60 protein-coding genes, 1 tRNA gene and 1 pseudogene (2 of these 62 cut by a window edge) are annotated in these 57,671 nt (G+C 40.2%); 52 read left to right on the top strand and 10 right to left on the bottom strand.

Translation table 11 applies throughout. The features are described from left to right. Window positions 1–797: the 5' portion of a DUF2207 domain-containing protein gene (locus tag FAR12_RS01685; protein WP_170972048.1), read on the bottom strand. The gene continues 907 nt to the left of window position 1, outside the view; 797 of the gene's 1,704 nt are visible here — the first part of the coding sequence; the start codon lies at window positions 795–797; its stop codon lies beyond the left edge, outside the window. A 145-nt stretch (window positions 798–942) separates the two neighbouring features. Between FAR12_RS01685 and FAR12_RS24130 the strand changes: the two are divergent. From FAR12_RS24130 to FAR12_RS01640, 10 genes and pseudogenes are all read left to right on the top strand, one after another. Continuing rightward, window positions 943–1,986, top strand: a pseudogene (locus FAR12_RS24130) (cache domain-containing protein); the annotation flags it as partial. Further along, window positions 1,978–2,925, top strand: coding sequence for a methyl-accepting chemotaxis protein (locus tag FAR12_RS24125; protein ID WP_425456129.1), 948 nt, complete (start codon window positions 1,978–1,980; stop codon window positions 2,923–2,925). The pseudogene FAR12_RS24130 and the gene FAR12_RS24125, both read left to right, overlap by 9 nt. 147 nt (window positions 2,926–3,072) lie before the next feature. Beyond that, window positions 3,073–4,059, top strand: coding sequence for a hypothetical protein (locus FAR12_RS01675; protein ID WP_126405504.1), 987 nt, complete (start codon window positions 3,073–3,075; stop codon window positions 4,057–4,059). After that, window positions 4,056–4,631, top strand: a complete 576-nt coding sequence (locus FAR12_RS01670; protein WP_126405502.1) for a hypothetical protein — start codon at window positions 4,056–4,058, stop codon at window positions 4,629–4,631. Before FAR12_RS01675 ends, FAR12_RS01670 begins: the two co-directional genes overlap by 4 nt. A 410-nt stretch (window positions 4,632–5,041) precedes the next feature. Next, window positions 5,042–6,469 carry an ATPase domain-containing protein gene (locus FAR12_RS01665; protein ID WP_126405500.1) on the top strand — a complete coding sequence of 476 codons (1,428 nt, stop codon included), beginning with the start codon at window positions 5,042–5,044 and terminating at the stop codon, window positions 6,467–6,469. A gap of 14 nt (window positions 6,470–6,483) precedes the next feature. After that, window positions 6,484–6,726, top strand: coding sequence for a hypothetical protein (locus FAR12_RS01660; RefSeq protein ID WP_126405498.1), 243 nt, complete (start codon window positions 6,484–6,486; stop codon window positions 6,724–6,726). Beyond that, window positions 6,717–8,771, top strand: coding sequence for a LuxR C-terminal-related transcriptional regulator (locus tag FAR12_RS23730; protein ID WP_246010271.1), 2,055 nt, complete (start codon window positions 6,717–6,719; stop codon window positions 8,769–8,771). The genes FAR12_RS01660 and FAR12_RS23730 overlap by 10 nt, the downstream gene beginning before the upstream one ends. A 168-nt stretch (window positions 8,772–8,939) precedes the next feature. Then, on the top strand, window positions 8,940–9,146 hold the full coding sequence (locus tag FAR12_RS01650) for a hypothetical protein (RefSeq protein WP_126405497.1): 207 nt from the start codon (window positions 8,940–8,942) through the stop codon (window positions 9,144–9,146). Between the two features lie 112 nt (window positions 9,147–9,258). Continuing rightward, the gene (locus FAR12_RS01645; protein ID WP_126405495.1) at window positions 9,259–9,450 is read left to right on the top strand and encodes an aspartyl-phosphate phosphatase Spo0E family protein; all 192 of its coding nucleotides are present in this window, start codon (window positions 9,259–9,261) and stop codon (window positions 9,448–9,450) included. Window positions 9,451–9,585: 135 nt separating this feature from the next. Continuing rightward, window positions 9,586–12,492, top strand: a complete 2,907-nt coding sequence (locus tag FAR12_RS01640; RefSeq protein ID WP_126405494.1) for an EAL domain-containing protein — start codon at window positions 9,586–9,588, stop codon at window positions 12,490–12,492. A gap of 83 nt (window positions 12,493–12,575) precedes the next feature. Here FAR12_RS01640 and FAR12_RS01635 read toward each other — a convergent pair whose 3' ends face one another. Next, entirely contained in the window at window positions 12,576–12,773 is a 198-nt protein-coding gene (locus tag FAR12_RS01635) for a hypothetical protein (RefSeq protein WP_126405493.1), read from the bottom strand. Window positions 12,774–13,008: 235 nt separating this feature from the next. Here FAR12_RS01635 and FAR12_RS01630 point away from each other — a divergent pair, with 235 nt between their 5' ends. The 3 genes from FAR12_RS01630 (at window position 13,009) to uvrA (ending at window position 18,265) form a co-directional block, all read left to right on the top strand. After that, window positions 13,009–13,236 (top strand): CsbA family protein, encoded by a 228-nt coding sequence (locus tag FAR12_RS01630; protein WP_126405492.1) that lies wholly within the window; start codon window positions 13,009–13,011, stop codon window positions 13,234–13,236. Window positions 13,237–13,401: 165 nt separating this feature from the next. Further along, window positions 13,402–15,381 carry an excinuclease ABC subunit UvrB gene (gene uvrB / locus FAR12_RS01625; protein WP_126405491.1) on the top strand — a complete coding sequence of 660 codons (1,980 nt, stop codon included), beginning with the start codon at window positions 13,402–13,404 and terminating at the stop codon, window positions 15,379–15,381. Window positions 15,382–15,388: 7 nt separating this feature from the next. Continuing rightward, window positions 15,389–18,265, top strand: coding sequence for an excinuclease ABC subunit UvrA (gene uvrA, locus FAR12_RS01620; protein WP_126405490.1), 2,877 nt, complete (start codon window positions 15,389–15,391; stop codon window positions 18,263–18,265). Between the two features lie 558 nt (window positions 18,266–18,823). On the opposite strand, the gene FAR12_RS01615 is transcribed toward uvrA, so the two are convergent. After that, on the bottom strand, window positions 18,824–19,381 hold the full coding sequence (locus tag FAR12_RS01615) for a sugar O-acetyltransferase (RefSeq protein ID WP_126405489.1): 558 nt from the start codon (window positions 19,379–19,381) through the stop codon (window positions 18,824–18,826). 85 nt (window positions 19,382–19,466) lie between these two features. Between FAR12_RS01615 and FAR12_RS23215 the strand changes: the two genes are divergently transcribed. Further along, window positions 19,467–19,643 carry a hypothetical protein gene (locus FAR12_RS23215; RefSeq protein ID WP_170972047.1) on the top strand — a complete coding sequence of 59 codons (177 nt, stop codon included), beginning with the start codon at window positions 19,467–19,469 and terminating at the stop codon, window positions 19,641–19,643. On the opposite strand, the gene FAR12_RS01610 is transcribed toward FAR12_RS23215, so the two are convergent. Further along, window positions 19,633–19,932, bottom strand: a complete 300-nt coding sequence (locus FAR12_RS01610; protein WP_246010270.1) for an ABC-2 transporter permease — start codon at window positions 19,930–19,932, stop codon at window positions 19,633–19,635. The genes FAR12_RS23215 and FAR12_RS01610 overlap by 11 nt on opposite strands. 171 nt (window positions 19,933–20,103) lie before the next feature. On the opposite strand from FAR12_RS01610, the gene FAR12_RS01605 reads away from it, so the two are divergent. From FAR12_RS01605 to FAR12_RS01595, 3 genes are read left to right on the top strand one after another with little or no spacing between them, the layout of a single operon-like run. Continuing rightward, window positions 20,104–20,430: a magnetosome magnetite crystal formation protein family gene (locus tag FAR12_RS01605; RefSeq protein ID WP_126405487.1), complete on the top strand. Its 327-nt coding sequence runs from the start codon at window positions 20,104–20,106 to the stop codon at window positions 20,428–20,430. A gap of 23 nt (window positions 20,431–20,453) precedes the next feature. Beyond that, a complete protein-coding gene (locus FAR12_RS01600) occupies window positions 20,454–21,551 on the top strand; it encodes a DUF4097 family beta strand repeat-containing protein (protein WP_126405486.1) in 1,098 nt (365 codons plus the stop codon). 30 nt (window positions 21,552–21,581) lie between these two features. After that, on the top strand, window positions 21,582–21,941 hold the full coding sequence (locus FAR12_RS01595; protein WP_126405485.1) for a phage holin family protein: 360 nt from the start codon (window positions 21,582–21,584) through the stop codon (window positions 21,939–21,941). A gap of 71 nt (window positions 21,942–22,012) precedes the next feature. On the opposite strand, the gene FAR12_RS01590 is transcribed toward FAR12_RS01595, so the two are convergent. Continuing rightward, window positions 22,013–22,678, bottom strand: coding sequence for an N-acetylmuramoyl-L-alanine amidase (locus FAR12_RS01590; RefSeq protein WP_126405484.1), 666 nt, complete (start codon window positions 22,676–22,678; stop codon window positions 22,013–22,015). Between the two features lie 235 nt (window positions 22,679–22,913). On the opposite strand from FAR12_RS01590, the gene hprK reads away from it, so the two are divergent. The 7 genes from hprK to asnB all read left to right on the top strand — a co-directional run bounded on the left by hprK (window position 22,914) and on the right by asnB (window position 29,778). Further along, window positions 22,914–23,849 carry an HPr(Ser) kinase/phosphatase gene (hprK, locus tag FAR12_RS01585; RefSeq protein WP_126405483.1) on the top strand — a complete coding sequence of 312 codons (936 nt, stop codon included), beginning with the start codon at window positions 22,914–22,916 and terminating at the stop codon, window positions 23,847–23,849. A gap of 29 nt (window positions 23,850–23,878) precedes the next feature. Then, window positions 23,879–24,697: a prolipoprotein diacylglyceryl transferase gene (gene lgt, locus FAR12_RS01580; RefSeq protein WP_126405482.1), complete on the top strand. Its 819-nt coding sequence runs from the start codon at window positions 23,879–23,881 to the stop codon at window positions 24,695–24,697. A 17-nt stretch (window positions 24,698–24,714) separates the two neighbouring features. Beyond that, entirely contained in the window at window positions 24,715–25,659 is a 945-nt protein-coding gene (locus tag FAR12_RS01575) for a nucleoside recognition domain-containing protein (RefSeq protein WP_126405481.1), read from the top strand. Then, a complete protein-coding gene (ppaX, locus tag FAR12_RS01570) occupies window positions 25,649–26,305 on the top strand; it encodes a pyrophosphatase PpaX (protein ID WP_126405480.1) in 657 nt (218 codons plus the stop codon). The genes FAR12_RS01575 and ppaX overlap by 11 nt, the downstream gene beginning before the upstream one ends. Beyond that, a complete protein-coding gene (locus FAR12_RS01565; protein WP_126405479.1) occupies window positions 26,302–26,832 on the top strand; it encodes an acyltransferase in 531 nt (176 codons plus the stop codon). Before ppaX ends, FAR12_RS01565 begins: the two co-directional genes overlap by 4 nt. A gap of 349 nt (window positions 26,833–27,181) precedes the next feature. After that, complete coding sequence (locus FAR12_RS01560; protein WP_126405478.1) at window positions 27,182–27,628, top strand: MarR family winged helix-turn-helix transcriptional regulator; 447 nt, start codon at window positions 27,182–27,184, stop codon at window positions 27,626–27,628. A 236-nt stretch (window positions 27,629–27,864) separates the two neighbouring features. Then, window positions 27,865–29,778, top strand: a complete 1,914-nt coding sequence (gene asnB, locus FAR12_RS01555; RefSeq protein ID WP_126405477.1) for an asparagine synthase (glutamine-hydrolyzing) — start codon at window positions 27,865–27,867, stop codon at window positions 29,776–29,778. 173 nt (window positions 29,779–29,951) lie between these two features. Here asnB and FAR12_RS01550 read toward each other — a convergent pair whose 3' ends face one another. The 3 genes from FAR12_RS01550 to FAR12_RS01540 are packed head-to-tail and all read right to left on the bottom strand — an operon-like array spanning window position 29,952 to window position 31,596. After that, window positions 29,952–30,278 (bottom strand): antibiotic biosynthesis monooxygenase family protein, encoded by a 327-nt coding sequence (locus FAR12_RS01550; RefSeq protein ID WP_126405476.1) that lies wholly within the window; start codon window positions 30,276–30,278, stop codon window positions 29,952–29,954. A gap of 37 nt (window positions 30,279–30,315) precedes the next feature. Beyond that, entirely contained in the window at window positions 30,316–31,065 is a 750-nt protein-coding gene (locus tag FAR12_RS01545) for a phosphotransferase family protein (RefSeq protein ID WP_126405475.1), read from the bottom strand. Between the two features lie 60 nt (window positions 31,066–31,125). Next, on the bottom strand, window positions 31,126–31,596 hold the full coding sequence (locus FAR12_RS01540; RefSeq protein WP_126405474.1) for a DinB family protein: 471 nt from the start codon (window positions 31,594–31,596) through the stop codon (window positions 31,126–31,128). 336 nt (window positions 31,597–31,932) lie between these two features. On the opposite strand from FAR12_RS01540, the gene FAR12_RS01535 reads away from it, so the two are divergent. The 16 genes from FAR12_RS01535 (at window position 31,933) to FAR12_RS01460 (ending at window position 46,595) form a co-directional block, all read left to right on the top strand. Further along, window positions 31,933–32,436, top strand: coding sequence for a DUF2798 domain-containing protein (locus FAR12_RS01535; RefSeq protein ID WP_126405473.1), 504 nt, complete (start codon window positions 31,933–31,935; stop codon window positions 32,434–32,436). A 240-nt stretch (window positions 32,437–32,676) separates the two neighbouring features. Beyond that, window positions 32,677–33,861: an ATP phosphoribosyltransferase regulatory subunit gene (locus FAR12_RS01530; RefSeq protein WP_126405472.1), complete on the top strand. Its 1,185-nt coding sequence runs from the start codon at window positions 32,677–32,679 to the stop codon at window positions 33,859–33,861. Window positions 33,862–33,866: 5 nt separating this feature from the next. Beyond that, on the top strand, window positions 33,867–34,502 hold the full coding sequence (hisG, locus tag FAR12_RS01525; RefSeq protein ID WP_425456128.1) for an ATP phosphoribosyltransferase: 636 nt from the start codon (window positions 33,867–33,869) through the stop codon (window positions 34,500–34,502). Next, window positions 34,499–35,764: a histidinol dehydrogenase gene (hisD, locus tag FAR12_RS01520; protein ID WP_126405470.1), complete on the top strand. Its 1,266-nt coding sequence runs from the start codon at window positions 34,499–34,501 to the stop codon at window positions 35,762–35,764. The genes hisG and hisD overlap by 4 nt, the downstream gene beginning before the upstream one ends. An 18-nt stretch (window positions 35,765–35,782) precedes the next feature. Beyond that, window positions 35,783–36,370, top strand: a complete 588-nt coding sequence (hisB, locus tag FAR12_RS01515) for an imidazoleglycerol-phosphate dehydratase HisB (protein WP_126405469.1) — start codon at window positions 35,783–35,785, stop codon at window positions 36,368–36,370. Beyond that, window positions 36,371–36,994 (top strand): imidazole glycerol phosphate synthase subunit HisH, encoded by a 624-nt coding sequence (gene hisH, locus FAR12_RS01510; protein ID WP_126405468.1) that lies wholly within the window; start codon window positions 36,371–36,373, stop codon window positions 36,992–36,994. Next, window positions 36,991–37,719 carry a 1-(5-phosphoribosyl)-5-[(5-phosphoribosylamino)methylideneamino]imidazole-4-carboxamide isomerase gene (gene hisA, locus FAR12_RS01505; protein WP_126405467.1) on the top strand — a complete coding sequence of 243 codons (729 nt, stop codon included), beginning with the start codon at window positions 36,991–36,993 and terminating at the stop codon, window positions 37,717–37,719. Before hisH ends, hisA begins: the two co-directional genes overlap by 4 nt. After that, on the top strand, window positions 37,720–38,478 hold the full coding sequence (gene hisF, locus FAR12_RS01500; RefSeq protein WP_126405466.1) for an imidazole glycerol phosphate synthase subunit HisF: 759 nt from the start codon (window positions 37,720–37,722) through the stop codon (window positions 38,476–38,478). Further along, the gene (gene hisIE / locus FAR12_RS01495) at window positions 38,475–39,104 is read left to right on the top strand and encodes a bifunctional phosphoribosyl-AMP cyclohydrolase/phosphoribosyl-ATP diphosphatase HisIE (protein ID WP_126405465.1); all 630 of its coding nucleotides are present in this window, start codon (window positions 38,475–38,477) and stop codon (window positions 39,102–39,104) included. Before hisF ends, hisIE begins: the two co-directional genes overlap by 4 nt. 450 nt (window positions 39,105–39,554) lie before the next feature. Beyond that, the gene (locus tag FAR12_RS01490; RefSeq protein WP_126405464.1) at window positions 39,555–41,027 is read left to right on the top strand and encodes a tetratricopeptide repeat protein; all 1,473 of its coding nucleotides are present in this window, start codon (window positions 39,555–39,557) and stop codon (window positions 41,025–41,027) included. Window positions 41,028–41,122: 95 nt separating this feature from the next. Next, window positions 41,123–42,073 (top strand): thioredoxin-disulfide reductase, encoded by a 951-nt coding sequence (gene trxB / locus FAR12_RS01485; protein WP_126405463.1) that lies wholly within the window; start codon window positions 41,123–41,125, stop codon window positions 42,071–42,073. A gap of 828 nt (window positions 42,074–42,901) precedes the next feature. Continuing rightward, entirely contained in the window at window positions 42,902–43,360 is a 459-nt protein-coding gene (locus tag FAR12_RS01480; RefSeq protein WP_126405462.1) for an NUDIX hydrolase, read from the top strand. Window positions 43,361–43,444: 84 nt separating this feature from the next. Then, window positions 43,445–44,338, top strand: a complete 894-nt coding sequence (rapZ, locus tag FAR12_RS01475) for an RNase adapter RapZ (protein ID WP_126405461.1) — start codon at window positions 43,445–43,447, stop codon at window positions 44,336–44,338. After that, window positions 44,335–45,315: a gluconeogenesis factor YvcK family protein gene (locus FAR12_RS01470; protein ID WP_126405460.1), complete on the top strand. Its 981-nt coding sequence runs from the start codon at window positions 44,335–44,337 to the stop codon at window positions 45,313–45,315. The genes rapZ and FAR12_RS01470 overlap by 4 nt, the downstream gene beginning before the upstream one ends. Before the next feature lie 30 nt (window positions 45,316–45,345). Further along, window positions 45,346–46,290, top strand: a complete 945-nt coding sequence (gene whiA, locus FAR12_RS01465; RefSeq protein ID WP_126405459.1) for a DNA-binding protein WhiA — start codon at window positions 45,346–45,348, stop codon at window positions 46,288–46,290. A gap of 50 nt (window positions 46,291–46,340) precedes the next feature. Continuing rightward, window positions 46,341–46,595 carry an HPr family phosphocarrier protein gene (locus FAR12_RS01460; RefSeq protein ID WP_126405458.1) on the top strand — a complete coding sequence of 85 codons (255 nt, stop codon included), beginning with the start codon at window positions 46,341–46,343 and terminating at the stop codon, window positions 46,593–46,595. A gap of 438 nt (window positions 46,596–47,033) precedes the next feature. Here the strand turns inward: FAR12_RS01460 and clpP are convergent, their stop codons facing one another. After that, window positions 47,034–47,639, bottom strand: a complete 606-nt coding sequence (gene clpP, locus FAR12_RS01455) for an ATP-dependent Clp endopeptidase proteolytic subunit ClpP (RefSeq protein WP_126405457.1) — start codon at window positions 47,637–47,639, stop codon at window positions 47,034–47,036. A 288-nt stretch (window positions 47,640–47,927) separates the two neighbouring features. Here clpP and FAR12_RS01450 point away from each other — a divergent pair. Both FAR12_RS01450 and FAR12_RS23210 read left to right on the top strand, forming a co-directional pair. Beyond that, window positions 47,928–47,999, top strand: a tRNA-Arg gene (locus FAR12_RS01450). Between the two features lie 294 nt (window positions 48,000–48,293). Continuing rightward, complete coding sequence (locus FAR12_RS23210; RefSeq protein ID WP_170972046.1) at window positions 48,294–48,443, top strand: hypothetical protein; 150 nt, start codon at window positions 48,294–48,296, stop codon at window positions 48,441–48,443. Between the two features lie 377 nt (window positions 48,444–48,820). Here FAR12_RS23210 and FAR12_RS01445 read toward each other — a convergent pair whose 3' ends face one another. Beyond that, entirely contained in the window at window positions 48,821–49,039 is a 219-nt protein-coding gene (locus tag FAR12_RS01445; protein ID WP_126405456.1) for a hypothetical protein, read from the bottom strand. 348 nt (window positions 49,040–49,387) lie between these two features. Here FAR12_RS01445 and FAR12_RS01440 point away from each other — a divergent pair, with 348 nt between their 5' ends. The 10 genes from FAR12_RS01440 to tpiA all read left to right on the top strand — a co-directional run. Beyond that, on the top strand, window positions 49,388–49,750 hold the full coding sequence (locus FAR12_RS01440; protein WP_126405455.1) for a DUF2513 domain-containing protein: 363 nt from the start codon (window positions 49,388–49,390) through the stop codon (window positions 49,748–49,750). A gap of 77 nt (window positions 49,751–49,827) precedes the next feature. Then, window positions 49,828–50,313 carry a hypothetical protein gene (locus tag FAR12_RS01435; protein WP_126405454.1) on the top strand — a complete coding sequence of 162 codons (486 nt, stop codon included), beginning with the start codon at window positions 49,828–49,830 and terminating at the stop codon, window positions 50,311–50,313. Window positions 50,314–50,640: 327 nt separating this feature from the next. Then, window positions 50,641–50,970: a hypothetical protein gene (locus FAR12_RS01430; protein ID WP_126405453.1), complete on the top strand. Its 330-nt coding sequence runs from the start codon at window positions 50,641–50,643 to the stop codon at window positions 50,968–50,970. A gap of 51 nt (window positions 50,971–51,021) precedes the next feature. Next, window positions 51,022–51,675: an HAD family hydrolase gene (locus FAR12_RS01425; RefSeq protein WP_126405452.1), complete on the top strand. Its 654-nt coding sequence runs from the start codon at window positions 51,022–51,024 to the stop codon at window positions 51,673–51,675. A gap of 78 nt (window positions 51,676–51,753) precedes the next feature. Continuing rightward, window positions 51,754–53,070 carry an RNA polymerase factor sigma-54 gene (gene rpoN / locus FAR12_RS01420; RefSeq protein WP_126405451.1) on the top strand — a complete coding sequence of 439 codons (1,317 nt, stop codon included), beginning with the start codon at window positions 51,754–51,756 and terminating at the stop codon, window positions 53,068–53,070. A 13-nt stretch (window positions 53,071–53,083) separates the two neighbouring features. Then, window positions 53,084–53,341 carry a glutaredoxin family protein gene (locus FAR12_RS01415; RefSeq protein WP_342772276.1) on the top strand — a complete coding sequence of 86 codons (258 nt, stop codon included), beginning with the start codon at window positions 53,084–53,086 and terminating at the stop codon, window positions 53,339–53,341. 174 nt (window positions 53,342–53,515) lie between these two features. Then, a complete protein-coding gene (locus FAR12_RS01410; protein ID WP_126405449.1) occupies window positions 53,516–54,538 on the top strand; it encodes a sugar-binding transcriptional regulator in 1,023 nt (340 codons plus the stop codon). 93 nt (window positions 54,539–54,631) lie between these two features. After that, the gene (gap, locus tag FAR12_RS01405) at window positions 54,632–55,639 is read left to right on the top strand and encodes a type I glyceraldehyde-3-phosphate dehydrogenase (protein ID WP_126405448.1); all 1,008 of its coding nucleotides are present in this window, start codon (window positions 54,632–54,634) and stop codon (window positions 55,637–55,639) included. Between the two features lie 179 nt (window positions 55,640–55,818). Next, the gene (locus tag FAR12_RS01400) at window positions 55,819–57,003 is read left to right on the top strand and encodes a phosphoglycerate kinase (RefSeq protein WP_126405447.1); all 1,185 of its coding nucleotides are present in this window, start codon (window positions 55,819–55,821) and stop codon (window positions 57,001–57,003) included. A gap of 31 nt (window positions 57,004–57,034) precedes the next feature. Further along, on the top strand, window positions 57,035–57,671 hold the 5' portion of the coding sequence (gene tpiA / locus FAR12_RS01395) for a triose-phosphate isomerase (RefSeq protein ID WP_126405446.1). Its footprint extends 125 nt past the window's final position; the window shows 637 of its 762 coding nt (coding positions 1–637); it begins with the start codon at window positions 57,035–57,037; its stop codon lies beyond the right edge, outside the window.

The raw sequence follows: 57,671 nt of genomic DNA, 5'->3' as shown, positions 1-57,671 counted from the left end.
CTTGCCTTTGCTCGCATGTAAGCCACAATTCCAAACAGCAACAGGATCCCCGTAAATACCATGACTACGACGAAAGAAACGCCACCAAGAGTTTCTCTCATTTCTGCACGTGCAGCGGCTTTTTCATAAAGCTCCTGTCTGTCCTGTAATATCGAATCCTTCATATTTTTATCGGCAGCAATATTCGCGCTAGGAAAAAGGGTAGCGTCGTATGCGACACGTATATCTCCATTTTCACCTTCTGGAACTTCACCTAGTTGAAAAATCACTGAACCGTCGTTTTGGACCATCTCTGTATCAAAGGCTTCATCTTCCCCATAGGCAATCACATCGGAAGTCTCGCTAGGTGGATGAACAACGATGGTCATATTTCCATAGGGGGATTCATTCCGGTCATCGAAAAATGGCCAATAAAATTCCGCTACATCGGCGTATTTATCGATCCCGTTTTTGATTGTATACGCTAGATCAACGGTAATTAATTCATCTTCGCCTTTACGATAAATCTTGTATAAATCGTCTTCTTTTTCCACTTTCAACGATTTCCCGTTCTCACTTGCCTTGAGCTTTGAAATACTCGTACCTTTTTTCGGAATAATTTCTCTAGTAATCCCGTTAAAATCTCCATCAAAGGAGTACGTATGGGTTTCCTGAACTTCGACGTTCCCATTCTCTTGTAAAAAAGCATCGATTCTCACTTGGGTGATCGAAAAGTCAGCAGCCAAGCTCGTGATTGGAAACAAGAATACGACAGTCAAAAGACTAACGAAAATTGCGGAAAAAATTTTTCTATGCACCATGAACACCTCTCTTTAATCGATATACGGAATTTTGTAAAAAAGGTTTCAATATTTAGGAATAATTTCCTGTTGAAATCGCTCGTTTTCTGTCGATATACAGTAAAACACAACTATTTTACTAAAGAAAGAGGCAAGAAGGTATATGAAAAAATTCATTCCTAAATTTAGAATGAGCTTAGCGGTGAAGTTATATGTTACTTTTGCAATTATGCTAGTAATCCCTACGTTTATTGTCAGTTTTTTTGCTTTTTCAAGCGCGGAAAAAGAGTTAGGAAATGAATTATTAGAAGGGGCAAAGAGTAGCGTTTCATTATTGAACTCGAATCTTGATCATACATTTGCTCCTAAAGTACATGATGCGAACTTTTTTTCAGAAACCATTACTTCTGATACTTATGGAGATGGAAGTGAGAGTTCTGCAATTGTACAAAAGCTAAAGCAGTACATTGGGCTTCATCCAGAAGTTCAAACTGTTTATGTTGGGACATCCGATGGACGGATGATTACATATCCAGAGCTCGAATTGCCTGCAGACTTTGATCCAACAGGTCGTCAGTGGTTTACGGATGCTGAATCAAAAAAAGGCCAAGCAATCGTAAGCAGTCCCTATGTGGATGCAGGTACTGGTGATATGGTTGTGACCGTTTCACAGTCGATCGGTGATGGATCGGGTGTATTCGGGATCGATTTGAACATCACGGAGCTTCAGGAAGTGACGAAAGATGTTGTTATTGGTAAAAAAGGTTATGCGATTTTACTCGATCAAAATAAAAACTATGTTGTTGCTCCAAATGTAGAAGTTGGTGCACCAGCGGAAGAAAAGTTTTTTGACAATCTTTATAAGGAAGAGTCAGGGGACTTTAGCTATTCGTTCAAAGGTGACGAAAAAGAAATGGCCTTTGTTACGAATGAAATTACCGGTTGGAAAATTGGAGGAACTTTCTTTACTCAGGAAGTAAGGGAAACTGCTCAACCGATTATCACGACAAACCTGATTGTTATGGGAATTTCCTTTTTAATCGGAGCAATCATTGTGATCTTGCTTGTCCGTTCGATTAAGAAACGATTAAATGGTTTGCAGCAGACTGCTAAAGAAATTGGCGAAGGTGATCTTACGAAAACAATCGATTCTAGCGCAAAGGATGAGATTGGCCAGTTAAGTCGTTCCTTTAGTGAGATGCAAGGGAATCTTCGCGATCTATTAAGTAAGATTCAAGACAATTCTGTTCAACTTGCGGCGTCATCAGATGAATTAACGGCAAGTGCTGAGCAAACTAGCCAAGCAACGGAGCAGGTAGCATCTGCAATTGTAGAGGTAGCAAGTGGTGCAGAAAAACAAACGCATAGTATTGATGAGTCAGTAGCGGCCATCAATGAAGTCTCTCAAGGTTCGATGCTGATTGCCAAAAGTGCACTTGTTGTGACCGATTTAACAAAGGAAACAACAGACAAGGCAGAAGAAGGCGGTCAATCGGTGAGCAAAACGGTAAGCCAAATGGAATCTATTTCTTTATCTGTCCAAGAGTCGAACGAAATTATTCAACTATTAGCGAAACGTTCAAATGAAATTGGCTCCATTCTTGAAGTCATTACGGGAATCTCGGATGAAACGAATCTGCTTGCCTTAAATGCAGCGATTGAAGCAGCACGTGCTGGCGAGGCTGGAAAAGGATTTGCAGTCGTGGCTGATTCGGTAAGAAAATTAGCGGAGCAATCTCAGGCTTCAGCAAAGCAAATTGCTGAAATCATTCAGGCGATTCAAAAGGATACTGTTGCAACAGTGAAGAAGATGAATCAAGTTACTAATGATGTGAATGACGGTCTTGATGTATCGAAAGAAGCCATTCGTCGATTCAATGAGATTTTAATAAGTATGAGAGACATTATTCCGCAAATGGAGAACATTTCTTCAACGGCTCAGCAAATGTCTGCGGGCTTACAGGAAGTAGACGTTACGGTTATGGAAATTGCTGATACCGCGAAAAGCAATGCAGCGACTTCGGAGGAAGTGGCAGCATCAACCGAAGAACAACTGGCATCGATGGAGGAAATCTCTCTATCTGCCAAATCTTTAGCAGAAATGGCTGACGATCTACAAAGCCTGATTAAGAAATATAAATTTTAAAAATGACAATAGAGTAGCTTTGAAGGCTGCTCTATTTTTTTATAAGAAAGGTGTGAATTTGAGGTATAGCGAGCATTAAAATATCCCCTTTGGCATTGTTAAATAATGGTATAATTGTCGCATGGAAAGGTCTGAGGAGGGAACAACTTGAAAGAAAGGTATTTGTGGATCGGATTGTTGCTCGTGGTCCTTAGTTGGGGTGGGAATTACCTGTATTTCGAATCTAAGCAACTTGATGAACCGATATTTATGAAACATTTTTATGAACAAGCACTGCCTATTCGAAACGAAGATGAGGAAGTAACGGATACGAACTATTATGAATCAGAAGGGATTCAGCTAACTTTTTACTATTTAACGAATAAATATGACAATGTTGATGTAGTTGACGTCTATATTGATGGTGCGGAAGTGTATGTGGATTCTGGCGGCTTTGACTACGAATTCTTTGGGACCAGTGAACCAATCCATCATGTAGAGCAGGAATTCCGTCATTATTATCTAAAGTCTGTTACCGTGGGGATTCACCCGGAGGCTTTCGCGACGGGGATGCCAGGGGATAGATGGACATTTGAAAATATGGAAGTGTATTTTGATAATCAAGAAATGATGACTGCGAATATTGGGAAAGTTGCTTTGCTTATAAATGATTCTACTCCTGAAATTCTCGAACAACGGATGGGTTCAGGTAGCAATGATGGTCAAAGCAAGAGTGTATTTGTTAGTTTAAAGCCATTGACTGTAGAAGACATTTCAGTGCCTTTCGCGAATGAAATATCAGATGTTTTCAAAGCAAAGGTAGATATTGACGATATAGAGTTGCGGAAGGAACTTGAGGATGGGGAGGATATACCGAGTGGGTTTGAGGAACAGTCAGTAGACTGGGAAAATACTCCGGGCATATTGCTTAAGAATGTAGAATTTCCATTTAAGATGGAGACAGATGAAAGATTAAGTTTGAATGTGTTCCTAAATCCGAATCGTACTAGTTTTCTTGAGTTAGCTTCTAAAATAACTGGAACAACGGAATCTGGGGAGTCGTTTGTTAGCTATGCGGGTATTATCGATCATCCTTATGTAACTCAGCGCGCTATAGAACAGTTGATCGCTGAGAAAGAGGGTGAAAAAGAATGATGCAATCTTCTTTTCGAAAAATCTTCTGGGGTCTATTGCTTATATTGTTGGAGATTCATATTGTTGTGATTGATATTTTGCCTGACCCACTTGGGTATTTTCTTGTTTTTTCAGGAGTTAGCGCACTGGAAGTGGAGAAGAATGCTTTAGGTGACAGATATAAGGTAAAAACAATGGCACTGGCTCTTTTGTTCATATCGATTCCTACTATTTTTGTCCAGAATACACCAGATGAAGTTGTCTCACCTTATTCAATATGGCCTACATATATGACGGGTCTAGGTATCTTAAAGCTTGTATTAGTATTTTACCTTTTAAAGTTTATGACGGGAATAGCTCAGGAATGGGGAGAAGCAGAACTAGTCAAGCGAGCCGAGCAAACTGGCAAAGTATACATAACAGCTACATTAATAGTAATACTAATTCAGTCTTTTTTAGTAAATCTGGCGGAGGGATGGGCGACTGGGTTAAGTGTGGTCACTATTATTGTCAGTTTAATTATGGAAGTCACTCTTCTCATATTAGTTCATAAGTTTGGGAAAGTGCCTCCTGATACTGGTCAGGCAAACTAGAAAATGTTTATTGAGAGAGTGAAGTTGATTTAGCTATATGAGCTTGATTTGGTGGAAAACATCGCGAAAAGTATAGAATTTCGGACGTTTTTTTATGATGTTAGGATGAACTTTTCATGCGGACATCTTTCGCTGGCTTCTAGCAATAGTTATCTTCATGAAAGCTCCATGCGGTCACTAGTTGAGTAATTTCATAGAACAGTTTTTTATGAGCCAATCATATGGTCGATATTAATAATAGTTTTTTTTCTATCAAAATAGTTTCCACTACATACATATTGTTTACAATTTTTCGGAAATGTATTTAATCAAGTAGTCGTAACAGGTATAATGGAATTATCACAATATTACTAAATTACTGTGAATATAGTAGGATTCAATGCAAAGGGGAAAGCAAGGAGGAGAACTTTATGAATCAGTATACTTCCACAGGTATTCAAGGACTTGACTTTCTACTTAATGGTGGTTTTCCAACAGGAGCTACGATTTTACTAGAAGGATTGCCTGGAACAGGGAAGACGAATTTAAGTATGCAGTTTCTCTATAATGGTGCTGTTCAATACGATGAACCAGGATTGTATATTACATTTGAAGAACTTCCTGGTCAATTATATAAAGAAATGAAGGCGTTTGGATGGGATATTCCAGCGTTAGAACGCGAAAATAAAATGAGAGTTCTATGTGTCTCTCCACAAGTGCTACTTGAGCAAATGGAAACACAGAACGGCTTATTCGAGCAAATTATCAATGAGATTGGCTGTAAGCGAGTAGCGATCGACAGCATTAGCCTTTTCCAAATCGGAGACGAAAGTGTCGAGACGAAGCGAAAAACAATCTATAAACTTCGCAATATATTAAGAAAGTTCAACCTGACATCCTTGCTTATTCAAGAGCAAACAGCAGCACAAGATTCAGAAATTTCATATATTAATTATGTTGTTGATGGAGTTATTCGTTTGGCGCTCAAGGATTACAAGGAGCATTATCGAAAGCGTACATTAGAAGTGTTAAAAATGAGAGGTCGAAAAATCGTCGAAGGGGAGCATATTTATCGCATCACCGATCATGGAATTCATTTACTACCAGCCTTCTCTATGGTTGAAGATAAGGCTCATTTGTACAATGCGACTGCTATTACGACAGGAATTCCAAGGCTAGATCAGTTGCTAGATGGGGGAATCCCAGAAGGCTCCGCGTTTATTTTAGATACAAACAGTAAAGCCAATTATAAATATTTGGCGGTCTCGATTGCGGCAAATCGCCTTTTGGCTGGAGAAAACTTGATTATTCTTCTATCAAGTCTCTCTACGATTAATGACTTAGAGTTTCTTTATGGACTGTATGGCGTCAATTTAAAGGAATATGTGGCGAAGAGGAAAGTTTTCTTTATCGAACATTATCGACGTCCGATTCCACCAGGCTTTGAAGAGGCTATCATCGATGTTTCGGATCTGAAGAACGAAGAGTATCGGCAGGCAACCCAAACAGTTCTTTTACCATATATTCAGTCAAGTGTAGAAAGAAATGAGAAATGGTTTGTCTACTATGATTTAAATACGATTGTCTCTCAGAGGGGCAAGGATTTCTTGCAAACCTACTTTACGGAAGAAATTTCGAAATTGAATGCGTCAGGTTTTAGTGTCCTAGCTTTATCCAATTTTACCGAATTAGGGCCAGAATTATCGAGTTTCATTGAGCGTACTTCAAATGGAGTGATCAAAACATGGGTGGAAGGAAGCTATCAATATGTTCAGCTATTAAAATCACCTATGGGCAAAATGTCCATTCCATTGCTTGTTGAGAATATAAATACAAAGCCATATATTAATCTGATATAGGAGGGGGGACACAAATGTTACAGCTTAATCCCCTAAAAGTAGAGTGTACTCTTTTCTTCGAAGAAAATCCTTATACGTTTGAAACGGCAGAAGGATTAGCCTCTAGGCTTGGAAGAAAAACAACGGAATTAGCAATGATTTTAGAACACTTAGTAACAGTCTCCATTCTAGAAAAAATCGGCGATGGCGAGCAGGCAATTTATCGGTATTTGCAACCAGACACGTTTCAATTTCAGAGAGAAGCGATATGGGACTAAATAAAACGTTCCAAAACCTTCAAAATGGACATGCTCAACTGCTGGATATGATGATATTAATGGTCGATGAAAATCGACTGCCACAGACCGAGGTTTCGTATCCGAAATGGCCGTTTGAGGACGCGCTATTTAGGCAAATCATTGAGCTCATTCCAAGCCCATCAAAGATAAAGAATGCTGTTTTTGTTGATACTATCCCAGGATTAAAGGCATTAATCACTCCTGTTGTCACAGGTTCGTCCAAGCCTTTTTATTTAATAGGCGGTGTCCTCGTGGAGGAAGGGACGGTAGAGATTGTAAAAAAATATCTTCTGGAACATCCTGAAGGTGTCCATTTTGTGGACCATTTGGAGATGTTTCCAATTGTTTCAAAGGAAGAAAAAGAGGAAATCCTATCTGCCTTCCAACAATTTTCTGAATCTATTCAATCAATCTATCAATCACAACAACGTGTCGATGTTTATCAAAGGAAAACGGCGAAAACGGAATGGGTTGCTGAACAAATTTCGAATGAACGTCTTAATCTAGAATTACTCTTGCATCAATTTAAGGAGCTACGTGCAGAGCTTGACTTTATTGGTCTAGCTGTACAAAAAGAACATGAAAAATATGTTATCCAACATTTTCTTGATTCTAGTCATGCAGCTGTTAAGGGAAAAGAAATTACATTAGGGGAAGGATTTCTTGGCCAGGTGATCGTGACCGAAGAATATTCCTATTGGACGAACATTCAAGAAGATCCGCGTCTGTTACCGTATAAGGAGTGCGGTCTTTTTCCAAGGAGCTTGTTTTGTCAGCCGATTAAGATCGGGGGCCAGATGAATGCGCTGTTGTTCGGGGGAAGTGAAAAGGAAGAGGCGCAGTTTGATGTGACAGATATCCGACACTTGGCCTCTCTGATTGGAATTTTTCTAAACCAACAAACCTTGAAAGATAGCCTTAATAATCATCTTCTACAGCTATCAACCTTAAACGAAATTTTCAGCGCGATGACCAATGTGGAGAATATGAAGAGAGTTCTCTATATTTTAATTGATATGGGAATGAATATTCTGTCAGGATCTTTTGCCTGCGTACTTTATAAGGACATGCAAGAGGAAAGTAAATTATCTATTCTATCTCGAGGAATGAAAAATGAATTTTTGAATCATTATGGAAGAGATTTAGGAAAAAGATACTTCGGTCGTGAAAATGTAGAAGGGGCTAACGGGGTTTTTTATCAACACGAAAATGGCAGCCTAGTCTATGAGATGCCGATTACATTTCGGAACCAAGTATTCGGGGTCCTCAGCATCGGCGTTCAAAATGAGGAGGAAGTGATACCGTATATCCCATTCCTATCGAGTATTGGTATTGCCGGTGGGATATCCATTTCCTTGTTGGAAAAAGAACATGCGCCACAATCGGATGAGAAGATGATCCGTGTCCTTACGAAATTATTAGAAAAGCAGCAACCAGCAAAGTATGAACAAAGTATGCAGGCAATAGAATTGGTGGGCGGATTCGGTCAGCAAATGGGCTTGGCTGCTGAACAAATCCATGCCATTAAAAATGCCATTGTGTTGTCCTCTTATGAGGAAGAGATTTGGCACGATTCTATCGTTGAAAAAGAAACGAAAGATCTCATGGAGCAATATTATCGTGCGGATGAAGTAGACCATGTTGCGCATAAGATTCTATTAATTCTCCTTCATCATACAGGTGTGAAGCTTGATCCTCGTATGAAAGATGATCTACTTTTACATAAATTCGAGGAGTGGGAATCAAGGAGTCATATGGTTGAGATGGTTATTCCTTTAGAGGAGCAGGTCGCAGCTGGTCTTGAGGAAGAAGAGATAAAAGAAAAACTGAATCTATCAAATCGCGAAATGGAAGTATTGGCTCAGGTCCTAAATGGCTTGAACAATCGTGATATTGCCCAGTCACTTTTTATCAGTGACCATACGGTGAAAAATCATATGACGAATATCTTGCAAAAGCTTGGTGTCACTGACCGTGCACAAGCCATTGCGAAAGTGTATCAAATGGGGTACACCCCAAAATAGAAGACTGTCCTTGAGATTAATCTCGGCAGTCTTCTTTTTTTGATCCTATAGGAGTCTATTCCTATTTCAATCAAAAGGAAGTAGGGGGGATAGTTTTCAGCCCGTATCTCTAGCAAAATGGAGGCACAGCTTAAGAAAATACTGAAGCAAGAAGATAAGGGGGGCAAGATGAAAAATCCATGGTTGATGTGTTTGTGTGTCCTCTATATTCAAAAGGGATTGGATCCACATACTCTGAGTGAGAGATATGGTGTGGCAGATGCTCAAATTAGTCAACAACTAAACCTTTTAATCGAGATTAAAGTGGTATCCAAAATAAGTATTGAGTATCACTACATCTGTCCAGGAGAGCTTTCTATCAAAATAGGAGTGTAGTCCTAAAATCTGCGATTTCTAAGAAATGGGAATAGGCGGGGATTATCAAAACGTTGTTCATTCCCCAAAATGAAGATAACAAAAACAGGTGATTTTCAGGAGGGGAACGGATATGAATAAATTAAATGAAGGAAAACGGATTCTACAAGAAATCTCAGTAAAAAAAAGAAAACTAGTTGAGGTGGCAACGGAAAAAGGATTGCATAGCTCAGAGACAATCCTATGTAGCCAGGAACTAGATGAGCTAATTAATGATTTTTATCGATGTATACGAACTGGATATGAACTCCAAAATAGCCGCTAATAATATCGCTTTCAATATTTGTATTATTAAAACTTCTTAAAATAGCGAATTTTTCATATATCATAGAGTTAAGACTCAAGGAAATGACATTTTTTCCAATAGATTACCTTTTTGAGGTGGTAAGGAGATATATGTATGGGACTATTGAATCTATTATCGAATAAAAAGGATACAACACCAGAGGTTATTGAAGAATTTTATACACTCTTTTCAGATTACCCTGAAGCTATGTTTATAACTAATATGGATGGAGAAATGATTACGTTTAATCAAAGAGTAACATCCTTATTAGGTTATAAGAAGCAAGACACTGAACTGCTTGTTAGTAATTTTTTTCAATCCACTAAGAGTGAAAAAGTACGACATCATTTTCATAAAGCCACGCAAGGTAATAAAACTTCTTTTGAAATTGCAATAAGCCATAAATCGGGCAAAAAGATTCCACTTCACATCACTTTTATCCCATCTGAGAATCACATCTTTGTCATTTGTAAGAATTTGACTACTGTTAAAAGTAAAGAAACAAGGCTCGCTCAAATTAGTGAACAACTAGAGGAGTCGCAAAAAATGACCAATATTGGGACTTGGGCGTATGATATCGGGTCCGACAGTCCATATTGGAGCAAACAAATGTATGAAATCATGGGAGTTCAAAAGGGTGATGATTTCAATTGGGAGAGTATGCTTAAACGTATACATCCAGATGATCGCGTGATTTATTCCGAGAACTATCAAAAATCAATAGACGAAAAGAAAGATGTGGATTTTGAGCATCGTATCATCCGAACCGACGGACAAGAACGACTTGTTTTTGTTCGAACCAATGTCATTCTGGACGAAGAAGGGGAAGTTTGTTGTACTTTTGGAACGGTCCAAGATATTACTAAGAAAAGAGAATTAGAGTCAAAGCTTCACGAAACCGAAAAACGTTTCAAATCTATTTCAGATCGTTTGGCAGTTGGGACCTGGTCGTATGATTATGTAGGTAATGAAATTGTCTTTTGTTCCAAAGGCATGGAAGAGATATATGGATTTAGTGCGGAGCGGTTTAAGGAGAATCCACTTCTTTGGAAAGAGTTTATTATTCCAGAGGATAGAAAGATGGTAGAAGACAAACAATTACTCCTAGTAAATGGTGAAGAAATTCATTTTCAATTTCGTATAGTGGATAGGAATGGTGAGTTTAAATGGCTTGAGGGACAAACTATTCCAGGCCTTGATAAAGATGGAAAGCTAATTCGATATGATGGAATTGTCAGAGATGTTACAGAGCGAATGAATTATATCGAATCCTTAGCCTTTATAGCTGATCATGATTATTTAACCAATTTACCGAACAGAAGATACGCTGAGAGAAAATTAAAAGAGCTTATCGAAACTGCAGCTAATACAAACGTGAAATTTGCTGTGTTTAATTTAAACTTAGATAGGTTTAAGTATATTAATGATACATTGGGGCAAGAAATTGGGGATAAATTTCTCGTGAATTTTGCAGACCGGATGCGAAAATATTTAGGTTCAGATACCTTCTTTGCTCGTATCGGCGGAGATGAGTTCACCATTATAATGAAGAATATCATCTCTCTAGAAAATGCAATTAAAATGGCCAATGAAATTATCTATGAGATTGAGAAACCTTTTTATATAGAAGATTTTGAGCTTTATGTTACGACAAGCATTGGAATAAGCACATATCCAACAGATGGAAAAGATCCACATACGCTTATAAAAAATGCTGATACCGCATTGTATAAAGCCAAAGAAGCTGGTCGAAATGATTGGCAAATCTTTTCTCCTTCCATGAACGTCGAATCATTTAAGCTTTACCATTTGGAAAAAGACTTACGAAAATCGATTATGAATGAAGAATTGTACGTTCATTATCAGCCCAAAGTTAATCCTAAGACATCTAAGCTGGTAGGTGCTGAAGCACTTGTACGTTGGAATCATCCAGAATGGGGAATCGTTTCACCAGGTGAATTTATACATTTAGCAGAGGAAAACGGTTTTATTTTCAAAATTGGTGATTGGGTATTGAAGGAGGTATGTGAAACTCTTGCTCGTTGGAAAAAAATAGGTCTTCCGGTTGTTCCTGTTTCGGTAAATGTTTCTCCGAAAAGATTGCTAAAGAGAGACTTTGTTAAAACGGTTCAGCAGACCATTCATGAGGCGGGAATTGACCCAAGGTTAATTGAACTAGAACTAACTGAACAAACGATTATTAAAAATACAGAGGTAACAAAAAACATTATTACTGAATTAAAAGCATTAGGTGTAAAAATTGCATTAGATGATTTTGGGACAGGCTATTCATCATTGTCTTATTTAAAGGATTTGGACATTGATACGCTTAAAATTGATAAGTCCTTTATTGATGGTATAACCGTGGAAAATACGAATGATGCGATTGTGAAGAGTCTAATCTTTTTATCAAAAGAAATTAATATCAATATCGTTGCAGAAGGAGTAGAAACAAAAGAGCAGCTTAACTTCCTTCTTCAACAGGAATGCCAACAAATCCAGGGGTATATTTATAGTAAACCTGTATCGGCTACAAGGTTTGAATCACTCCTCAAAAAAGATGTCATTAAACCGTTGCAAACAAGTGCTATAAATGAGGCAATAGAAAATCGTAGAAAATATTTCCGTGTAAAACTAGATTGTCCGTTAACTGCAGACATGACGATTATCAAATTCAAAAACAAAGATGTAAAGCTAGGTTCTTCTAAAGCGATCATTGAGGATATGAGTATAGGTGGGCTCAAATATGTGAGCAATATTAATCTTCCTATTCGGAATGATATGTTAATCCAGTTCAATACAATGATTTTCGGTAAAGAGGTCCAGTTTGTTGGAAAGAATGCCTGGAAATTTGAGATAGATGGACTCTATGAATATGGATTTGAATTTACATTTAATGAAGTGGATCGGGATCGTTTTGCCCCTATTTTTAATAAAATTGTCCTACAGTTAAAGGAAAGCTCCGTACTTCCAGACACTAGTATTTTGCAGGAAAATCGACTCGTATATTTAGGTGGATGAATTGAATAAACTTGAGAACGCGTCTTGAAGAGTTTTGCTTTTCAGACGCTTTTTTTCTGGGGGAAAGTTGTGATGGCTAGGGTTTATTCATTGTGGATTTCTTCATAGATCTTCTCGACTTCACTTCTAGTGAAATTTCCCTTTTTGATGATTTTTTCAATGAAATTCTGTGGACCTCCATCTTTTATGGCTTCAATTAAAACCTCTTTTAGAAGTTCCTTTTTTTCTTCTTTTGTTCGTAGCCTAATTTGTTTTTCGATCTCTTCTTTAATAATGTCCATTTGTTGTAACGCCTCCCGTTTTGAAATATTCTTTCCAAAAACTTTCTGAATCACTACCTATTAATTCTCTGTGTTTGTCTGAACTCCTTTCGACCAAAACTTTTACATTATTTTCACCATGCGTATTCATTCTTTCCCATAATTCATGCCATCCCCAATGTCAATACTGGCTAAAACCCAAGTTATTTTGGTATTCTTTACCTTAAGAGACTCTTAGATTAAGAAGGTGTAGCAAGTGTTCGTGAAAATATTATCTGCACTATTTTTACCCGGATTACTCGTTGTGCTATTTACCCGCGTAACCTACAATCGCTATATTGGACTTATCCTTACTGTGGCATTAATCGCTGCTTCTGTATATAAAGGCTATACAAACTCATTTTTACTTATTGTCATTGATGCCTTCTCCCTAACTGCTGGGTTCTGGTATGCCCAACGAATGACAACAAAAGCGAAACGATAACATACAGTGACCAATGAAAACACCATTCATTGGTCACTTTTTATATGCGAAAATAAAAAAAAACGAATATCCGTTCGTATTTTGTTGGTTAGTTTTAGGTTAATTGTGGTAGAATGGGAATATGAGTTTTTCGGACGAAAGAGTGTAGAGAAGGAGGCTTTTTTTGTGAAGGATCAGTTTGAACTCGTCTCAAAATATTCACCTCAGGGAGATCAGCCAGAAGCGATACGAAAGCTTGTCCAGGGAATTAGAGAAGGGAAAAAGCATCAAACTCTACTCGGTGCTACTGGGACAGGGAAAACCTTTACGATTTCGAATGTGATTAAGGAAATCAACAAACCGACGCTTGTTATCGCCCATAACAAAACCCTTGCTGGGCAATTATATAGTGAGTTTAAAGAGTTTTTCCCGAATAATGCCGTCGAATACTTCGTCAGCTATTATGATTACTTCCAACCGGAGGCATATGTACCTTCGACTGATACATTTATTGAAAAAGATTCCAGTATTAATGATGAAATCGATAAGCTACGCCATTCAGCAACCTCCTCTTTGTTTGAGCGACAAGACGTTGTTATCATTGCCAGCGTATCTTGTATTTATGGTTTAGGTTCGCCAGAAGAATATCGAGAGATGGTCCTTTCCTTAAGATCGGGAATGGAGATCGAGCGAAATCAGCTCCTTCGCCGATTGGTAGATATCCAATATGAACGTAACGATATTAACTTCCAACGTGGAACCTTCCGCGTGCGCGGTGATGTTGTCGAGATTTTTCCGGCTTCTAAAGATGAACACTGTTTGCGAGTTGAATTTTTCGGAGACGAAATCGATCGGATTCGCGAAGTAGACGCTTTAACAGGTGAGATCATGGGTGAAAGGGAGCATGTGGCCATTTTTCCGGCTTCTCACTTCGTTACCCGTGAAGAGAAAATGCGCGTAGCTATTGAGAATATTGAAAAAGAGCTAGAGGAACGCTTGAAGGACCTTCGTGACAACGATAGGCTTCTTGAAGCGCAGCGGCTCGAGCAAAGAACCCGTTACGATCTCGAAATGATGCGTGAGATGGGCTTCTGTTCAGGAATTGAAAACTATTCGAGACATTTGACGTTAAGACCAGCTGGTTCGACTCCTTATACATTGCTCGATTATTTTCCAGAGGACTTCTTATTGGTTATCGATGAATCCCATGTGACTTTGCCACAGGTTCGAGGCATGTTCAATGGGGACCAAGCAAGGAAACAGGTACTCGTAGAGCATGGCTTTCGTCTGCCTTCAGCATTAGATAACCGACCGCTGCGATTTGAAGAGTTTGAAAAGCATATTAGTCAAGCTGTCTATGTTTCTGCTACACCAGGACCATACGAAATTGAGCACACCCCTGAAATGGTGGAACAGATTATTCGACCAACAGGATTGCTTGATCCAACGATTGACGTACGGCCAATTGAAGGACAGATTGATGACCTTATTGGAGAAATCCAGGAGCGAGTTAAGAAGAATGAACGCGTTCTAGTCACAACTTTGACGAAAAAAATGTCAGAGGACTTAACCGATTATTTAAAAGAGATTGGTATCAAGGTCAATTATTTGCATTCAGAGGTCAAAACGCTTGAACGGATTGAGATCATTCGCGAGCTCCGTCTCGGAAAATATGATGTTTTAGTAGGAATCAACCTTTTAAGAGAAGGCTTAGATATTCCAGAAGTTTCTCTTGTGACGATCTTGGATGCGGATAAAGAAGGCTTCCTTCGTTCCGAACGCTCCCTCATCCAGACGATTGGACGGGCGGCTCGTAATGCGAATGGACACGTCATCATGTACGCGGACAAAATCACGAATTCGATGGAGCTAGCGATTAGTGAAACGAAGCGCCGTCGTGCGATCCAAGAGGAATACAATAAAAAGCATGGCATCACGCCAATGACGATCCAAAAGGATATTCGCGATGCAATTCGAGCAACGATGGCGGCAGAGGAAACAGAAGAGTACACACCAGCTAAGAAGCTTGGTGCTTTAAATAAGAAAGAACGAGAAAAAGTGCTTTCCGATATGGAAAAGGAAATGAAGGAAGCAGCAAAAGCCCTCAACTTCGAAAGAGCGGCTGAATTACGCGACCTAATTTTAGAGCTGAAGGCGGAGGGATAAAGAAACAATGGCAATGGAGAAATTAGTTGTAAAAGGCGCTCGAGCCCATAACTTAAAAAACATTGATGTAACGATTCCGAGAGATAAGCTTGTAGTGCTGACAGGACTTTCTGGTTCAGGAAAGTCCTCGCTCGCGTTTGACACCATTTATGCAGAAGGACAACGTCGTTATGTGGAATCCTTGTCTGCTTATGCACGACAATTTTTAGGACAAATGGACAAGCCAGATGTCGATACGATTGAAGGATTATCACCAGCGATTTCAATCGACCAGAAAACGACGAGCCGAAATCCACGCTCGACTGTTGGAACAGTAACAGAAATCTATGATTATTTGCGTCTCTTATTTGCCAGAGTAGGAAGACCAACCTGTCCGATTCATGGGATTGAAATCACGTCCCAGACGATTGAACAAATGGTCGACCGAGTCATGGAATATCCAGAACGCACAAAGCTTCAAGTGCTTGCACCTATTATTTCTGGTCGAAAAGGTGCGCATGTGAAGGTTTTTGAAGATATTAAAAAGCAGGGCTATGTCCGTGTCCGTGTAGATGGAGAGATGCTTGATTTAGGAGAAGAAATCTCTCTTGATAAAAATAAAAAGCATTCCATCGAAGTTGTTATCGACCGAATTGTTGTCAAAGAAGGAGTCAGTGCTCGTTTAGCAGATTCTTTGGAATCCGCACTAAGACTTGGGGATGGCAAGGTCATCATTGATGTGATGGGCGAAGAGGAACTCTTATTTAGCGAGCATCACGCTTGTCCGCATTGTGGATTTTCGATTGGGGAATTGGAGCCTCGCATGTTCTCTTTCAACAGCCCGTTCGGAGCATGCCCCGATTGTGATGGCCTAGGTGCGAAGTTGAAAGTGGACAAAGAGTTGATTATCCCGAATCCAGAACTTACGTTAAAACAAGGGGCGATTGCGCCATGGGAACCGGTGAGTTCGCAATATTATCCGCAATTGCTAGAAGCGGTGTGCAACCATTTTGGTATTAATATGGATGTCCCAGTGAAGGACTTGCCACAGAGTGATCTTGATAAAATCCTTTACGGTTCGGAAACGGATAAAATCTATTTCCGTTACGAAAATGATTTTGGTCAAATTCGTGAGAACTACATCCAATTTGAAGGTGTCATTGGCAATGTGGAGCGCCGTTTTAAAGAAACAAGTTCTGATTACATCCGCGAGCAAATGGAAAAATATATGGCGGAACAGCCATGTCCAACTTGTAAAGGCGATCGTTTGAAGCGAGAAAGTTTAGCTGTCCTTATTGATGGAGAAAACATTTCCTTTGTCACTTCTTTATCAATCAGAGAGGCGTACGATCAAATTGAGGGCATCAAGTTAACAGAAAAAGAGAAACAGATTGCAAGTGCGATTTTCCGTGAAATTCGTGAAAGACTAGGCTTCCTGATCAATGTAGGTTTAGATTATTTAACGCTTAACCGAGCTGCTGGAACTTTATCTGGAGGGGAGGCGCAGCGTATTCGTCTTGCAACCCAAATCGGTTCCCGCTTAACAGGCGTACTGTATATTCTAGATGAACCGTCTATTGGACTGCATCAACGAGACAATGATCGCTTGATTGATACGTTGAAAAACATGCGCGATATCGGCAACACCCTAATTGTTGTTGAGCATGATGAAGATACAATGATTGCGGCTGACTACTTGATTGATATTGGTCCAGGTGCAGGTGTGCACGGTGGGGAAATCGTATCTGCAGGAACTCCAGAAGAAGTCATGGCAGATCCGAACTCTTTAACTGGGCAATACCTTTCTGGTAAAAAGTTTATCCCACTTCCGATTGAACGGAAAAAGGGAGATGGACGTTTCCTTGAGATCAAGGGTGCGAAGGAAAATAACCTTAAAAATGTCAATGTGAAGTTCCCATTAGGGATGTTCCTTGCGGTTACAGGTGTTTCCGGCTCAGGTAAGAGTACGCTTGTAAATGAAATTTTACATAAAGCATTAGCACAAAAACTGAATCGCGCTAAAACCCGACCAGGACAGCATAAAGAGATTAAAGGGATTGAGCATTTAGATAAGGTTATTGATATTGACCAATCACCAATTGGCCGTACACCACGTTCGAATCCCGCGACGTATACTGGCGTGTTCGACGATATTCGTGATTTATTTGCGGCAACGAATGAGGCAAAGGTTCGTGGCTATAAAAAAGGTCGCTTCAGCTTTAACGTTAAAGGTGGTCGTTGTGAGGCATGTCGTGGAGATGGAATCATCAAAATTGAAATGCACTTCCTTCCTGATGTGTATGTACCATGCGAGGTTTGTCATGGAAAACGTTACAATCGTGAAACGTTAGAAGTGAAATATAAAGGCAAGAGCATTTCTGATATTTTAGAAATGACAGTTGAGGATTCCCTTGAATTTTTCGAAAATATCCCGAGAATCCAGCGAAAAATGCAAACAATCCATGATGTCGGTCTCGGTTATGTGAAGCTTGGGCAGCCAGCGACAACCCTATCTGGTGGGGAAGCGCAGCGTGTGAAGTTAGCCTCTGAACTCCACCGTCGTTCAACTGGTCGTTCATTCTATATTCTGGATGAGCCAACAACAGGACTTCATGTTGACGATATTTCTAGATTGTTAGTTGTGCTTCAGCGTCTTGTGGAAAACGGTGATACGGTTCTGGTTATTGAGCATAATTTGGATGTGATTAAAGCAGCAGATTATTTGGTTGATTTAGGACCAGAAGGTGGAGACAAAGGTGGAACGATCGTTGCGACTGGTACGCCAGAAAAGGTAGCCGATAACCCTGAGTCCCATACAGGAAAATACTTAAAGCCAGTTCTCGAACGAGACCGTCAACGCATGAAGGAACTCATTCAGGAAAAAGAAAAGAGTGCAGTGAATTAATAACGATAACGAGTATGGAATCACTTAGGTGGTTTTGTACTCGTTTTTTGTTGGGGAAATAGGGGGTGCACACTGATGGGGACATTGTTTTTGGTAATTTTGGGATAGTGACCGCATGAAGAGTTCATGAAGACATTGTTAAGGGGAACCAAGTGAACAGTGTCCGCATGGAGGTTTCATGAAGACATTGTTAAGGGGAACCAAGTGAACAGTGTCCGCATGGAGGTTTCATGAAGACGTAGTTAAGAGGAACCAAGAGAATAGTGACAGCATGAAGAGTTCATGAAGACATTGTTAAGGGGAACCAGTGGATTAGTGACCGCATGAAGAGTTCATAATGACGTTGTTAAGAGGAACCAAGTGAACAGTGTCCGCATGAAGAGTTCATGAAGACATTGTTAAGGGGGACCAGTGGATTGTGACCGCATGAAGAGTTCATGAAGACATTGTTAAAGGGAACTAAGTGAACAATGTCCGCATGAAAAGTCCATGAAGACTTTGTCACAAGCTCCCCAGCAAATAGTGTCCTCATGACACAAATTCCCTCACAAAACCAACCTAATCAATCTCTTTAATCACCCTCGCTGGATTTCCACCTACGACTACATTGTCTGGAACATCCTTTGTGACGACTGCGCCTGAAGCAACAACGACATTATTCCCAATTTTAACTCCAGGATTAATGACCGCTCTTCCACCAATCCAAACATTATCCCCGATCGTTACTGGGATTCCGTATTCTACCCCTGAAATTCTTTCCTGTGCATTAAGGGGATGTGTTGCTGTGTAAATATGAACACCTGGTGCAATAAAGCAATTATCGCCGATGCGAATCTCGCAAACGTCTAGAAAAACGCAATCAAAATTAGCATAAAAATTCTCCCCAACATGGATATTGGAGCCGTAGTCACAGCGAAATGTTGGTTCTATGTACAAGCATTCTCCAGTAGAGCCGAATAATTCCTTCAATATTTCCGTTCTTTTGTCTAAATCCGTTTCTAGTGTTTCGTTAAATAATCTTGTTAATCTTCTGGCGTTTACTCTGTCTCTTACTAATTCTGGGTCTCCGGCATTATAGAGCTCGCCGTCTAACATTTTTGCTTTTTCAGTTTTCATGAATGATAACTCCTTGTGTTTAGTGATGTTTTTCACTGTTTCAGTACCTCAAGTCTACTATATTTGAACTAGGAGGTGACGAAAAGTGAAAGTAAATTATCCAGTAAAAGACGCAAAAGATATTAAAGAGATCAAAGACTTACTTAAACCATTTGGTGGAAGATGTGCCAAACTCATCGATGGAAATCTCGAATACCAAATCAAAGATGAGAATCAGGAGAATGCATATAACCTCTTAAAAGAAAAAGGAATTATTCAGTGATGTCAGGGCGTGTGTCCTGGCCTTTTTCTTGCCTCATAAAAATCCCGACCAATAACATCCCTAGTCCGATAATGAATATAATTGGAAACAACACCCACATTATCATTGATGCCCAACCATTCTGCACAATGAAGGCATAGCTTAGCCCGATTGAAAAAGAGAAGAACGGTGCAAGCGCAAGCATTGTGGTGATGCCCCAAACGATATATTTTCTTTTTTTGGATTTTCCTCTAGTTAATTGAAAAGCCATTATTGAACCAATACTGGCAATTGCATATCCTACGAACATTGGCAATTCCTCCCATCACTTTCCAAAAAATCAATCTATTTGGATTTTAGCATAAATTGGCAAAATAAAACCAAAACAAGTTAAATCAGACCTCAGACGTACTAAAAAATACACCCACGGCATGAAACCTTATGTTTTAAAAATCGTACTATTAAAGGAGGGGGAAAAGAAATGGATTCGAATAAAATATTAGCAGCATTGAGCTATTTTAGTATATTTTTTGCAGGGATTATCGTACCAATTGTGGTGCTCTGTGTATCAGGGGATAAGGAAGTGAAGCATCATGCGAAGAAAGCACTCATTTCACACTTACTATTACTTATTCCGGTACCGATCATTATTTTTGCAGCATTTGCAGACATTATCGGTATTCATCAGGGTGAAGTCCCAATCATGCTTTTCGTTGGCATCATTATTTCCATCATTTTGAGTATCGTGATTTTCATTTGGAATATTGTCAAAGGTATTCAAGTATTAAGTAAGGAAACCATAATATAAAGAGATTGAGGGAGGAAATAGCCATGGAACAAGAAAGAAAACGTATTTTAACGATGGTAAAAGAGGGCAAGCTTACGGTCAATGAGGCGCTTGAACTATTAGATGCGCTTGGAGAATCAGAAAAAAGCTCGGTAGTTGGAGAGCTATCGACGAATGTGAAATTTGAAGAATCGAAGAAGGACGATCCGTTTGCCAACCAAAAGTTTCACGCAGCAAAGGATAGAATCTTTGAATTCGTGGATACTGCGATTCAAAAGATAAAAGACATTGACTTAGATTTCAATTTTGGACAATCAACTGAGATTTCTCATAACTTTCAAGAGAGTGACGTATATTTGAAAGAGATAGATGTGGACATCGCCAACGGTTCTGTGAAAATCGTGCCGTGGGAGAAACAGGACGTGAGTGTTGAGTGTGTGGCCAAGGTATACCGCGTCGATTCGCAGGAAGAGGCCCGCGATACGTTCTTGAAAGATGTCACGTTTGCCATTGATGGGGGCAAACTTCGTTTTAATACCCAGCAAAAGTGGATGAAAGTTCATGCAACACTTTATATTCCACAATCAGAGTACGAACATGTTAAGATAAGAATGTTTAACGGTTCAGTGGACAGTGAAAGCTTACATGTAGAGAAGTATCATGTGAAAACGGCAAATGGAAAAATCAATCTATATAGTCTCACGAGCAAGTACGTGGACGCAGAAACAGCGAATGGTCAAATTGAGGTTCGTGACGCTAACATTGACGATCTTGAAATGGAAACGCTCAATGGTGCGATTAAAATCGATGGAAGCTTTAGAAAGCTCGATGTTCAGTCCTTCAATGGTGGCATTGATTGTTCAGTGAATAATACGAACTGTGAAATCATTGAGGTAAAAACGGCTGCGGGCGGGATTAAGCTTTATATCCCAGAAGCGGCTGTGATTTCTGGAGAACTGAAATCGAATCTAGGAAATTTCAATGATATTGACCGTAGTGATATTCAAGTCCTTGAGGAAAAAAGTGAAGTCATGCAAAAGCTACTTCGTTTTCTTCCAGTTACACATGCTGAGCAAATTACGAGAATTGAAGCTGACGCAAAAACAGGTTCGATTTCTCTAAAAAGGGTTAAATCATTTTAAAAGATCTTTAGACATTAAAGGATGTTGTTTATGAAGTGGATTTTGGGGATTTTAATAAATGCGGTATTGTTTATCGCATTGGCAGGATATTTCGGGGATTCTTTTTATATTGAAGGCTTTGGGGCCGCCGTCGGAGCGAGCATTGTCCTTGCCATCCTCAATATATTGGTGAGGCCGATTTTAATCATCTTAACGTTGCCAATTACCCTGGTATCGCTTGGATTGTTTTTGTTTGTGATTAATGGGGTGACGTTGCTTCTAACGGACGCGATTATTGGGGACGCCTTTGAAATCAGTGGACTCGGAATGGCCATTTTCATTTCAGCGATTATGTCCATCATCAATCTTGTCATTCAAAATTTCATCTTAGATAAGAAAAAGGAAAAATAAAAGGGCTAGATGTTTGTGAAGGATAAACTCGATTCCGCGAGGGAAACTCTTTCACAGCATCAGCCCTTTTTCTATTCGGAGATAATGGTGGCCTGGTAGCCATCCTTTTTCAGCCTTTCAACTAGCTCAGAAGCGGTTGTTTTTTCAGGAAACGGCCCTGCCAGGACTGTATACGTCATTTCTAATTTATCCTTCAGCTTGAATTGTGACTGAATGCCTTTAACAATGGCTTCTGCGCAAGTTCTTCGGTATACATCTGAACGAAGCAATTGTACTTCCTCTTTGTTTGTCATAAACCCACATTCGACGATGATGGCTGGCATCGCTGTTGCCTTTAGGACATGGAAGGTTCCGGTTTTCACGCCTCGATCAGTGCGTCCAGTTGCCACAATTAAATTTTTCTGGACCTTTTCAGCCAAGGATGTGGCTACTGTTGGCTTCGTTGTGTATACATAGGTTTCAATCCCGCTGACACTGTTCCAGCCCGTCCCATAGGCATTTGCATGAATGGAGACAAAACAATCAACATCTAGGCGATTGGCTTTGTTCGTTCGCTCCTGAAGAGACACATCCTTCGTGTCCGAATGGGAAAAATAAACTGTGACATCATCGAACTTTTCCAAAAGGGACTTCGCATAGCTCGCAACCACTCGATTAAATTCGTATTCGCGCATACCATCTGGACTTCTTTTTCCTGGAGTATTGTAACCGTGGCCTGCATCAATTAATATTTTCATGTTTCTAACACCCTCCTTTTCCCGATATGGTATACACTATTATCATATGTTTGAGAGGCAAAAATGGATATGGTCGATTAATTTCGTACATACAAATTTGGTTATCCGTAAAAAAATGCTAAAATAGAGTGAAACTTTTATTAAGGTTGCTTTTGGTTTAGAAAGAGCCTTTATCAAAAAACACTTCAAGTGAAGTGATGAAGAATAGATACAGCCATCAAGGGAGGAGTACCCATTGCCAAAGGTACGCACGAAGGACATTTTAGACAGATTTAAGCTTGAATTAATCAGTGGAGAAGAAGGAGTCAACCGTCCGATTACGATGACGGACATTTCAAGGCCAGGTCTTGAATTGGCAGGCTTTTTTGATTATTATCCAGCAGAACGGGTACAACTCCTAGGTAAGACAGAGTTAACCTTCATTCAAAAATTAGATCCAGAAACGCGAGCTGACAGACTGGAGCGACTTTGTACAGATATTACGCCTGTTATTATTGTGACGCGAGATATGCCAGTGCCAGATGAGTTGATTGAGGCATCTGAACGAGAGGCTGTCCCAGTTTTACGAGCAAAATTAAAAACGACTCGTTTCTCAAGCCGTCTAACAAACTTTTTAGAAACAAAGCTTGCACCAACAACCGCTGTTCATGGCGTGTTAATTGATATTTATGGTGTAGGCGTCCTTATAACAGGTAAAAGCGGTGTTGGTAAAAGTGAAACGGCACTCGAGCTTGTAAAAAGGGGTCACCGCTTAGTGGCTGATGACTGTGTTGAAATTCGTCAGGAAGATGACGATACATTGGTAGGGAACTCTCCAGAGTTAATTGAACATCTCCTCGAAATTCGTGGTTTAGGGATTATCAATGTGATGACATTGTTTGGAGCTGGCGCGGTTCGAAGCTATAAGAAAATTTCCCTTGTTATCAACCTAGAGCTATGGGATCAAACGAAGCAATACGACCGTTTGGGTCTGGATGAAGAAACGATGAGAATTATTGATACGTCGATTCCAAAGCTTACGGTACCGGTTCGTCCAGGACGAAACTTGGCTGTTATCATTGAGGTAGCAGCGATGAATTTCCGCTTAAAACGAATGGGTGTGAATGCAGCAGAACAGTTTGCAAGCCGCTTATCTGATGTTATTGAAGATGGCGATCACGAAGATAGATAAAAATTTTATAAAACAAAGGAGACGGACGAATGGAAGAAACTATACAACCTCTTAACCCGATTGCCTTTTCATTAGGACCAATCGATGTTCACTGGTATGGAATCATTATTGGTGTTGGACTCGCACTAGCCCTTTTCCTTGCGATTCGTGAAGGGGAAAGAAGAGGACTAGAAAAGGATACTTTTGCTGATTTAATGCTTTGGGCGATTCCGATCGCGATTATTTCGGCTCGTATTTACTATGTGCTTTTTGAGTGGGGCTATTATTCACAAAATCCTGGTGACATCATCAAGATTTGGAATGGTGGAATTGCCATTCATGGTGCATTAATTGGTTCAGTCGTGACGGCTTATGTTTTTACGAAAAAGAAAGGCATTTCCTTCTGGAAGCTGACAGATATTGCAGCACCAAGTATTATTCTTGGTCAAGCGATTGGCCGCTGGGGAAACTTTATGAACCAAGAAGCTCACGGTGGGGAAGTGAGCCGTGCATTTTTAGAGAATTTATTTTTACCAGACTTTATAGTCAATCAAATGTACATAAACGGCACTTACTATCATCCTACTTTTTTATATGAATCTGTGTGGAATCTGTTAGGATTTGTCCTATTAATCTCATTACGTCGAGTAAATCTACGCAGAGGAGAAATGTTCCTAACTTATGTTATTTGGTATTCAATTGGCCGTTTCTTTATCGAAGGCTTGCGGACAGATAGCTTGATGTTGACTGAGAATCTTCGAATAGCTCAAACGATTTCGATCGCACTTGTGATCGTTGCGGTTGCTTTACTTGTTTTTAGAAGAGTGAAAGGTCTTTCGAATGAGAGATACTTAGATCAATCGGCATAAAAAGGGAGACATAAAACATGTGGCTTCAGTCAATTCGAAAAGGGCTTCTAATAGGGCTTCAAACAGTTTGGACGTTAGGAAAAATTATCTTTCCCGTTACGCTTGTTGTCGCTTTTCTTCAGCACACCCCGATTTTGCCATGGGTGATCGATTTGATTACCCCGTTGATGGGGCTGATTGGCTTGTCAGGGGATGCAGCGATTCCACTCGTACTTGGGAATTTTCTTAATTTGTATGCAGCCATAGGGGCGATTTTTACCCTCGACTTATCGGTAAAAGAAGTGTTCATTATAGCCGTAATGCTGTCTTTTTCTCACAATATGTTTATCGAATCAAGTGTTGTCACAAGAGTGGGCGTGAAGCTTTGGATTTCCCTTGTTGTGCGTATTGGTTTGGCTTTTTTATCGGCGATTGTTATTAACCTGGTGTGGCACGGTGGAAGTCAAATGGCGCAATATGGATTGATTCCAACTGAAGAAAGTACTGCTGGCTTGTGGAATATTATTTATCATGCCATGGAAAAAGCGGTGCTAGGCATTGTTCAGCTCGCCATTATCGTGATTCCGTTAATGGTCGCGATTCAGATTTTGAAGGACTTGAAATGGCTGGATATTTTATCAAAATGGATGGGACCTGTGACTCGTGCACTCGGAATGAAAGAAAATACGTCTACGACACTTATGGCAGGATTATTATTTGGCCTGGCTTACGGGGCAGGTGTGATGATTCAGGCGGTAAAAGAGGAAGGCGTAAGCAAGAAAGACGCCACTCTTGCTGTCATCTTTCTAGCATCCTGTCACGCGGTGGTTGAGGACACGTTGATCTTTGTTCCGCTAGGCATCCCAGTATTGCCATTGCTACTTATTCGCCTAGTGATGGCAATCGTGATTACGGTTATTGTCGCAAAGGTTTGGAACCGAGCGGGAATTGCGAAAAGAAAGGAAACGACCTATGAATTCTAGAAATATTACTACTTTACTATTTGATTTAGATGGTACATTAATTGATACAAATGAATTGATCATTCAATCCTTTTTACACACACTGGCAATCTATTATTCTGACCAGTATAAAAGGGAGGATGTACTTCCATTCATGGGTCCTACATTAGTTGAAACATTCAGCTCGATGAATCAAGAGAAAACGGACGAAATGGTCCGCGTCTATCGGGATTATAATATTTCCAAACATGATTCACTTGTAACAGAATTTGAAGGCGTTCATGAAACGATTTCTGTATTGAAGGAAAAAGGCTTTAAGCTTGGAATTGTCACGACAAAACGATTAGAGGTTGTTGAAAAAGGGCTAAAGTTAACGAAGCTTGACCCATTTTTCGAGGTCATTGTTGCGATTGATCATGTGTCAAAGGCAAAGCCTGATCCAGAGCCGGTTCTCAAAGCACTGGAGCAGCTTGGATCGAAGCCGGAAGAAGCGATTATGATCGGGGACAATTACCATGATATCGAAGGTGGACAAAATGCTGGTACGTTGACGGCTGGTGTCGCTTGGTCGTTAAAAGGGAAAGCGTTCCTTGAAAAGTACAACCCAGATTTTATGCTAGATCATATGAAAGATTTACTTGAGATTGTCGGAGTAGCTGAGCGATGAGACGGACCACTCGCTATCCTGTTGAAGGCGCGAATTCCTTATGGCATGTGTACAAAACCGTTCCTTTTTGGAAGGTTGTCAAAAACTTTGTGGTCATTCAGATGGCACGGTACACCCCTTTTCTCGGCATGAAAAATTGGCTCTACCGCACATTTTTACGAATGAAAGTGGGAGAACAGACATCTTTCGCTTTAATGGTCATGCTGGATGTCATGTTCCCTGAAAAAATAAGTGTAGGACGCAATACGGTCATCGGCTACAACACGACGATTCTCGCGCACGAATACTTGATTAAAGAATATCGCTTAGGTGAGGTTCGAATTGGTAGTGAAGTGATGATTGGTGCGAATTCAACGATTCTTCCTGGAGTCACGATTGGCGACGGTGCTCTCGTATCAGCTGGTACTCTCGTACACAAGGATGTTCCGGCGGGCGCTTTCGTCGGTGGAAACCCGATGAAAGTGATCTATACAAAAGAAGAGCTCGCGGAGCGGTGGGCAGATGATATGATATACGGGAAGAAATGAAAAGAAGGACATTCACGATTAGGTGGATGTCCTTCTCTATTAAGGTGGGAAACGGATAGTTGAAGTCTAAAGATGGAACCTTTTTTTGTTGTTTTTAAATTATCTAAATAAAAAACCTCCAGTTTAGTCTTTAAATTTGTAAACTTTTACGTTTAGATAAATGACTCCGACAAATGAAATGATATAAAATAACACGCCAGAAATGGTGTTTGGAGATAATAACTCAACGAATTCCATTTGAATCGCTCCCTTTATGTAAACTTTAGATATTTATATCGTATTAAGATATACTTTGTGTTTTAATTATATCGTGTTAAGATATAAATATCAATTCAAAAGGTGGATATTTATGTCAAAGAAAATAGATAAAGAAACTTATGAGTCACTGGCTGAATTCAGATATCAATTAAAAAAGTTTCTTCATTTTAGTGATTCTGAGGCTCGGAATGTAGGAGTGACACCTCAGCAGCACCAACTTTTATTAGCCATTAAAGGGTTCCCAGGACGTGACTGGGCAACACCTCGGGAGCTTGCCGAGCGCTTATTTATCACACATAATGCCTGCGTAGGGCTGATTGATCGCTGCTCACAGCTAGGGCTTGTAACAAGAACGAGCAATCCTGAGGATGGACGAAGTGTATTCATTCATCTGACTGTACAAGGAGAAGAAATTTTACAACGTTTATCCGAAATTCATTTGGAAGAAATCACGAGGATAGGATTTATGGGGGAAAAACTTGCTGGCTCTGTTCATCAAGAAGAAGAGGTCATTTTGTCAAAATCAAATGAAAAGTAAAGTTTCTTCCTTATCTTCACCTGCTTTGTCACTTGAATAAGAAACTCGAATCCAAAGGCTCACTTAAATCTGTGGGCCTTTTTTCTATTTTTATCCAATATTTTTGTGAGGCTTAATGTTGAGCAGGATTTTTAGAAAAAACTGGAGAATTTTATCCAGAGAACAAACTTTTTGTCGAATGTAGGGGTAGTAATAGTGAAGGGTTAAAATGATTGAAGTCCTAGGGGGAATTTAGAATGTGTGGGTTTGTAGGTGTTTTAAGAAACAATAATGTTGAAGAAACTGACCACAGAAAATGGAATAATGCGCTATTTTCCATACACCATAGAGGACCAGATGCAACGGGGGAATATAAGGATAAGCGAGTCGAACTTGGCTTTAAGAGGTTAAGTATTATCGATTTAGAACAAGGTCACCAACCTTTAACGTACGAAGGTAGATATCATATTATCTTTAATGGAGAAATCTACAATTATGTTGAATTAAGGGAGTCCTTGATTAAGTTAGGTTATAGCTTTCAAACTATGTCTGACACGGAAGTTATAGTCGCGATGTATGCACATATTGGCCCGGAGTGTGTGCATGAATTAAGGGGAATGTTTGCATTTGTGATTTGGGATTCAAAAGAAGAAGTTCTTTTCGCAGCTCGTGACCCCTTTGGCATAAAACCTTTTTATTATTATGAAACAGAAGAGCGGTTTATTTTTTCGTCAGAACAGAAAAGCATCAGGTGCTTAACTGATGATCATGAATTATCAACTGCAAGCCTCCAACATTATTTGACGTATCAATATGTACCTGAACCTTCGAGTCTATCAAAGAGTATTCTTAAATTAAGTCCAGGACATTTTGTACTGAAAGAATCAAACATGAAAACTGTGACAAAATGTTTCCATAATAAAATGTTTTTCCCAAAAAACGATGATTTTTCAAATATTGTTCGTAAAACGAGAAAGGTATTGGAGGATTCTGTAGAAAAGCATATGAGGAGTGATGTTCCCGTTGGTGCTTTCTTATCTAGTGGCATTGATTCTACGACAATGGTTGCCCTTGCAAGAAAACATAATCCTTGGCTCAAAACCTTTACGGCAGGCTTTGAAGTAGAGGGTTATAGCGAGGTTGAAATAGCGAAAGAAACGGCGGAAAAATTGGAAGTTGAAAATGTGCACAAGTTGATTACTGCAGAAGAAGTTATTAAAGAACTGAGAAATATTATTTGGCACATGGATGATCCTGTTGCGGATCCAGCGGCAATTCCCCTTTATTTCATCGCAAAGGAAGCAAGCAAGCATGTTAAGGTTGTTCTCTCTGGCGAGGGAGCTGATGAACTGTTCGGGGGTTACAACATCTATCGTGAGCCTCTATCATTACAGGGAATCACTCGATTACCAAATTGGTTAAAAACGGGGCTAAGAAAGGGAGCAGGGATAGTACCTGATGGGGTCAAAGGGAAAAGCTATTTATATAGGGGGACTACTCCTCTAGAAGATAGATATATTGGTAATGCTTTTATATTCTCAGAAAGTGAAAAGCAGAAGATGCTTTTGGAGTATATGGCGAATCAGCCGTATACGGAGATAACTAGAGATTATTATAGAGATGCAACATTGTACGGGCAATCCAGTAAGATGCAATATATCGATATTCATACTTGGCTTCCAGGGGACATTCTTGTTAAGGCTGATCGAATGTCAATGGCCCATTCTTTAGAACTTCGTGTTCCATTTTTAGATAAAGAAGTCTTTGAGGTTGCGAGAGAAATACCTGATCAGATGAAAATAGCCAATGGTACAACGAAGTTTGTTTTAAGAGAAGCAGTTAAAGATTTAGTACCAAACTTTATTGTCGATCGGAAAAAACTTGGTTTTCCTGTTCCGATCCGGCTATGGTTAAAGAATGAGCTTTATGATTGGGCAAAGGATGCCATAAATAATAGCTCTACTATCGGTACAATTTTCAATAAATCAGAACTAATTTCTTTGCTCGAAGAACATGCAATTGGGAAAAAAGATAATAGTAGAAAACTGTGGACCGTCTTAACTTTTATGATTTGGTATTCCATTTATGAAGAGAAGGAATTTGAAAAGATTTCAGATACGAACGTTCAAGATGGACTGGTTATTCAACAAGAATATGCTTTTGTAGATTGAGATTTTTAGAACGCAATGCTAAAAACAAAAAGAAACGATATATGATCTACTAATCCAAATGAATCTCCACTTTTTCTCTGTATCTGAAGTTTGTTCAATTCAGATACAGAGAGCGGGGGATTTTGACTCGCTACATATGCCAAATGAAAGCTCTCTATTTTTTTGAAAGTAACTCAGGTTTCAAAAGAGTATGACCTCTCAACTTTACAGATTCTAACCTTGTAGTTTTTATACCAAACTTCTTTTCCTTTACCTTGTGCAACTTGATGGGTTGAGTTTTCTTTCCAATTACGAATGGCTTCGACGGAATCCCAATAAGAAACAGTTATGCCCAAGCTGCTATCTCTCGCACTCTCTACACCTAAGAATCCTGGTTGTTGAGAAGCTAATTCCACCATTTTTTCGGCCATTTTGCTATAGCCTTTATCCCCATCAGTCCGCTCCGAAGTGAATATCACTGCATAATAGGGTGGTTCAGGAATTTTTGTACTTCCACTCAATGCTAATACCTCCCTTAAAAAGTTGCCCCAATCTTCTTCATAAATATTTTAAAACGATCTCCATCAAACGATTATTGTCTTCTGAAGAAACATTTTCAGCTAGTCTGGCCCCTGCAATAATAGGAGCCCATTGGAAAATTTCCTCTCTCGATAAGCCAGTGTTCTTACAATATTTATTCATGTATTTCTCTGCTAATTCTGACGAACTCTGTGAAAACAATAAATATGTCCGATACACGTCTGCACGAATATCTCCAGAAGTGGAATCCACCCAATCAAGCACATAAGCTTTTTCATCCTTCATGATTACATTAAATGGATGAAAATCTCCATGGCACAGCTTTGGTTCAAAAAGGATTGTATCTAATCTTTTTAACAATGCATCTTTCAGCTTCGGATCTAAGACATCCGCATCGTCAATTTGGCGTTTTAGCTTTTCTGACATTGGTTCAAGTGAATCAGATTCCACCACCAAGACATGTAGTTTTTGCTGTTCATTCACACAAATATCCATGTAATGCTTGGCTTCCTCGATATGGTTCATTAAAAGATCGCCTAGGGTTTCTCCATTTATATATTCCATAATGATTGCTGGTCTACTTTTTAAGACTGTTACTTCGAATATTTTGGGGACGGGTAGTCCTCGTGAATATGCGTATTCTTGTTTCTTTGCTTCATTTAAGGCTTCAGTAGGTGGTAAATGGTCTTTAAATACTTTAATGATTTTATTTTCATACAGATATAGACTGGCAGTATTTCCAATAGCTATAGGCTTTCCGACGTTCACTTTTTCACATCCTTTGCCTACGCATTATCTAAATTTATGCGAAAAAAATACTTTCTTCATTTAACGCGTCGATGGCCAAGAACCTTGCATTTTTCTCAGTTGAATGATTTGTCCAGTATGGTACGCATCGTGAAGCATAATATCGAGCAATTTGCTCTCAAGTGAATCTTCTTTAAGCTTTTCGTCTGAAATTGTACTTAATACCTGCCTTAAATTGTGATGAGCATTTTCTGCCCGTTCAACAATGTTTTTCCATTCCTTATCGTCAATCGATTGCTCAGTGAGATTGAAGGTTGCATCCCCGTCGAGATTCTTTGTCCATTCACGACCCTCCAAGTTTGCAGCAAGTCGCTCTTTATAATAAGTGAGATGATTAACATTCTCCCAAATGGATTTAGTTGCCGCACCGGATGGTTTCCATATAGCCTGTTCGGCCGTGATTCCTTCGATAGCATGCTTAAACGGAGCATACCAACTTTCTTTGTCGAACGTTGTATCTAGGACATTTAATAGAACATTAATTCGTGGCAAAATCTTCTCCTCCTTTATTCCTATAAAAAATGAATGTTGAAAATTACTCTGAATAATATTCTCTATATTTTTCAAACTTCCTGCTCATTTCCTTTCTTGTTCGGTTTTGAAGTACATGATCACAACATTCTAATTGGCCCTGCTGAAACCAATTTCTTCTATAAAAAGATATATTTTTGCTCACATTGTTTAGAAAAATACAAGACTGGAATTCATCCATTAACGTGCTAAAATGATCAAATCAGTGTGTAGAGATATTGGTCAATTTACTGATCAAAAATATATGTCGCAAGATACGTCTACCATCTGAAATTACATTTCGGAGGGTAAAAAAACATGTACAAAGAAGACAGACTACCTCAAAATCCAAAGGAAGGCATCCTATTTTTATTGATTATATCCATTTTGTCCGTAAACACGATTGCCCCGATCATTATGGGGATGGAAATCGGCTTCAGTAAAGAGAATTATATAGAAAGTCTAAAAATGATTCCGTTTATGTGGATAATCGTTGTTTTACTAGTAAGATTGGTTGCGGAACCGTTAGTTGGTAAAGTGATGCCAAAATTCGTAGGACAAACAGATGGTTTTAATGCCAGAGTTTTATTAAACACCTTCTTAAATGTTACGGTTTTATCAGTTCTCCTAACTATTATAGGAACTTGGGTTGGGACGAAACAGATAAGCCTTGAACCGTTTCAGAACTTCTTTCCCCGTTGGTTTAGGAACTTTGGCGTGGCATTCTGGATTGAGTTGTTATTTGCACAGCCTATAGCTAGATTCGCCATGAAAAAATTACATGCTAACCAGGCGAGAAAAGCAGAAGTTGTAAACCATTAAAATATTGAAAACAAACTAATACAAATTTAGCCGATGGGTTTTTATTAAAAGCTCCTTCGGCTTTTTTTATACTTCACTCATGTTCCTCTCAATTGCTACAAACTCCATTGATTTATCCATCTCGAATTAGAAATTTATGGTTGACGGAACCTTACACGAGGAGTAAACTAACTAATAACTTCACTTCGCTAATATATTAGCAAACTAAAGGATTCGGAAAATTTCAAAGGTGGGAATATTGTGAGCCAGCTATTTATGTTTGAAAAGCCTTTAGGGATGAGAGATACATTGCCTGAGCTATACGAAGCAAAAAGCCAGGTTCGAAACGCAATTGGAAATGAAATGAAGCAGTGGGGCTATCAATTTATGGAGACGCCTGCTCTTGAATATTATGAAACAGTGGGAACGGCATCAGCGATTTTAGATCAACAGCTTTTTAAATTACTAGATAGTCAGGGACATACTCTTGTTCTTCGTCCAGATATGACCGCGCCGATTGCACGAGTGGCTGCCTCCAAGCTGTTAAAAGAGGATCTACCTTTAAGACTTGCTTATTCAGCGAGTGTGTTCAGAGCGCAGCAACGAGAAGGCGGAAGACCTGCTGAGTTTGAACAAATTGGTGTTGAAATGATTGCCGATGAAACGGTCAGTGCTGACGGGGAAGTGATTGCCCTAATGGTTTCGGCACTCAAACAAGCAAAACTAGAAAACTTCCAAATTTCTGTAGGACATATTGGATTTGTACAAGAATTATTCCTGCAAATCTTAGGAACAGAGGAAAGAGCTCAGTCTTTGACAAAGTTTTTATATGAGAAAAATTTCGTAGGATATCGAGAACATGTAAAAGGATTAAATCTTTCATCTATAGATAAGCAACGATTATTAGACTTTCTAAAGCTAAAAGGTGGGGAGGAAGTTCTTGATTTCGCGCAGAGCCTACTCGAGAACGGAAAAGGAAGAGAAGCACTTCTTCAACTGCAGCAGCTCTGGGAGATTGTTGTTGACTATGGTGAACAAGAGAAGCTTAAGTTTGATTTAACGCTCGTGAGCCACATGAGCTACTATACAGGGATATTATTCGAGGTTTACGCCGACCAGGTTGGATTCCCGATTGGAAATGGGGGACGATACAATCTTCTCGTTGAAAAATTCGGAAAAACAACAGGAGCAACTGGCTTTGCGTTAAGAGTAGACCGACTACTTGAAGCATTAGGAGAGTTGAAAAAGGCTGAACCAGCCCAGTGCATTTTATTTTCGGATGAACGACGGAAGGAAGCTTTTCAACTAGCACGAGATAAACGAGGGACAGGCGTAAAGGTTGTTCTCCAGGATATTAATGGAGTAAGAAATATCGATCAATTTACTGAGCAGTATGGGGAAGTGACCTTTTTAATCGGAAAAGCAGGAAGGGGGAACGAATCGTGAAAGAAATGATTACGATTGCGATGCCGAAGGGAAGAATTTTTGAAGAAGCAGCGGACCTTCTTCGCCAGGCAGGCTATGAGCTCCCACCTGAATTTGAGGATTCACGAAAGCTGATTATCGATGTGGTAGAAGAAAGATTTCGGTTTATTTTGGCGAAGCCAATGGATGTTGCTACTTACGTGGAGCATGGGGTTGCTGATTTAGGGATTGCTGGAAAGGACGTCATGCTTGAGGAAGAGCGAGATGTATACGAGCTGCTAGATTTGCAGATTAGTAAATGTTATTTAGCGGTCGCAGGACTTCCGGGCACGAGGATGAACGATGTTGCCCCCAAAATCGCAACCAAATATCCGAATGTGGCAGCCCGTTATTTTCGCGAGCAAGGGGAGCAGGTCGAAATCATTAAGTTGAATGGTTCGATTGAATTGGCTCCTCTTATCGGTTTATCGGATCGGATCGTTGATATTGTTTCGACGGGAAGAACTCTTGTTGAAAACGGACTTGTGGAGTATGAACGAATTGTCGATATTACCTCCAGATTGATTGTTAATCCAGTGAGTTATCGAATGAAGGATGAGCGGATAAATGAACTCGTGGATCGACTTACGAGCGTAACGCAGGAAGGGGTGAAAGCAAGATGAAAATTCTTCAGGTGTCTGACGCTCTTTCGATTAAAAGGACGGTTGATAGTGGGACGGAAGAACAGCTTTTAGCCGTAAAGGCGATTATTGAGCAGGTTAAGCAAGAAGGCGATGCTGCTGTTAAAAGATACACGGAGCAGTTTGATGGAGCGGTGCTTGATTCGCTTCTAGTGTCGATGGAAGAGATCGATGAAGCTTATGCTGACCTAGATGCTGAGATGGTCGCCATTATTCAGGAAGCTGCTTCTAACATTCGCTCCTTTCATGAAAAACAGATTCGTCCATCGTGGATGACGACAGAAGAAAACGGCACGATTCTTGGGCAAAAGGTGACTCCGCTTGATTCAGTCGGCGTCTATGTGCCAGGCGGAACAGCGGCCTATCCTTCCTCTGTGTTGATGAATGTTGTTCCGGCGAAAGTGGCTGGGGTCGAACGAATTGTGATGGTTTCTCCACCTGGGAAAAATGGAAAAATTCCTGCAGCAGTTTTAGTCGCAACTCATCTAGCTGGCGTTAAGGAAATTTATAAAGTTGGCGGGGCGCAGGCAATTGCTGCCTTAGCCTATGGGACCGAAACAATTCGTCCGGTTGATAAAATTACGGGACCTGGAAACATCTATGTAGCTCTTGCGAAGCGGGAGGTATACGGAGATGTCGACATTGACATGATTGCCGGACCAAGTGAGATTAGTATTTTAGCAGATGAAACAGCGAGAGCGAACGAAGTCGCAGCAGATTTACTATCGCAGGCAGAGCATGATGAGCGAGCATGTAGTGTACTTGTGACGACATCTGAAACGTTAGCTTATGAAGTAGCTGCTGAAGTGGAAAAGCAGTTGGCTGAACTTCCTCGAAAAGAGATTGCAGCAAAGGCAATCGAGAACTTTGGTGCCATTTACATAGCACGAGATATGGATGAAGCAGTTGCGACCATCAACCAGTTAGCTCCTGAGCATCTCGAAATTATGACAGCAAACCCGATGGAGTTGTTAGGAAAGATCAAGCATGCTGGAGCGATTTTTATCGGAAGATTCAGTTCTGAGCCAGTTGGAGATTATTTTGCGGGTACGAATCATGTACTCCCAACAAACGGAACGGCGAGATTTTCAAGTCCCCTCAATGTAGAGGACTTCCAGAAGAAATCGAGTGTGATTATGTATAGTGAATCAGCTTTTCAAGAGAATGGGAGAAAAATTGCTTCCTTTGCCCGCTTAGAGGGGCTAGAAGCTCATGCGCGCGCGATTGAAGCACGGTGGAAATAGTTTAGAAGGAGTGAGAGGATGAGCAGAACGTCAAGTATTACACGGAAAACGAATGAAACGAGTATTGAGCTTTCACTAAATATTGATGGCGAAGGGAAATCCAACCTTGAAACAGGTGTCCCGTTTATGACTCATATGCTCGACCTGTTTACGAAGCATGGTCAATTCGATTTAACGATTGCGGCGCTTGGTGATACGGAAGTGGATGACCACCATACTACGGAAGATATCGGGATTTGCCTTGGTCAAGTTTTGAAGGAAGCCCTTGGTGATAAAAAAGGCATCAAACGCTATGGTAATGCGTTTGTGCCGATGGACGAAGCTCTTGCCCAAGTTGTCGTCGATTTGAGCAATCGTCCGCATCTCGAAATGCGTGCGACGTTTCCGAGTCAAAAGGTCGGAACCTTTGATACGGAGCTCGTTCACGAATTCCTCTGGAAGCTGGCGTTAGAAGCGCGTATGAATTTACATGTCATCGTCCACTATGGTCAGAACACACACCATATCATTGAAGCGATTTTTAAAGCGTTGGCTCGTGCTTTAGATGAGGCAACAACGATTGACCCACGAATCAAAGGAATTCCCTCAACGAAAGGGATGTTATAAATGATCGGAATCATTGATTATGGGATGGGGAATTTGTTCAGTGTCAGTAAGGCGTTGGAAAGACTCGGTGTCGACTACTTCATCTCAGAGGAAAAAGAAGAACTACTGTCAGCAGACGCACTTATTTTACCAGGAGTAGGCGCTTTTCCAGACGCAATGGAACGATTAAATGAAACCGGCTTAACGGAAATGATCCAACAGTTCGTCGAATCGGGCAAACCACTTCTCGGTATTTGTCTGGGGATGCAGCTTCTTTTTGAGCAAAGTGAGGAAAACAAACTGACAAAAGGACTTGCCATTTTACCAGGAGAAGTCGTTCGCTTTACTGGGGAAGATTACAAGGTGCCCCATATGGGTTGGAACAGGCTGAAATTCAACAACTCATCTACAATTCTAGCAAATATTGAAGAGGACTTTGTTTACTTTGTGCATTCCTATTATGTAAAAACATCAGCCAGGGACGTGGTCATTGCGAGCTGTAAATACGATGTGGAAGTACCAGCGGTAGTTGGACGTGGCAATGTGTTCGGCATGCAATTCCATCCTGAAAAAAGTGGCAAGCTTGGCATGGAGCTGCTTCAAAATTTTACTGAGCTAACGAGAGAAAGGATGTCTCAACGATGAGCTTTATCATTTATCCAGCAATTGATATGCGCGGCGGCAAGTGCGTCCGCCTCCTTCAAGGAGATTATGAAAAAGAAACCGTTTATGGTGATTCGCCTTTTGATATGGCTCAGAAGTTTGCAGATGAAGGCGCGAGCTGGATTCATATGGTTGATTTGGATGGTGCAAAGGACGGCAAGCGTGTGAACGATCGCTTTGTCATTGAAGCGGCTTCAAAGTTGAAGGCAAAGGTGCAAATTGGTGGAGGAATCCGCACAGAGGAGGATATTCTTCACTACCTCGAATACGGAGTCGATCGCGTCATTATCGGCAGCATCGCCATTTCTAATCCGGAATTTGCGATTGAAATGGTGCGGAAATATGGAAGTCAAATCGCGATTGGGATTGATGCGAAGAATGGCTATGTAGCAACCCATGGATGGCTCAATACTTCTGAGATGAAGGCAGTCGATCTTGGTAAAAGATTTGCCGAGGTTGGAGCAGAAACATTTATTTTTACCGATATTGCGACCGATGGAATGCTGTCTGGTCCGAATCTTGCGGCCGTAGAAGAGATGGCGCTAGCGACAAAGAAGGAAGTCATCGCTTCTGGGGGGGTTAGTCAGTTAGCAGATTTAACTGCCTTAAAGCAATATGAGGGAAGCGGCGTAAAAGGGGCGATTGTTGGAAAGGCCCTATATGAAGGCAGATTTTCGGTGGCAGAAGCTTTGGTGGGGGTGAGGTAGATGTTAACGAAACGAATTATCCCATGTCTCGACGTAAAGGATGGACGTGTCGTCAAAGGGGTTCAGTTTGTTGAGCTTCGTGATGCAGGCGATCCAGTTGAATTAGCCCGATTTTATGATGAGCAAGGAGCGGACGAGTTAGTCTTTCTTGATATTTCGGCCTCCCATGAGGGAAGAAAAACGATGGTCGATGTGGTCAAGGCTGTTGCATCAGAGCTAGCGATTCCGTTTACTGTTGGGGGAGGAATTAAATCGTTAGAGGAAATGAAGGTTCTGTTGCGTGCCGGTGCGGACAAGGTTTCATTGAATTCCCCTGCTGTGCAAAATCCTGATTTGATTACTGAAGGGGCGAACTTTTTCGGTTCCCAATGTATTGTCGTCGCGATTGATGGCAAATACGATGAAGAGCTTGGCTCATGGCGCGTGTACACCCATGGGGGAAGAGTGGCGACCGATCTAGAAGTGATTTCATGGGCGAAGGAAGCGGTGCGCCGTGGAGCAGGAGAAATCCTTCTGACAAGCATGGATTGTGACGGTGAGAAAAAGGGATTTGATTTACGCTTGACGAAAGCAGTTAGTGAGGCGGTCTCGGTTCCAGTGATTGCTTCTGGTGGAGCGGGGAATGCCGAGCACTTTGCTGAAGCTTTTGACGAGGGAAGAGCAGATGCAGCTCTAGCGGCTTCGATTTTTCATTATAAAGAAACATCGGTAGAAGAAGTGAAAACATTTTTGAAAAATAAGGGTGTGAACGTGCGATGAATTTGGAGCAGCTCAAGTTTGATGAAAAAGGATTGATACCGGCAATTGTCCAGGATGCTGGCACGAAGGAAGTGCTGACCCTTGCTTATATGAACCGTGAATCGCTAGAAAAGTCACTGGAGACGAAGGAGACGTGGTTCTACAGCCGTTCACGTCAAGAGCTATGGCATAAAGGGGAAACAAGCGGAAATACACAAAAGATCGTGCAAATCAAATACGATTGTGACCAGGATGCCCTTGTGGTGTTAGTTGTACCTGAGGGACCAGCTTGTCATAATGGCACGACGAGTTGCTTTACGGAGAGTTTAGTTGGGGATTCGGAGGCTAGTAGACTAGAAGACTATCGAATTTTGCAGTCTCTGCAGCAAGTCATTCACCTTCGCGAACAGGAGCGTCCAGAAGGAGCATATACGACGTATTTGTTTGAAAAGGGCGTCGATAAGATTTTGAAAAAGGTCGGAGAAGAAGCGTCAGAAGTCATCATTGCGGCGAAGAATCGTGATGTTGAAGAGTTGAAATGGGAAGCAGCTGATCTTCTTTACCATTTGCTTGTTCTTCTAGAAGAGCAAAAGCTTCCTTTTACTGAAGTGTTAAAGGTTCTGAATAAACGCCATGAAAAACAATAGCACCTGAGCTGATTCAGGTGCTTTTCTTTCGCGAAAAAATAGCGGAATAAGCGGAGTTTTTTCTGTTATTTGCAGCATGGAGCTCGTTTCGAGGCAAATAAGCGGAGTTTTTCCGATTAGGCAAAGCAAAAGCTTCCATTTTCGGATTTTTCGAGTCAATAGGCGGAATCTCTCCGTCTATTTGGATTTTACTATAATCATAATTACTAAATAGGCGGAAATTCTCCGTCTATTTTACCCCTTGGGGCTTCATATGTGGCCCCTATAGATTCGGTAAAAATCAGCACCTTTTACCAGGTGGAGAAAGGTGCTTTTCTTCTGTAAAAACCAAATGGTCAAAAGTGGTAATATGTCCATCAACAGTAACGGATTGCGATTCCGGCATAGGTACCAAATGACCTGTATTTGTGGTATACTTCTTTGGTATATCTTGAAATGATGGAGGATTCCATGAGTAAAGACTCGAAAGCAGAAAAATCAACAACAGGAATACTGCTATCTTTTACACCGACGGGTGAGTATTACTTCACAAAAGGGTTGAAGGCTTACCAACGACGTGATAACCATAAAGCAATTAAATATTTGGAGCGAGCGATGCAACTCGAGCCAGGAGAGCCGATGATCGCTTGTCAATTGGCGATTATCCTTTCTGAAAACGGAAAATATCAAGAGGCGAACCGTCTCCTTCATATGATTCTAGAAGAATGGGATGAGGATATGGTGGAATGCCACTATTTTCTCGCCAACAATTATGCCCATCTTGGCTTGTTTAAGGATGCTTACCAGCATGCTTCGCTCTATATGCGTCTTGAAGGCGATGGGGAATTCGCTGAGGATGCCGAGGACCTACTCGACCTACTGTCCCTTGAAGCGGAGGATATGGAAGAAGATTTTTACGAGCATGATGATTTGATCTCGAAGCAAGAGGAGGCTCGTGAACTTCTTGAACTAGGAGATTTTCCAAATGCGGTGAAGCTTCTAAAGGAAGTCATTGAGGAGTTTCCAGAATACTGGTCTGCCTACAATAACTTAGCCTTGGCCTATTACTATTTAGGTCAGAAGCAGCAAGCGGCTGATCTTCTAAATGAAGTGTTGGAAAAAAATCATGGAAATCTTCATGCCTTATGCAATAAAGCGGTCTTCTCTTTTTACGAGCAGGATTGGAGTACGGTCAAAGAAATCAAGGAAATTCTTGAAAAAATAATGCCGATGTCTGCCGAGCATCAATTCAAGCTTGGAACAACTTTCGCGTTAATAGGTGATTATGAATTAGCTTATTCGTGGTTAAAAAAGCTCTATAAGCAAGGGTTTGAAGGAGAAGGTCCATTTTATTATTGGCTTTCTTATTCGGCATATTATACGGGTAGAACGCAGACGGCTGAAAAAAGCTGGTTGAAGGTTCTTCAATTGAATCCGGAAAAGGAAGGGCAGGAGCCTTGGAATAAGTCTAAGTCAACTGTTCAAGGATTTGAGAATAGCCTGCGAGTTGTAGAGAAATACCTAGCAGGTGCCCATGTAGAGGAACGCTTATTTGGGCTATTTCTTTCGTCATTTTCTGATAAAAAGGTTGAGGTGCTATCTACCTTTAAAGCAAACAGCCCAGTTGAGCAGGAGTATCTACAATTCTTAACAGGAGAACTAGATACACATATCGCTCACGAAACGGCCATGGCATTGTATCAATTCCACCAGCCGATCGGAAAAGCAAATGCTACGCTTTATGTGATGTGGTTTTTATTATGGGCAAAGGCGGAAGATGTCCAAAATCTTAAAAATGAAAAAGCTCTTGCAGCTGCAGTGGAATACACATGGAGAAAGCTTCACAAAGAGAAGGGATCGCAAAAGACTATCGCGGACCAATATGAGCTATCTCTATCCACCGTGCAAAAATATATAAAAATGGTGAACAGCTTTAATCTGTGAGCATTTTTTTAGACTTAATCGCCGTCGTTTTATAGGATATGAGTAGATAGGAAATACTATTCGCAGGTTGTTTTTTACAAAGGAGTGGGGTACACATGTCTGAAGAAAAAATTTATGACGTGATTATTGTTGGAGCTGGTCCAGCTGGAATGACAGCTGCTGTATATACATCTCGTGCAAACCTTTCGACATTAATGATTGAGCGTGGAATACCTGGTGGGCAAATGGCCAATACAGAAGATGTCGAGAACTATCCAGGATATGAATCCATTTTAGGACCTGATTTATCTACGAAAATGTTCGAGCACGCGAAAAAATTCGGTGCAGAATATGCTTACGGTGATATCAAAGAGGTCATTGATGGGGAAGAATACAAAACAGTCATCGCAGGCTCGAAAGAATACAAGGCTCGTGCTGTGATTATTTCGGCAGGTGCTGAGTATAAAAAGCTTGGCGTACCAGGTGAAAAAGAGCTAGGTGGACGTGGCGTTTCTTACTGCGCAGTATGTGACGGCGCATTCTTTAAACAGAGAGAACTGCTTGTCGTTGGTGGTGGAGATTCAGCTGTCGAGGAAGGTGTATATCTAACTCGTTTCGCATCAAAGGTAACGATTGTTCACCGTCGCGATGAATTACGTGCTCAGAAAATCCTGCAGCAACGTGCATTCGATAACGAAAAGATTGAATTCATCTGGAATAATACGGTTAAAGAAATTCATGGCCAAGATGGAAAAGTCGGCAGTGTTACTTTAGTGAACACGGTTGACGGCTCAGAACAAGAGTTCAAGACGGATGGTGTATTCATTTACATCGGTATGGTGCCACTTTCTAAGCCATTCGAAAAGCTTGGCATTACGAATGAAAATGGCTATATCGAAACGAATGATCAGATGGAAACGAAAGTACCTGGTATTTTCGCGGCTGGAGATATTCGTGAAAAGACACTTCGCCAAATTGTAACTGCAACAGGCGATGGCAGTATTGCTGCTCAAAGTGCACAGCATTATATTGAAGAATTACTTGAATCTTTAAAAGCGAAAGCTTAAGTTGGATATTTGGATGTCTCGAATGGTTGTCTTTGGTTAGGCGACCATTTTGGGGCATTTTTGTTTTTTTTTTGAGGGTTTGGAGATGGTTTTAGAAAATGTTTTCTCGACGAGCGTCCATGAGGACATAGTGGAGAGTAAGCTGTTTGATAGTGTCTTCATGAAAGGCTCATGTGGACATAGTTGGTAGTGAACCGGCAGATAGTGTCTTCATGAAAGGTTCATGAGGACATAGTGGAGAGTAAGCTGTTTGATAGTGTCTTCATGAAAGGCTCATGTGGACATAGTTGGTAGTGAACCGGCAGATAGTGTCTTCATGAAAGGTTCATGAGGACATAGTTGAGAGTGAGCGGTTTGATAGTGCTTTCATGAAAGGCTCATGCGGACATAGTTGAGAGTGATCCATCAGATAGTGTCTTTATGGAAAGTTCATGAAGACATAGTTGAGAGGAATTCAGCAAACAGTGTCATCATGAAACCAGATAACAAAATTTTTAGGGGAACCTGCCCCAAAAACCCCGAAATCAGTACAATAGCCCTACAAAGACCGCGGAGAAACTTACCAACGGGACCAAAATTTACAAATCGTCATCCCTATTTAACCCTACTGTAACAGTAGTGAAATAATAATCAGTTATTATAAGAATAGAAATTGACCCCCTTTTAAAATATATATACTTTGGACAGCACAAGGAAACTTGTGCTATTTTTTTTGCCACAAAATACTTCGCTGTCCAATTCATTGTGACGACATCTTAAAAATAGTATAATTAAGATAATGGAGATTGGGTCGTATTTATATTGTGTGTTGAGACTGAGGTGAAAAATATGCAACGGGTAACGAATTGCGTGTTAATGAAGGATGACAAGGTTCTTTTATTACAGAAGCCGAGAAGAGGTTGGTGGGTTGCACCTGGTGGAAAAATGGAGCCAGGAGAATCTGTACGAGATTCATGTATTCGTGAATTTCGTGAAGAGACCGGAATCTATTTGAAAAATCCGAGCCTGAAAGGGATTTTCACCTTTATTATGAAGGACGGAGACCAAGTGTTATCCGAGTGGATGATGTTCACCTTTTTCGCAACAGATGCTGACGGCATTCACGTGGAAGAGTCTGAGGAAGGGAAGCTTTCTTGGCATACACTTGATGAAATGAAAAATTTACCGATGGCAGAAGGCGACTATCATATTTTAGACTACATGGTACAAGGAAAAGGAATCATCTATGGAACCTTCACGTATACAGAGGACTTTAAGCTGATTCAATACAGACTTGACCCAAGCTAAACGTATATCCTTTTAGCCTTAAAAAGCATAATCTATAAAAAACAATAACGGCACTCTCGGAATGAAATAACAGGGGGAATGAATATGAGTACCGGAGCGATTAATGATACACAAATGGTGATTATAACAGGAATGTCTGGCGCTGGTAAAACAGTAGCCATTCAAAGTTTTGAGGATTTAGGATTTTTTTGTGTAGATAATTTACCTCCTACTCTGTTACCTAAATTTCTGGAGCTCATGGAGGATTCAGGGAACAAAATGAACAAGGTCGCCTTGGTTATGGATTTACGGGGCCGAGAGTTTTTTGACCATTTATTTAAAGCACTTGATGATTTCACAGAAACTTCATGGGTGACGCCGCAAATTTTATTTTTAGATGCGGATGATTCGACGCTTGTGAGAAGATATAAAGAAACAAGACGTTCTCATCCACTTGCTCCATCTGGTCTTCCACTAGAAGGAATCCAAATGGAAAGAGATCTTTTAGAAGAGCTCAAAGGTAGAGCACAAATCATTTACAATACGTCAAAAATGAAGCCGAAGGAATTAAGAGAACGAATCATTTCCGAGTTTTCTGCGAACAACAAATCGGCATTTACGGTCAATGTGATGTCATTTGGTTTTAAGCACGGTCTTCCAATTGATGCTGATTTAGTATTTGACGTCCGCTTTTTACCGAATCCTCATTATATTGATCATATGCGCCCGAAGACGGGGTTAGATGAGGAAGTTTACAACTATGTTATGAAATGGAATGAAACGAATAAGTTTCTCGAAAAGGTTACAGGGTTGTTAAGTTTCATGCTCCCTCATTATAAAAGAGAGGGAAAATCTCAGCTCGTGATTGCGATTGGCTGTACAGGTGGCCAGCACCGTTCCGTTGCCTTAACGGAATATATTGCGCACTTCTTTGAAAATGACTACCATACACGAATTACGCACCGAGACATCGAAAGGAGAAAGGAACAAACACCATGACCAAAAACGGACAGCCAAAAATAGTCATCATCGGAGGTGGAACGGGCTTGCCTGTTTTATTAAGAGGCTTGAAAAAGTATCCTCTTGATATCACAGCAGTCGTAACCGTTGCTGATGACGGTGGCAGCTCTGGACGTTTAAGGGACGAGATGGATATTCCTCCTCCGGGAGACATCCGCAATGTTTTAGCCGCCTTATCCGATGTAGAGCCTTTAATAGAAGAAATGTTCCAGCATCGATTTACCTCGAATGAGCTATCAGGCCATTCGCTCGGGAACTTAATCCTTGCTGCGATGACATCCATAACCGGGAATTTTGTTCATGCCATTCAAGAAATGAGCAAGGTGCTAAATGTGAACGGCAGAGTGTTACCAGCTGCAACTGAAAGTGTCGTGCTCCATGCTGAAATGGAAGATGGAACGATTGTTTCCGGAGAATCGAAAATTCCTTACTCTGGGAAAAAAATTAGGCGTGTGTTCTTAACGCCTGAAATTGCCCAACCACTTCCAGAAACGATTCATGCGATCCGCCAGGCTGATTTAATCATCCTCGGTCCTGGAAGTCTATTTACAAGTATTTTGCCAAATCTCCTTGTACCGAAGCTTGGACAGGAGGTTGCTCGCGCAAAGGCAAAAAAAGTCTATATTTGTAACTTGATGACGCAGGCGGGTGAAACCCTTGATTTTACCGCAAGTGATCATGTAAAAGCGTTATATAATCATATGAAGTGTTCATTTTTGGATACGATTTTGGTTAATAGCGAAAACATACCAGAGTCGATTCTAAATCGATACAGTGAAGAATTAGCAAAGCCGGTCCACTTTGATTTTAACCAATTATATGAGCTTGGTTTAGAAGTGGTGCAGGGTGAAATCATGTCCTTGGAAAACGGTGTGATTCGCCATGACACGAAGGAAGTGGCTAGCATTTTATATAATTTATTAATAAATGAAACCAATAAGAGATATAAAGCGTAAATAGTTATTGGGGTTTAAGGGGGTGTAGGGTTGTCATTCGCTTCGGAAACTAAGAAAGAATTAACGAATATAGAATTAAAAGATTGCTGTAGCAAAGCTGAATTATCCGCTCTGATTCGAATGAATGGGTCCTTATCCTTTTCCAATCGTAAGTTAGTTGTTGATATCCAAACGGAAAACGCTGCCATTGCTAGAAGAATTTACACATTAATTAAGAAGAAATACGATGTTCAGGTTGAATTGTTAGTACGTAAGAAGATGCGTCTAAAGAAGAACAACGTCTACATCGTAAGACTTTCTCAGCAAGCCAAGGAAATTCTTGAGGATTTGAAAATTCTCCAAGAGGGCTTTGTGTTCACACATGACATTTCTGAGGATTTGGTGAAAAAGAAATGCTGCAAACGTTCCTATTTGCGCGGTTCTTTTCTCGCAGGCGGTTCCGTCAATAATCCAGAAACGTCATCTTATCATCTAGAAATATCCTCCCTGTATAAAGAACATAATGATGCCTTATGTGCATTAATGAATACATTTGATCTCAACAGCAAGACGTTAGAGCGCAAAAAAGGCTATATTACTTACCTCAAGGAAGCAGAGAAAATTACGGAGTACTTAAATATTATTGGTGCTCATACGGCATTGTTGAAGTTTGAGGATGTCCGTATTGTTCGTGATATGCGAAATTCCGTGAACCGCCTCGTCAATTGTGAGACGGCGAACTTGAATAAAACGATTGGTGCCTCTTTGCGACAAGTAGAGAATATCCGCTTCATCCGCGATACAGTAGGTTTAGAGATTTTACCTGACAAGCTTCGGGAAATTGCCGAGCTTCGTGTTGCTTATCAAGATGTCACGTTAAAAGAGCTTGGTGAAATGGTTTCAAGTGGGCAAATTAGCAAATCGGGCATTAATCATCGTTTACGTAAAATCGATGAAATTGCCGACAAGTTAAGAGCTGGAGAACCGGTTAAATAAGCATTCGTGCTTTTTATAGAAAGAGAGATCATGTTTGGGGAGGAAGAGAGATGGTAGAAAAGCAGGTTGAAGTTAAATTGAAAACTGGTTTACAGGCCCGTCCGGCTGCCTTGTTTGTGCAAGAGGCTACTCGATTTTCAGCTGATGTGTACATCGAAAAAGACGGCAAAAAGGTCAATGCAAAGAGCATTATGGGGCTCATGAGCCTTGCGATTAACTCTGGCGCACAGATCACCCTCATTACCGAGGGCAGCGACGAAAACGAAGCACTCGAAGCACTAGCAGAGTACGTACAACAAGACTAAGATTCGGATAAGAGGAAGTTACCTTTTGGGGAGGTAGCTTCTTTTTGTTTGGGTGGCGGTTTGTTATCGAGTTGAGGCGGCTTTTGATTGCCAGGATGTGGTTCGGAATTAGGAGAGTTGTCAGACAAAAGTGGTTTGATTGCCAAGATGAGGTTAAGAAGAGGAAAAGCTGTCAGACAAAAGTGGTTTGATTCCCAGATGCGGTTGAGAAGGGGGAAAGTTGTCAGACAAAGGTGGTTTGATTGCCAAGATGTGGTTGAGAAGAGGGAGAGTTGTCAAACAAAAATGGTTTCATTGACAAGGCGATGCTAAGAAAAGAGATTGTTGTCAATCAAAGGTGGTCCATGAAAAAATCCCTGCAATCAACCTGACAACAAAAAGACCGTCCCCGAAAAAGGTCACTTCGATAACCTTTTTTCAGGAACGGCTCATTAAATATTATTTATCTTTTTTCTCATCTAAAAGGTTGCGTGTAATAATGTGGTCAACTAAACCGTACTCTTTTGCTCTTTCAGCAGTCATGAAGTTGTCGCGGTCCGTATCTTTCGCGATTACATCAAGTGGCTGGCCAGTACGCTCAGCTAAGATTGTGTTTAACTTTTCGCGTAGGAAAAGGATGCGCTTAGCAGCGATTTCGATTTCCGTTGCTTGACCTTGAGCACCACCAAGCGGTTGGTGAATCATTACTTCAGCGTTTGGAAGAGCGTAACGCTTACCTTTTTCACCAGCTGCTAAAAGGAATGCACCCATAGATGCCGCCATACCGATACAAATTGTTTGTACATTTGGCTTTAAGTATTGCATTGTATCATAAATCGCCATACCAGCTGTAATGCTTCCGCCTGGGCTGTTGATATAAAGAGTGATATCTTTTTCAGGATTTTCAGCTTCTAAGAATAAAAGCTGTGCAACAATGGAGTTTGCTACATTATCGTCAATAGCGCTGCCAAGCATGATAATACGATCTTTTAAAAGACGAGAATAGATGTCATATGCACGTTCACCGCGATTTGTTTGTTCAATAACTGTAGGGATCAAATTCATTTTTGTTCCTCCTTAATATGTAAAAATATAGGCTTAAACCTGTAAATCCAAATACTACGTTATGTAAGTTATGATACACTGATAGTCAAAAAAGGTCAAACAATTCGACTGAATCTTCCTCAGGATTTCTTCGACTTTTTTCGCATGGATCGCACTTCTCCATCATAACCAATCTGCCCCTAGAATAGACAGGCTTTTGTGGAAAAATTCGCCTTGCAAACAAAGGGAAGTTGACATATAATAGGAAAGCGTATTGTTCGTGTATGTAGCGTCAGCGCTTTTTATTTTGCCCTCGTGGTGCAACGGATAGCACGTAAGATTCCGGTTCTTAAAATGGGGGTTCGATTCCCTCCGAGGGCGTTAAATGCTTGATAAATAAGGGTTTTTCGAAGGTTTTAGATTCCAATGTCCGACTTTTGTCCGACTACCTCGAAAAACTCTTATTTTATTTGGTCCAACCAAGCACTCATAAAGGTATTCATTTTTTTCATTGTTTAGTTGTCTAGAACTTTTAGACATATGTTAACTACAAAGACAGGAGAATTTAGCGAACGAGTTATTGCACTGGATGACTTTACACTTGAAAGACTCAATGAATGGATTAAAGTTAGCTCTTCTAAAATGTGAAACCGGTTAATTAGTGGAGGGCTAGTAGTGGCAAGGCGAGTCGTAGAAACGTATGCAGTCAGTTTTGACCAGGAGAAGTTGCAAGACTTGAGTGTTTACAAAGAGTATGAGTTAAAGATAGACGTATGGCAGAGAATCTTTATACCATTATACGGGGTGTACTTTATAATCGATTAGTTGGGGGATATGATTCAAGTAATCAAAATTTGTATTATTTATCTTAAAATAAGTACTCTATATGTCTTAGGGGGACATAGCAGCTGTCACTAAAGCAGACCCAGTAATTGCGGCCAAATGACTAGAAAAATCAGCTAAACACTCAAAAATCATACATCCGTATTTTATCATATCAGCCACCTCCAGATGTCTTTTAGTTTTAAAAAGCATTTGTAGAACTATAAGTAGTACAAACAAAACTGCTATTGCCCCAACCGGGATGATGGCCCCCCTAAGACATATATATATATAATTATAAGTAAATAATACAGTGATAAGCAAAAAAATTAAAGAACCTTGTTTTTAAACAAGAAAGCATTAGCAGAAGCTAATGCAGGTTACTTGTTGTATTTGTCTAACAGGTATCTATAAAAAGCCATCGGATTACCGTTTTTCTCTTTACTTAGCTTTAAAGATGCCTCTTTTCCGACTTGAGATAGGGTATCTTTAACACCTCTAAGATATCCTATCTCGATGGCCCTATTATAACCAATGGATATGCCATCTTGTACTCCTTTTAGATAAATTGCTTGGTTAATATTTGATAAATTCTTCAAATAAATCACCTCCAAAATAGTAACTAATATTATTTTTGGATAAATTTATTTAGAAAATACTAGGGAATTTCATCGAAAGTCAAGTTTATCGAATTAAGTAAAAAGGTAGTTGGGTTAAAAAGCATATGACTAATTTCGATTAAGCCGGGCTCTCACAATTGAGAGCATTATGTTTTTTAAAATATTGATTAAAGCGCTAATGCGAGGATAATCTCTAAAACTGAATTGATTGAATCAATATATTCAGGGATACTCAATGTTCAGCTTACCTATACTTATATTTTGCTATTGGACAAGGATTATTCATTCTTTTGTAGAAAATAGTAACCAAAGGAGGGGATTTTATTAATGAAAAGAGATATGGAATTAGTTAGGGATTTGCTGAAAATTATCGAAATCAACGATGACAGGAAAGAGCTTGAAATCCCAGTAGATTGGGATAGAGAAGTAGTTGCTTATCACCTAAAGATTCTAGATCAAGCGGGATTTGTAAAAAATAACACTAAGTGGGCAGATAATCGTCCAATGTGGATATTTGCATCATTAACGTGGGACGGACATGAATTTCTGGATTCAATTAAAGATAATGCTATTTGGAATAAAACCAAAGAGGGTATTAAGGGAAAAGGACTAGAATTTGGTTCTGTCCCACTTGAGGTAATTAAAGAATATGCAAAATTACAAATCAAAAATCTGTTTGGATTAGAATAGGTATCCGTCGGGGATGCTTTTTTCTTTGCAGGAATATATCTCCTTTTGTCGAACTTAGAGGAAGGAGAGTGATTGTTTTGGATATTAGAATTATTAGTGCGGTAATTTCTGCTGGAGTCGCTTTACTTATTGCGGTGTTAAATCATTTTGTTATAACACCAATAAAGGAGAAAAAGGCTAGCAAGAGAGAGAAACTAAAAAAGCTCTATGCTCCATTATATAGTTTAGTTATTGCAAGAATAAATATAAGCAAGGCTCAATCAGTTATTCAAAAAAAGATAATGTTAGGTACAGCAAAGCCTTCCGTGTGGCTAAATAGTGACTTTATGAATAACCTATTTCTCGAACAATCTGGGTATGCAAGCGATCAACTCATTGAGGAATGGGTTAAGTATAGTGGTAGCATGAAGAGCCTTACTACTGAAGCAGGAGCTAGACCATTTGTTGTTCAATTAGTTAAAGATTATAACAAGTTAAAAAAAGATTTGAAGTTAGCTTACAGTAAAGACGAGTTAGAAACAGGAATTCCAGATATTTTAAAAGGCGTTGAGTTATTAGATTAGCATCCTTCGGGGTGCAACGGATAGCACGTAAGATTCCGGTTCTTAAAATGGGGGGTCGATTCCCTCCGAGGGCGTTATAACTATTGTATAATAAGGCTTCTATGCATTTGCATAGGAGTCTTTTTGTTTTCGAACTACCTAAAGAAAACAATTTACGATATTTGTAGGAATGAATATTACCTATACTACTTTCTACCTGGTTTTTTTGAACTGCAAAATATTAAGAGGGTTTCAATCTTCTCATGGAGAATAATGTGAAGGGGGGAGTTCATAATGAATATGAGAAAACTACAAAAACCAGAGGAATGTAATCAATAATTCTAAAAGGTGGGGATTCGCATTACTATTGCAACTGTTGACATCAAAGTATCAAATTATGAATTAGACCTAAGTGGTCGTGAAAAGAAAATTTTAGCTGTATTACTCTTAAACCTATGTGCACAAGCGAATGCACAGACTATAGCACAAGATATGGCTATGAACGCGTTAGAAAAAGATGCTGAGGATATCATGCATTTTCAATTTGGTTGGCAATCTTCTCTCTCCCTAGAAAAATATCAGGCATTTAAAGCCGGGGTAGAACGAAGATTTAAAACAGCTTTACAAATGTGTGAAGTAGAGGGGAACCACATCACATTCATTGAAAATAATTATTAATCAAGTGCAGGGGACCTATTGGGTCCTCTTTACCTTAGAAGGAGATTTAGTATGGCAAAGTATAAAATGATCCTCTTCGATCTAGATGGCACAATCTCTGACCCGAAAGAAGGAATCACAAAGTCAGTTCAATACGCATTACAGAAGTTGGGCATAAACGAACCTAACTTAGACAAGCTGGAACCTTTCATTGGACCACCACTTCAACAATCATTTGCTGAACAATATGGTTTCGCCGAAGAAAAAACTCAACAAGCCATAGATTTTTACCGAGAAAGATTCAAACAAAAAGGTATGTATGAGAACGAGTTGTATCCCGCAATCCCTCAACTATTAAAATCCCTCCAAGAACAACATCTTACTTTAATAGTAGCAACCTCGAAACCAACCATTTTTGCGGAACAAATCGTAAAGTATTTTAATATTGATCAATGCTTCGCTCTTATTGTCGGGAGCAATCTAGATGGTACGAGAACATCAAAAACAGAAATTATCAAGTACATTATCGACAAATACAAGGAACATCCCCTAGAGGATTTCATCATGATTGGAGACCGGAAACACGATATTATCGGCGCAAAGAATTGCGGAATCGATTCAATCGGTGTCACCTATGGATACGGCTCACCTGAAGAACTCAGCGAAGAATATCCAACCTACATCGTCCAATCCATAGACGACCTCATAAAAATCTTAACCAATTAAATACCGTGTTAACTCCCATAACATTACCATTCACCAATTCCCGTGCTTCATGTAAAATGAAGAAAGGGGGAATGTGAGATGAATTTGAAGCCTGGTTTATGGCAACAGCAAACTCTTAAACTTCAAATGACGCAGGAATTGTCTCAAGCGATTGCGTTATTACAATATTCCACTCAAGAGCTGGCCTCTTTTCTAGAGGAAAAAGCGATCGAGAATCCCCTCTTGAAGATCGAGCCTGGACAAACGATCGATCCTAAGCGGGTTCGCTCCAAAGGGAAAGTTCCAAAAGACAAACAAAGCTGGATTGAACAAATCGGTTCAGAAAATAAAACATTAGATGCATACTTGCAGTCACAAATAAATATGAGGCGTCTTTCGAACGAAGAGCGTATCGTCATCGATGAACTCATCTATCATATTGATGAAAATGGGTATCTTTGTGCAAGCGCAGAAGAGATCGCTACCAAATTAAAGACATCACCGGACAAGGTTGAAGAGGGGCTCACCCTTATTCAAGAATTGGAACCGGCAGGTATAGGGGCAAGGGACTTAAAAGAATGTCTCCTTTTGCAGCTTACACGCCAAGAACGAAAACATGAGCTTGCAGAAAAAATCATTCAAGACTACTTCACTCTTTTTGCTGAAAAGAAGTGGAAAGAGCTTGCGAAGTTGCTAAAAGTGACTCCAGCTGAGATTCAGCAAGTGTTTGATGCCATTCAAGTCTTAAATCCGAGACCAGCATCAATCTTTCAAAGGGATCCGGCGGTTTATATTATTCCGGATGTGGTTATAAAATGGGATGGAGAAGCATTCAGCATTAGCGTCTTTGATGAGGCTTTGCCGAAAATCAGCTTCAATGACCAATACTACAAGCAATTTGCATCACATCAAGATAAACAAGTTGGCCGTTTTCTTCAAGAAAAGCAGCAGGATTATTTCTGGATTGTCAGAGCACTCGAACAAAGGAAAGAAACATTAACAAAAGTGGCTGTGAAAATCGTGGAGAAACAGCAGGACTTTTTTACAAAGGGACCGTCCTACTTGAAGCCGATGACAATGAAGGATATTTCAGAGGAATTGGAAATTCATGAGTCAACCGTGAGTCGAGCTGTGCGGGAAAAATATGCGCAAACGCCATTTGGGTTATACGATTTAAAATTCTTCTTCTCGAGTACGATTCAAACGACATCGGCAGAGAGTGCATCCTCGCGACAAGTGAGGGACCAAATCAAAACGCTCATCGAACAGGAAAATAAACAAAAGCCTTTGTCTGACCAAGAAATTGTAAACGCACTCAATGAAGAAAATGGAATTGTCGTCTCGCGCAGAACGATTGCAAAATATCGGGACCAGCTCGGGATCCCGTCTTCTTCCAAGCGAAAACGTTATGAATAGAGAGGTTCAAGCAGTGAAAACAATAGTGAAGCTATATACCCGAAACGGCTGCCATCTTTGTGAAAATGGCAAGGCGATTCTTTTAAAATTGAAACAGAAATGGGATTTCCACTATATAGAGGAAGACATCGAGGCAAGTGATGAATTAACGGAACAGTATGGATTAATGATTCCGGTGATTGAAGTCGATGGGGAAGAAGTTCAATTCGGACAAATCGATGAATGGACGATTGAAGAAGCACTTTTGCAAAGAGCGAAGCTACTTTCTTAAAGTTTAACCTTTTCATCGAGCCCATTTTACAAAAAACAACACATATAGCTTGAAATCTAAAAACACCCCTGTTAAAATGAAATTGTGGCTGGGGTGATTTTTTTTGGTTCGAGTGGGACATAATACGTCCATAGGGGACAAAAAAGGACCACAAAGGATTAAAAGGAGCAAATCATGAGTTACTCATTGGTAGAGATACAAAAAAGATTATTACCTGATTTACTTCCTGTTATGCAAAGGAGATACGATATTCTCCAATACATAAGCTTGATGGAACCAGTCGGAAGAAGAAGCCTCTCTGTGAGCTTAGGGCTTACTGAAAGAATTCTTCGCGGTGAGGTTTCCTTGCTCAAAGAGCAAAATCTTATACATATCGCCAGTATCGGGATGAGCTTGACGCCTGAGGGTCATGAGGTTCTTGAAGGACTTCAAACCATGATGAGAGAGCTATCTGGCTTAAACTCATTAGAAGAACAAATAAAAAAGCGTCTTGGCGTCGAAAAAGTCATCATTGTATCTGGGGATAGTGATGAGTCTCCTTGGGTCAAGAGTGAATTAGGAAGAGCAAGCGCAACTTGTATGAAAGGAATGCTTGAGGGAGAAAATATAATTGCTGTGACTGGGGGCACCACGATGGCAGCTGTTGCTGAAATGTTAACCCCGGAATTAGGCAAGGACATTCTCTTTGTTCCTGCAAGAGGTGGAATTGGTGAAGACGTAAAAAATCAAGCCAATACCATTTGTGCGAAAATGGCAGAAAGAGCCCAAGCCAAGCACCGTGTTCTTTATGTTCCAGACCAAGTAAGCAGTGAGATGTATCAAACGATTGTGAAGGAACCGTTGATTCATGAAGTACTAACCTTAATCAAATCCGCAAACATTGTTTTGCACGGAATTGGAGATGCTATCACAATGGCGGAACGTCGAAAGACATCTGCTAGTGACCTTGAAAAACTTCGTGAAAAGAAAGCTGTCAGCGAAGCATTTGGCTATTATTTTAACGAAGACGGGGAAATCGTCCATAAGGTTCATACGATTGGATTACAGTTGAAGGATATTGCAGACGTTGAACATGTCATCGCCGTAGCTGGAGGAGCATCAAAGGCAAAAGCCATTCGCTCATATATGAAGCAAGACCGGCAAAACACCATCTTAATTACAGATGAAGGCGCCGCAAAGGAATTGTTATTAAGTTAATTGTTGATTAAGTAAATTTCATATTAAGTTTTTGTGGAATTTGCCTAAACAGGCTAAATTTTAGCCTAATATATATTAGAGGAGGAAATAAACATGGCAGTAAAAATTGGTATTAATGGTTTTGGTCGTATCGGCCGTAACGTTTTACGTGCAGCTTTAAGAAATCCAAACGTAGAGGTAGTAGCAGTTAACGATTTAACTGATGCTAACATGCTTGCTCACCTTTTAAAATATGATTCTGTACACGGAATCCTAAACGAAGAAGTGTCAGTTGATGGCGATTCTTTAGTAGTAGGTGGCAAAAAGATCAAGGTTATCGCTGAGCGTGACCCGGCTCAATTAGGTTGGGGAGACCTTGGAGTAGAAGTAGTTGTTGAATCAACTGGACGTTTCACAGATCGTAAAGATGCTGCGAAACACTTAGAAGCAGGTGCAAAGAAAGTTATCATCTCTGCTCCAGCATCTAACGAAGATATCACAATCGTTATGGGTGTTAACGAAGACAAGTACGATGCAGCGAACCACCACGTTCTTTCAAATGCATCTTGTACTACAAACTGCTTAGCTCCATTTGCGAAAGTATTAAACGACAAGTTCGGAATCAACCGTGGTATGATGACAACTGTTCACTCATACACAAATGACCAACAAATCTTAGATTTACCACATAAGGATTACCGTCGTGCTCGTGCAGCTGCAGAGAACATGATCCCAACTTCAACTGGTGCTGCTAAAGCTGTTGCTCTAGTATTACCTGAATTAAAAGGTAAATTAAACGGTGGCGCTATCCGCGTTCCAACACCAAACGTTTCTTTAGTTGACTTAGTAGCTGAGCTTGGTAAAGAAGTAACTGTTGATGAAATCAACGCTGCTTTAAAAGAAGCTGCTGAAGGCGATCTTAAAGGAATCCTTGGTTACAGCGAATTACCATTAGTATCTGGTGACTACAATGGTAACACTGCTTCTTCAACTATCGATGCTCTTTCTACTATGGTTATGGAAGGCAACATGGTTAAAGTTATTTCTTGGTACGATAACGAAACTGGTTACTCTAACCGTGTAGTAGACTTAGTTGACTATATCGCTAAAAAAGGTCTCTAAGATAAGGTTTTAATCCGAATTGGATTTGGATATTAGGATGCGTAACATCTAGGTAATGCAAAAAGTGCATAATTTTACCACTAACTGCGTATTGCTAAAGGTGTTAATCATCGAATTACTTGAAAAAGGGGAGCGGGGAAGATTCCCCCTCTCCTTTTCTTATTTTAGGAGGTCATGTGATGAATAAGAAGAGTGTTAAGGATATCGATTTAAAAGGCAAAACGGTATTTTGTCGTGTGGATTTCAACGTACCAATGAAGGACGGACAAATCACTGATGAAACACGTATTAAAGCAGCAATTCCAACAATTCAATACCTAATCGAAAATGGTGCTAAAGTTCTTTTAGCAAGCCATTTAGGTCGTCCAAAAGGTGCTGTTGTTGAAGAATTACGCTTAACTCCAGTGGCAAAGCGTTTAGGCGAGCTACTTGGAAAAGACGTGAAAAAAGTTGACGAGGCTTACGGCGAAGCTGTTAAAGCTGAAGTTGCAAAACTAAACGAAGGCGACGTTCTTGTGCTTGAAAACGTCCGTTTTTACCCAGGTGAAGAAAAGAACGATGCAGAATTAGCGCGAGGCTTCGCAGAGCTTGCAGACGTGTATGTGAACGATGCTTTTGGAGCTGCACACCGTGCTCACGCTTCAACTGAAGGTATTGCTCATCACCTTCCAGCTGTTTCTGGACTTTTAATGGAAAAAGAATTAGATGTTCTTGGGAAGGCTCTTTCTAATCCTGAAAGACCGTTCACTGCAATTGTTGGTGGAGCAAAGGTTAAGGATAAGATTGGGGTTATCGAAAATCTATTAGATAAAGTAGACAACCTAATCATCGGTGGAGGACTTGCTTATACTTTCGTAAAAGCTAAAGGTCATGAAATCGGAAAATCTCTTTTAGAAGAAGATAAAATTGATTTAGCAAATAAATACATGAAATTAGCTGAAGAAAAAGGCGTTAAGTTCTATATGCCTCTTGATGTAATTGTTTCTGACGATTTCTCTGAAGATGCAAATACTAAGGCTGTTTCGATTGAAGAAATTCCTGCTGATTGGGAAGCACTTGATATTGGACCAAAAACTCGTGAGCTATATGCAAGCGTAATCCAAGATTCTAAGCTTGTAATCTGGAATGGACCAATGGGCGTGTTTGAATTAAACAAATTCGCTAATGGTACAAGAGCAGTAGCTGAAGCGTTAGCAGAAGCAAATGATACATATTCTGTTATTGGTGGTGGAGATTCAGCAGCAGCTGTTGAAAAATTCCATCTTGCTGACCGCATGAGCCATATCTCAACAGGTGGCGGAGCTTCACTTGAATTCATGGAAGGAAAAGTTCTTCCAGGTGTCGTTGCTTTAAAAGACAAGTAATCATTACCGATACGAGAAAGGATGAATTTCTTTGCGTAAACCAATTATTGCAGGTAACTGGAAAATGCATAAAACAATCTCTGAAGCGAAAAGCTTTTTAGAGGAAGTAAAAGGTTTAGTTCCTTCAAATGAGAAGGTAGATTCAGTTGTTTGTGCACCTGCGTTATTTTTAGACAGCTTAGTAGAACTTTCTAATGACTATGATGTAGAAATCGGTGCACAAAACATGCACTTCGAAGAAAGCGGTGCGTTCACTGGCGAAACTAGCCCAGTAGCTCTTGCTGATATCGGCGTAAAATACGTGATTTTAGGACATTCAGAGCGTCGTGAAATGTTCAATGAAACAGATGAAGCAGTGAACAAGAAAACTCTTGCTGCGTTCAAACATAATTTAACTCCAATCGTTTGTTGTGGGGAAACTCTTGAAGAGCGTGAAAGTGGAAAAACGAATGCATTAGTTGGAGACCAAGTGAAAAAAGCATTAGTTGGTTTAACAGCTGAGCAAGCGAAGCAAACGGTTATCGCTTATGAGCCAATTTGGGCTATCGGTACTGGTAAATCTTCAACATCAGCAGATGCAAACGAAGTATGTGCACATATTCGTTCTGTCGTAGCTGAGCAATTTTCACAAGAAGTGGCAGATGCAATCCGCATTCAATACGGCGGTA

It is taken from the genome of Bacillus yapensis, from assembly GCF_005280205.1.
Classification (GTDB): Bacteria; Bacillota; Bacilli; order Bacillales; family Cytobacillaceae; genus Robertmurraya; species Robertmurraya yapensis.
This window is presented reverse-complemented; position numbering and strand designations above follow the sequence as displayed.

What these genes read in the sequence shown, in the direction of transcription:
- FAR12_RS01645 (WP_126405495.1), top strand. Translation starts at nt 9,259, where the DNA reads ATGAATAAATTAAATGAAGGAAAACGGATTCTACAAGAAATCTCAGTA.
- hisA (WP_126405467.1), top strand. Translation starts at nt 36,991, where the DNA reads ATGAGCTTTATCATTTATCCAGCAATTGATATGCGCGGCGGCAAGTGC.
- uvrA (WP_126405490.1), top strand. Translation starts at nt 15,389, where the DNA reads ATGGCAATGGAGAAATTAGTTGTAAAAGGCGCTCGAGCCCATAACTTA.
- FAR12_RS23730 (WP_246010271.1), top strand. Translation starts at nt 6,717, where the DNA reads ATGGGACTAAATAAAACGTTCCAAAACCTTCAAAATGGACATGCTCAA.
- lgt (WP_126405482.1), top strand. Translation starts at nt 23,879, where the DNA reads ATGGAAGAAACTATACAACCTCTTAACCCGATTGCCTTTTCATTAGGA.
- asnB (WP_126405477.1), top strand. Translation starts at nt 27,865, where the DNA reads ATGTGTGGGTTTGTAGGTGTTTTAAGAAACAATAATGTTGAAGAAACT.
- FAR12_RS01605 (WP_126405487.1), top strand. Translation starts at nt 20,104, where the DNA reads ATGGATTCGAATAAAATATTAGCAGCATTGAGCTATTTTAGTATATTT.
- FAR12_RS01595 (WP_126405485.1), top strand. Translation starts at nt 21,582, where the DNA reads ATGAAGTGGATTTTGGGGATTTTAATAAATGCGGTATTGTTTATCGCA.
- FAR12_RS01560 (WP_126405478.1), top strand. Translation starts at nt 27,182, where the DNA reads ATGTCAAAGAAAATAGATAAAGAAACTTATGAGTCACTGGCTGAATTC.
- clpP (WP_126405457.1), bottom strand. Translation starts at nt 47,639, where the DNA reads ATGAATTTGATCCCTACAGTTATTGAACAAACAAATCGCGGTGAACGT.
- hisF (WP_126405466.1), top strand. Translation starts at nt 37,720, where the DNA reads ATGTTAACGAAACGAATTATCCCATGTCTCGACGTAAAGGATGGACGT.
- FAR12_RS01400 (WP_126405447.1), top strand. Translation starts at nt 55,819, where the DNA reads ATGAATAAGAAGAGTGTTAAGGATATCGATTTAAAAGGCAAAACGGTA.
- trxB (WP_126405463.1), top strand. Translation starts at nt 41,123, where the DNA reads ATGTCTGAAGAAAAAATTTATGACGTGATTATTGTTGGAGCTGGTCCA.
- FAR12_RS01670 (WP_126405502.1), top strand. Translation starts at nt 4,056, where the DNA reads ATGATGCAATCTTCTTTTCGAAAAATCTTCTGGGGTCTATTGCTTATA.
- hisH (WP_126405468.1), top strand. Translation starts at nt 36,371, where the DNA reads ATGATCGGAATCATTGATTATGGGATGGGGAATTTGTTCAGTGTCAGT.
- FAR12_RS01460 (WP_126405458.1), top strand. Translation starts at nt 46,341, where the DNA reads ATGGTAGAAAAGCAGGTTGAAGTTAAATTGAAAACTGGTTTACAGGCC.
- FAR12_RS01535 (WP_126405473.1), top strand. Translation starts at nt 31,933, where the DNA reads ATGTACAAAGAAGACAGACTACCTCAAAATCCAAAGGAAGGCATCCTA.
- FAR12_RS01470 (WP_126405460.1), top strand. Translation starts at nt 44,335, where the DNA reads ATGACCAAAAACGGACAGCCAAAAATAGTCATCATCGGAGGTGGAACG.
- gap (WP_126405448.1), top strand. Translation starts at nt 54,632, where the DNA reads ATGGCAGTAAAAATTGGTATTAATGGTTTTGGTCGTATCGGCCGTAAC.
- FAR12_RS01610 (WP_246010270.1), bottom strand. Translation starts at nt 19,932, where the DNA reads ATGTTCGTAGGATATGCAATTGCCAGTATTGGTTCAATAATGGCTTTT.
- FAR12_RS01665 (WP_126405500.1), top strand. Translation starts at nt 5,042, where the DNA reads ATGAATCAGTATACTTCCACAGGTATTCAAGGACTTGACTTTCTACTT.
- FAR12_RS01575 (WP_126405481.1), top strand. Translation starts at nt 24,715, where the DNA reads ATGTGGCTTCAGTCAATTCGAAAAGGGCTTCTAATAGGGCTTCAAACA.
- FAR12_RS01600 (WP_126405486.1), top strand. Translation starts at nt 20,454, where the DNA reads ATGGAACAAGAAAGAAAACGTATTTTAACGATGGTAAAAGAGGGCAAG.
- rpoN (WP_126405451.1), top strand. Translation starts at nt 51,754, where the DNA reads ATGAATTTGAAGCCTGGTTTATGGCAACAGCAAACTCTTAAACTTCAA.
- FAR12_RS01410 (WP_126405449.1), top strand. Translation starts at nt 53,516, where the DNA reads ATGAGTTACTCATTGGTAGAGATACAAAAAAGATTATTACCTGATTTA.
- FAR12_RS01635 (WP_126405493.1), bottom strand. Translation starts at nt 12,773, where the DNA reads ATGGACATTATTAAAGAAGAGATCGAAAAACAAATTAGGCTACGAACA.
- FAR12_RS01640 (WP_126405494.1), top strand. Translation starts at nt 9,586, where the DNA reads ATGGGACTATTGAATCTATTATCGAATAAAAAGGATACAACACCAGAG.
- FAR12_RS24125 (WP_425456129.1), top strand. Translation starts at nt 1,978, where the DNA reads ATGCAAGGGAATCTTCGCGATCTATTAAGTAAGATTCAAGACAATTCT.
- FAR12_RS01480 (WP_126405462.1), top strand. Translation starts at nt 42,902, where the DNA reads ATGCAACGGGTAACGAATTGCGTGTTAATGAAGGATGACAAGGTTCTT.
- rapZ (WP_126405461.1), top strand. Translation starts at nt 43,445, where the DNA reads ATGAGTACCGGAGCGATTAATGATACACAAATGGTGATTATAACAGGA.
- ppaX (WP_126405480.1), top strand. Translation starts at nt 25,649, where the DNA reads ATGAATTCTAGAAATATTACTACTTTACTATTTGATTTAGATGGTACA.
- FAR12_RS01660 (WP_126405498.1), top strand. Translation starts at nt 6,484, where the DNA reads ATGTTACAGCTTAATCCCCTAAAAGTAGAGTGTACTCTTTTCTTCGAA.
- FAR12_RS01440 (WP_126405455.1), top strand. Translation starts at nt 49,388, where the DNA reads ATGAAAAGAGATATGGAATTAGTTAGGGATTTGCTGAAAATTATCGAA.
- FAR12_RS01590 (WP_126405484.1), bottom strand. Translation starts at nt 22,678, where the DNA reads ATGAAAATATTAATTGATGCAGGCCACGGTTACAATACTCCAGGAAAA.
- FAR12_RS01490 (WP_126405464.1), top strand. Translation starts at nt 39,555, where the DNA reads ATGAGTAAAGACTCGAAAGCAGAAAAATCAACAACAGGAATACTGCTA.
- hisB (WP_126405469.1), top strand. Translation starts at nt 35,783, where the DNA reads ATGAGCAGAACGTCAAGTATTACACGGAAAACGAATGAAACGAGTATT.
- hisIE (WP_126405465.1), top strand. Translation starts at nt 38,475, where the DNA reads ATGAATTTGGAGCAGCTCAAGTTTGATGAAAAAGGATTGATACCGGCA.
- hisG (WP_425456128.1), top strand. Translation starts at nt 33,867, where the DNA reads ATGATTACGATTGCGATGCCGAAGGGAAGAATTTTTGAAGAAGCAGCG.
- FAR12_RS01615 (WP_126405489.1), bottom strand. Translation starts at nt 19,381, where the DNA reads ATGAAAACTGAAAAAGCAAAAATGTTAGACGGCGAGCTCTATAATGCC.
- FAR12_RS01565 (WP_126405479.1), top strand. Translation starts at nt 26,302, where the DNA reads ATGAGACGGACCACTCGCTATCCTGTTGAAGGCGCGAATTCCTTATGG.
- hisD (WP_126405470.1), top strand. Translation starts at nt 34,499, where the DNA reads ATGAAAATTCTTCAGGTGTCTGACGCTCTTTCGATTAAAAGGACGGTT.
- FAR12_RS01650 (WP_126405497.1), top strand. Translation starts at nt 8,940, where the DNA reads ATGAAAAATCCATGGTTGATGTGTTTGTGTGTCCTCTATATTCAAAAG.
- FAR12_RS01425 (WP_126405452.1), top strand. Translation starts at nt 51,022, where the DNA reads ATGGCAAAGTATAAAATGATCCTCTTCGATCTAGATGGCACAATCTCT.